The organism is Gilliamella sp. B2969 (assembly GCF_026536195.1).
Taxonomy (GTDB): Bacteria; Pseudomonadota; Gammaproteobacteria; order Enterobacterales; family Orbaceae; genus Gilliamella.
On sequence record NZ_JAFNOP010000010.1, the window covers coordinates 1 to 57,671 of the forward strand.

Annotated in this window: 54 protein-coding genes (1 of these 54 running past the window's edge); 15 read left to right on the forward strand and 39 right to left on the reverse strand. The window is 36.2% G+C overall.

Going from position 1 to position 57,671, the window contains the following annotated elements:
- Positions 1 to 287: 287 nt before the first annotated feature.
- Positions 288 to 1,115, reverse strand: a complete 828-nt coding sequence (murI, locus tag J3U66_RS09940) for a glutamate racemase (protein WP_267348858.1) — start codon at positions 1,113 to 1,115, stop codon at positions 288 to 290.
- Positions 1,116 to 1,314: 199 nt separating this feature from the next.
- Here murI and metK point away from each other — a divergent pair, with 199 nt between their 5' ends.
- The 4 genes from metK to J3U66_RS09960 are packed head-to-tail and all read left to right on the forward strand — an operon-like array spanning position 1,315 to position 4,415.
- Complete coding sequence (metK, locus tag J3U66_RS09945) at positions 1,315 to 2,466, forward strand: methionine adenosyltransferase (RefSeq protein ID WP_267348860.1); 1,152 nt, start codon at positions 1,315 to 1,317, stop codon at positions 2,464 to 2,466.
- Entirely contained in the window at positions 2,450 to 2,953 is a 504-nt protein-coding gene (locus J3U66_RS09950; protein ID WP_267344563.1) for a SprT family zinc-dependent metalloprotease, read from the forward strand. The genes metK and J3U66_RS09950 overlap by 17 nt, the downstream gene beginning before the upstream one ends.
- An 8-nt stretch (positions 2,954 to 2,961) precedes the next feature.
- The gene (locus J3U66_RS09955) at positions 2,962 to 3,579 is read left to right on the forward strand and encodes a hypothetical protein (protein WP_267348862.1); all 618 of its coding nucleotides are present in this window, start codon (positions 2,962 to 2,964) and stop codon (positions 3,577 to 3,579) included.
- Entirely contained in the window at positions 3,573 to 4,415 is an 843-nt protein-coding gene (locus J3U66_RS09960) for a 23S rRNA (adenine(2030)-N(6))-methyltransferase RlmJ (protein WP_267348864.1), read from the forward strand. Before J3U66_RS09955 ends, J3U66_RS09960 begins: the two co-directional genes overlap by 7 nt.
- A 75-nt stretch (positions 4,416 to 4,490) precedes the next feature.
- Here the strand turns inward: J3U66_RS09960 and J3U66_RS09965 are convergent, their stop codons facing one another.
- The 31 genes from J3U66_RS09965 to pgk all read right to left on the reverse strand — a co-directional run bounded on the left by J3U66_RS09965 (position 4,491) and on the right by pgk (position 39,905).
- A complete protein-coding gene (locus J3U66_RS09965) occupies positions 4,491 to 4,859 on the reverse strand; it encodes a diacylglycerol kinase (RefSeq protein ID WP_141671541.1) in 369 nt (122 codons plus the stop codon).
- A gap of 21 nt (positions 4,860 to 4,880) precedes the next feature.
- The gene (gene accA / locus J3U66_RS09970) at positions 4,881 to 5,840 is read right to left on the reverse strand and encodes an acetyl-CoA carboxylase carboxyl transferase subunit alpha (protein WP_267334185.1); all 960 of its coding nucleotides are present in this window, start codon (positions 5,838 to 5,840) and stop codon (positions 4,881 to 4,883) included.
- A gap of 237 nt (positions 5,841 to 6,077) precedes the next feature.
- Entirely contained in the window at positions 6,078 to 9,557 is a 3,480-nt protein-coding gene (dnaE, locus tag J3U66_RS09975; protein WP_267348865.1) for a DNA polymerase III subunit alpha, read from the reverse strand.
- Positions 9,558 to 9,747: 190 nt separating this feature from the next.
- Positions 9,748 to 10,992: a beta-ketoacyl-ACP synthase II gene (gene fabF, locus J3U66_RS09980; protein ID WP_267334183.1), complete on the reverse strand. Its 1,245-nt coding sequence runs from the start codon at positions 10,990 to 10,992 to the stop codon at positions 9,748 to 9,750.
- A gap of 155 nt (positions 10,993 to 11,147) precedes the next feature.
- Complete coding sequence (acpP, locus tag J3U66_RS09985; RefSeq protein WP_034948180.1) at positions 11,148 to 11,381, reverse strand: acyl carrier protein; 234 nt, start codon at positions 11,379 to 11,381, stop codon at positions 11,148 to 11,150.
- Between the two features lie 150 nt (positions 11,382 to 11,531).
- Complete coding sequence (gene fabG / locus J3U66_RS09990) at positions 11,532 to 12,266, reverse strand: 3-oxoacyl-ACP reductase FabG (RefSeq protein ID WP_065634142.1); 735 nt, start codon at positions 12,264 to 12,266, stop codon at positions 11,532 to 11,534.
- Positions 12,267 to 12,284: 18 nt separating this feature from the next.
- Positions 12,285 to 13,220, reverse strand: a complete 936-nt coding sequence (gene fabD, locus J3U66_RS09995) for an ACP S-malonyltransferase (RefSeq protein WP_267344559.1) — start codon at positions 13,218 to 13,220, stop codon at positions 12,285 to 12,287.
- 34 nt (positions 13,221 to 13,254) lie between these two features.
- Complete coding sequence (locus tag J3U66_RS10000; protein WP_065634140.1) at positions 13,255 to 14,208, reverse strand: beta-ketoacyl-ACP synthase III; 954 nt, start codon at positions 14,206 to 14,208, stop codon at positions 13,255 to 13,257.
- 4 nt (positions 14,209 to 14,212) lie between these two features.
- On the reverse strand, positions 14,213 to 15,259 hold the full coding sequence (gene plsX / locus J3U66_RS10005; protein WP_267334181.1) for a phosphate acyltransferase PlsX: 1,047 nt from the start codon (positions 15,257 to 15,259) through the stop codon (positions 14,213 to 14,215).
- Positions 15,260 to 15,292: 33 nt separating this feature from the next.
- Positions 15,293 to 15,460, reverse strand: coding sequence for a 50S ribosomal protein L32 (rpmF, locus tag J3U66_RS10010; RefSeq protein ID WP_065557369.1), 168 nt, complete (start codon positions 15,458 to 15,460; stop codon positions 15,293 to 15,295).
- A gap of 4 nt (positions 15,461 to 15,464) precedes the next feature.
- Positions 15,465 to 15,974: a 23S rRNA accumulation protein YceD gene (yceD, locus tag J3U66_RS10015; RefSeq protein WP_267334180.1), complete on the reverse strand. Its 510-nt coding sequence runs from the start codon at positions 15,972 to 15,974 to the stop codon at positions 15,465 to 15,467.
- Positions 15,975 to 16,204: 230 nt separating this feature from the next.
- Entirely contained in the window at positions 16,205 to 18,124 is a 1,920-nt protein-coding gene (locus tag J3U66_RS10020; RefSeq protein WP_267348867.1) for a BglG family transcription antiterminator, read from the reverse strand.
- 3 nt (positions 18,125 to 18,127) lie between these two features.
- A complete protein-coding gene (gene dagF, locus J3U66_RS10025; RefSeq protein WP_267334178.1) occupies positions 18,128 to 18,868 on the reverse strand; it encodes a 2-dehydro-3-deoxy-phosphogluconate aldolase in 741 nt (246 codons plus the stop codon).
- Positions 18,868 to 20,007, reverse strand: coding sequence for a DgaE family pyridoxal phosphate-dependent ammonia lyase (locus J3U66_RS10030; protein WP_267348869.1), 1,140 nt, complete (start codon positions 20,005 to 20,007; stop codon positions 18,868 to 18,870). The genes dagF and J3U66_RS10030 overlap by 1 nt, the downstream gene beginning before the upstream one ends.
- Positions 19,985 to 21,139 (reverse strand): amidohydrolase/deacetylase family metallohydrolase, encoded by a 1,155-nt coding sequence (locus J3U66_RS10035; RefSeq protein WP_267334176.1) that lies wholly within the window; start codon positions 21,137 to 21,139, stop codon positions 19,985 to 19,987. The genes J3U66_RS10030 and J3U66_RS10035 overlap by 23 nt, the downstream gene beginning before the upstream one ends.
- Positions 21,140 to 21,190: 51 nt before the next feature.
- A complete protein-coding gene (locus J3U66_RS10040; protein WP_267344554.1) occupies positions 21,191 to 21,844 on the reverse strand; it encodes a DUF4310 family protein in 654 nt (217 codons plus the stop codon).
- Positions 21,845 to 21,862: 18 nt separating this feature from the next.
- Entirely contained in the window at positions 21,863 to 22,615 is a 753-nt protein-coding gene (locus tag J3U66_RS10045) for a DUF4311 domain-containing protein (RefSeq protein WP_267344553.1), read from the reverse strand.
- Between the two features lie 20 nt (positions 22,616 to 22,635).
- Complete coding sequence (locus tag J3U66_RS10050) at positions 22,636 to 22,932, reverse strand: DUF4312 family protein (RefSeq protein ID WP_267334173.1); 297 nt, start codon at positions 22,930 to 22,932, stop codon at positions 22,636 to 22,638.
- Positions 22,933 to 22,946: 14 nt separating this feature from the next.
- Positions 22,947 to 23,315: an SFCGS family glycine-rich protein gene (locus tag J3U66_RS10055; protein WP_267334172.1), complete on the reverse strand. Its 369-nt coding sequence runs from the start codon at positions 23,313 to 23,315 to the stop codon at positions 22,947 to 22,949.
- A 47-nt stretch (positions 23,316 to 23,362) separates the two neighbouring features.
- Positions 23,363 to 23,692 carry a hypothetical protein gene (locus tag J3U66_RS10060; protein ID WP_267334171.1) on the reverse strand — a complete coding sequence of 110 codons (330 nt, stop codon included), beginning with the start codon at positions 23,690 to 23,692 and terminating at the stop codon, positions 23,363 to 23,365.
- Positions 23,693 to 24,185: 493 nt separating this feature from the next.
- Positions 24,186 to 25,070: a TPM domain-containing protein gene (locus tag J3U66_RS10065; protein ID WP_267334170.1), complete on the reverse strand. Its 885-nt coding sequence runs from the start codon at positions 25,068 to 25,070 to the stop codon at positions 24,186 to 24,188.
- 39 nt (positions 25,071 to 25,109) lie between these two features.
- A complete protein-coding gene (locus J3U66_RS10070) occupies positions 25,110 to 25,709 on the reverse strand; it encodes a LemA family protein (RefSeq protein ID WP_267348871.1) in 600 nt (199 codons plus the stop codon).
- A 417-nt stretch (positions 25,710 to 26,126) separates the two neighbouring features.
- Positions 26,127 to 26,438, reverse strand: a complete 312-nt coding sequence (locus tag J3U66_RS10075) for an antibiotic biosynthesis monooxygenase family protein (protein ID WP_267348872.1) — start codon at positions 26,436 to 26,438, stop codon at positions 26,127 to 26,129.
- An 81-nt stretch (positions 26,439 to 26,519) separates the two neighbouring features.
- Entirely contained in the window at positions 26,520 to 30,746 is a 4,227-nt protein-coding gene (rpoC, locus tag J3U66_RS10080; protein ID WP_267348873.1) for a DNA-directed RNA polymerase subunit beta', read from the reverse strand.
- A 91-nt stretch (positions 30,747 to 30,837) separates the two neighbouring features.
- Positions 30,838 to 34,866 (reverse strand): DNA-directed RNA polymerase subunit beta, encoded by a 4,029-nt coding sequence (gene rpoB, locus J3U66_RS10085; RefSeq protein WP_267334166.1) that lies wholly within the window; start codon positions 34,864 to 34,866, stop codon positions 30,838 to 30,840.
- Positions 34,867 to 35,116: 250 nt separating this feature from the next.
- Positions 35,117 to 35,485, reverse strand: coding sequence for a 50S ribosomal protein L7/L12 (gene rplL / locus J3U66_RS10090; protein ID WP_034884317.1), 369 nt, complete (start codon positions 35,483 to 35,485; stop codon positions 35,117 to 35,119).
- A 59-nt stretch (positions 35,486 to 35,544) separates the two neighbouring features.
- Positions 35,545 to 36,042, reverse strand: a complete 498-nt coding sequence (gene rplJ, locus J3U66_RS10095) for a 50S ribosomal protein L10 (RefSeq protein WP_065634123.1) — start codon at positions 36,040 to 36,042, stop codon at positions 35,545 to 35,547.
- Between the two features lie 231 nt (positions 36,043 to 36,273).
- Positions 36,274 to 36,975, reverse strand: a complete 702-nt coding sequence (rplA, locus tag J3U66_RS10100) for a 50S ribosomal protein L1 (protein ID WP_065634122.1) — start codon at positions 36,973 to 36,975, stop codon at positions 36,274 to 36,276.
- A gap of 3 nt (positions 36,976 to 36,978) precedes the next feature.
- A complete protein-coding gene (rplK, locus tag J3U66_RS10105) occupies positions 36,979 to 37,407 on the reverse strand; it encodes a 50S ribosomal protein L11 (RefSeq protein WP_034884321.1) in 429 nt (142 codons plus the stop codon).
- A 177-nt stretch (positions 37,408 to 37,584) separates the two neighbouring features.
- Complete coding sequence (fbaA, locus tag J3U66_RS10110; protein ID WP_065634121.1) at positions 37,585 to 38,664, reverse strand: class II fructose-bisphosphate aldolase; 1,080 nt, start codon at positions 38,662 to 38,664, stop codon at positions 37,585 to 37,587.
- Positions 38,665 to 38,741: 77 nt separating this feature from the next.
- Complete coding sequence (gene pgk, locus J3U66_RS10115) at positions 38,742 to 39,905, reverse strand: phosphoglycerate kinase (protein WP_267348874.1); 1,164 nt, start codon at positions 39,903 to 39,905, stop codon at positions 38,742 to 38,744.
- Positions 39,906 to 40,131: 226 nt separating this feature from the next.
- Between pgk and rpsT the strand changes: the two genes are divergently transcribed.
- The 4 genes from rpsT (at position 40,132) to dtd (ending at position 42,454) form a co-directional block, all read left to right on the forward strand.
- Complete coding sequence (gene rpsT / locus J3U66_RS10120; protein ID WP_065634119.1) at positions 40,132 to 40,395, forward strand: 30S ribosomal protein S20; 264 nt, start codon at positions 40,132 to 40,134, stop codon at positions 40,393 to 40,395.
- A 120-nt stretch (positions 40,396 to 40,515) separates the two neighbouring features.
- Complete coding sequence (locus tag J3U66_RS10125; protein ID WP_267348876.1) at positions 40,516 to 41,163, forward strand: SPOR domain-containing protein; 648 nt, start codon at positions 40,516 to 40,518, stop codon at positions 41,161 to 41,163.
- A gap of 5 nt (positions 41,164 to 41,168) precedes the next feature.
- Entirely contained in the window at positions 41,169 to 42,011 is an 843-nt protein-coding gene (locus J3U66_RS10130; protein ID WP_267334164.1) for a virulence factor BrkB family protein, read from the forward strand.
- 8 nt (positions 42,012 to 42,019) lie between these two features.
- Positions 42,020 to 42,454 (forward strand): D-aminoacyl-tRNA deacylase, encoded by a 435-nt coding sequence (gene dtd / locus J3U66_RS10135; protein ID WP_267334163.1) that lies wholly within the window; start codon positions 42,020 to 42,022, stop codon positions 42,452 to 42,454.
- Between the two features lie 105 nt (positions 42,455 to 42,559).
- On the opposite strand, the gene J3U66_RS10140 is transcribed toward dtd, so the two are convergent.
- Complete coding sequence (locus J3U66_RS10140; protein WP_267348878.1) at positions 42,560 to 43,918, reverse strand: histidine-type phosphatase; 1,359 nt, start codon at positions 43,916 to 43,918, stop codon at positions 42,560 to 42,562.
- Positions 43,919 to 44,197: 279 nt separating this feature from the next.
- Between J3U66_RS10140 and dauA the strand changes: the two genes are divergently transcribed.
- Together dauA and J3U66_RS10150 are read left to right on the forward strand one after the other, a co-directional pair.
- A complete protein-coding gene (gene dauA, locus J3U66_RS10145; protein WP_267334161.1) occupies positions 44,198 to 45,871 on the forward strand; it encodes a C4-dicarboxylic acid transporter DauA in 1,674 nt (557 codons plus the stop codon).
- A gap of 184 nt (positions 45,872 to 46,055) precedes the next feature.
- On the forward strand, positions 46,056 to 46,601 hold the full coding sequence (locus J3U66_RS10150) for an HdeD family acid-resistance protein (protein WP_267334160.1): 546 nt from the start codon (positions 46,056 to 46,058) through the stop codon (positions 46,599 to 46,601).
- A gap of 111 nt (positions 46,602 to 46,712) precedes the next feature.
- Here the strand turns inward: J3U66_RS10150 and rsgA are convergent, their stop codons facing one another.
- The gene (rsgA, locus tag J3U66_RS10155; protein WP_267348880.1) at positions 46,713 to 47,741 is read right to left on the reverse strand and encodes a small ribosomal subunit biogenesis GTPase RsgA; all 1,029 of its coding nucleotides are present in this window, start codon (positions 47,739 to 47,741) and stop codon (positions 46,713 to 46,715) included.
- Positions 47,742 to 47,820: 79 nt separating this feature from the next.
- Between rsgA and orn the strand changes: the two genes are divergently transcribed.
- From orn to J3U66_RS10180, 5 genes are all read left to right on the forward strand, one after another.
- Entirely contained in the window at positions 47,821 to 48,384 is a 564-nt protein-coding gene (orn, locus tag J3U66_RS10160) for an oligoribonuclease (protein ID WP_267334158.1), read from the forward strand.
- A gap of 22 nt (positions 48,385 to 48,406) precedes the next feature.
- Entirely contained in the window at positions 48,407 to 49,672 is a 1,266-nt protein-coding gene (waaA, locus tag J3U66_RS10165) for a lipid IV(A) 3-deoxy-D-manno-octulosonic acid transferase (RefSeq protein WP_267334157.1), read from the forward strand.
- Positions 49,673 to 49,686: 14 nt separating this feature from the next.
- Entirely contained in the window at positions 49,687 to 50,664 is a 978-nt protein-coding gene (hemH, locus tag J3U66_RS10170) for a ferrochelatase (RefSeq protein ID WP_267344546.1), read from the forward strand.
- Between the two features lie 192 nt (positions 50,665 to 50,856).
- On the forward strand, positions 50,857 to 52,188 hold the full coding sequence (locus J3U66_RS10175) for a CoA-disulfide reductase (protein WP_267348881.1): 1,332 nt from the start codon (positions 50,857 to 50,859) through the stop codon (positions 52,186 to 52,188).
- Between the two features lie 189 nt (positions 52,189 to 52,377).
- The gene (locus tag J3U66_RS10180; RefSeq protein WP_267344543.1) at positions 52,378 to 53,799 is read left to right on the forward strand and encodes a cation:dicarboxylate symporter family transporter; all 1,422 of its coding nucleotides are present in this window, start codon (positions 52,378 to 52,380) and stop codon (positions 53,797 to 53,799) included.
- A gap of 212 nt (positions 53,800 to 54,011) precedes the next feature.
- Here J3U66_RS10180 and galU read toward each other — a convergent pair whose 3' ends face one another.
- The 5 genes from galU to J3U66_RS10205 form a co-directional block, all read right to left on the reverse strand.
- Entirely contained in the window at positions 54,012 to 54,926 is a 915-nt protein-coding gene (gene galU, locus J3U66_RS10185; RefSeq protein WP_065634107.1) for a UTP--glucose-1-phosphate uridylyltransferase GalU, read from the reverse strand.
- A 509-nt stretch (positions 54,927 to 55,435) separates the two neighbouring features.
- Complete coding sequence (locus tag J3U66_RS10190) at positions 55,436 to 55,939, reverse strand: hypothetical protein (RefSeq protein WP_267348882.1); 504 nt, start codon at positions 55,937 to 55,939, stop codon at positions 55,436 to 55,438.
- A gap of 69 nt (positions 55,940 to 56,008) precedes the next feature.
- Positions 56,009 to 56,158 carry an entericidin A/B family lipoprotein gene (locus tag J3U66_RS10195; protein WP_081297505.1) on the reverse strand — a complete coding sequence of 50 codons (150 nt, stop codon included), beginning with the start codon at positions 56,156 to 56,158 and terminating at the stop codon, positions 56,009 to 56,011.
- A 27-nt stretch (positions 56,159 to 56,185) separates the two neighbouring features.
- Positions 56,186 to 57,379 carry an aromatic amino acid transaminase gene (locus J3U66_RS10200; protein ID WP_267344542.1) on the reverse strand — a complete coding sequence of 398 codons (1,194 nt, stop codon included), beginning with the start codon at positions 57,377 to 57,379 and terminating at the stop codon, positions 56,186 to 56,188.
- 254 nt (positions 57,380 to 57,633) lie between these two features.
- A protein-coding gene (locus J3U66_RS10205; RefSeq protein WP_065634104.1) for a RidA family protein crosses the window boundary here: on the reverse strand, positions 57,634 to 57,671 show its final stretch. It continues 349 nt past the right edge of the window; the window shows 38 of its 387 coding nt (coding positions 350-387); its start codon lies beyond the right edge, outside the window; its stop codon occupies positions 57,634 to 57,636.

Sequence of the window (57,671 nt, forward strand, 5' to 3'; positions counted from 1 at the left end):
TTCGTCTCGCAAGTGCCCACACAGATTGTCTGTTTCTTCTTTTTAAAGAGCTGACAGCGTTAAATTTAACTAAACATTTTGTTGTTTTAGTTTGCTGTCTCAAGGGCTGCGTATACTACGCTACACCTTTTTATTCGTCAAGATCTTTTTTCAATATTTTTGATCTTGTTCTCTAACACGTTCTTCGTTTGTTTTTCACTAACGCCGTGTCAGTGGATGCGCATTATAGGCACTTCATTTTTTTTATCAAGCAAAAAAACATGATCTTTTAATTGTTCGAATAAGCTTTAAACACTCAAAACATTAATGCATTGATATCGTTGAAGATTATATTGAGCTAATTTGCTAGTTAATTTTTCAACATATTGGTTAAGCGCTGTGCTAACAATAATATTCTCTTTATTTAGTGGTAAATTACTATCAATCAATTTGCCTTTTTCATGAAGTAATTCATAAACACGCATCGCAATTGCATTACCAGAGTCAATAAAAGTAGCGTGAGGAAAAATTACCTGCAACTCTTCTTTGATAAAAGGATAATGTGTACATCCCAATACAATAGTATCAGGGCAAACCGATAAACTTAGCCAAGGCTGTAATAACTGTTTAAGTTGCGGCATATTAACTGCCATACCTTGCAGTTTATTCTCTGCAATCTGTGCTAGTTCAGATAGCCCAAGTAATTCAACTTTACAATCAGGTGCAAACTGTTTAATCAAATTGTTTGTATAGGCTCTTTGAACTGTTGCTTTGGTTGCTAATAGCCCTATACATTTATTTTTAGTCATTTGACTAGCTGGTTTAATAGCTGGCACGACGCCAACAATCGGAAAAGAAAATTTAGCACGTAAACTAGGTAAACATATGGTACTTGCTGTATTACAAGCAATAACCGCTAAATCAATAGTATATAATTTGCTAATGTTATCAATAACATTAATTACTCTATCAATAAGAAACTGTTCTGATTTATCTCCGTAAGGGAACATTTCATTATCAAATGCATAGATATAGTGTAGATTAGGCATCTTTTTGTAGATTTCATTATAGACAGATAACCCACCGATACCCGAATCAAATATTAATATTGTTGGAGATTGTCTCGCTATGCTCATATTAAATAAAGATTAGGAAATTAAATCGACATTATCCTAAATTGAATAAAAATTTATGCAAGTAATTTTGTTTAAGGTAATACTGGCTTTTTTACTCATAAATTATTAAAATAGACGTCTAGATGGTAAAACTGCTAAAATAGAATACATCTCATCGCATATCAAGTATTGCATTTAATAAGTTAAAAGAAGGTATATCATGTCAGAATTTTTATTTACTTCAGAATCTGTTTCAGAAGGTCATCCAGATAAAATCGCCGATCAAATATCTGATGCAGTGCTTGATGCTATTTTAAAGCAAGATCCAAAAGCAAGAGTAGCTTGTGAAACTTATGTTAAAACTGGTATGGCTTTAGTCGGTGGAGAGATAACGACATCTGCTTGGGTAGATATTGAAGAGTTGACTCGCAAAACTATTCATGACATCGGATATACTAGCTCAGAAATGGGGTTTGATGCCAATTCATGTGCGGTACTCAATGCTATTGGTAAACAATCGCCAGATATAAACCAAGGTGTCGATCGCAAAGATCCTCTTGAACAAGGTGCAGGTGATCAAGGCATTATGTTTGGTTATGCTACCAATGAAATGCCAAATTTAATGCCTGCAGCAATTAGTTATGCACATGATTTAATGCGTCGTCAGGCAGAAGTCAGAAAAAATGGAACGCTCCCTTGGTTACGCCCTGATGCTAAAAGTCAAGTCACATTAATCTATCAAAATGGTCAGATAAAAGGCGTTGATACAGTAGTTTTATCAACCCAGCATTCAGAAGGTATTGAACAAAAAGCAATACAAGAAGCAGTAATGGAAGAAATCATTAAACCAACATTGCCTGCCAAATGGTTAACATCAAGAACCAAATACTTTATTAATCCTACGGGTCGATTTGTTATCGGTGGTCCAATGGGGGATTGTGGATTAACGGGTCGTAAGATTATTGTCGATACTTATGGTGGAGCTGCACATCATGGCGGAGGCGCATTTTCAGGAAAAGATCCATCTAAAGTTGACCGTTCAGCTGCATATGCTGCTCGGTATGTTGCTAAAAATATTGTTGCAGCAGGGCTTGCCGATAAATGTGAATTACAAATATCGTACGCAATAGGCGTTGCAAATCCAACATCGATTTATGTCAATACTTTTGGCACAGAAAAGATTGATCATGATAAAATAGTGAATTTAATCAAAGAATTTTTTGATTTAAGACCTTATGGATTGATTCAAATGCTTGATTTAATTCAGCCAATTTATCAACAAACTGCTAGTTATGGCCATTTTGGTCGTGATATTTTCCCATGGGAAAAAACAGATAAAGCTACATTACTTCGCGATGCCGCAGGATTATAGACGAATACCCATTTTATTACATAATAAAGTCATGGCTTGTTTAAGGGAAAACCTAAGACAAGCCAGCCTTATTTTACACACCGTATTTCCTGAACCTAAAGTAATTTATAAAGTTAAAGGAAGTATTGCCGGTAGCGCACTGTTAACACGCTGGGAAATACAGCTTAATTCAATAATGTTAACTGACAATGGTGATACATTTATTGATGAAGTCGTTCCTCATGAACTTGCTCATCTACTGGTGTTTAAAACATTTGGTAAAGTTAAACCTCATGGCAAAGAGTGGCAATATATGATGTCTGAAGTATTAGGTAAATTACCAAAAGTAACCCATAACTTTACAATAAAGCGCAATAGCTATATGTACCGTTGTAATTGCCAAATCCACCATTTAACTAAAATCAGACATAATAAAATCCAAAACAATAAAACTAGTTATTTATGCCAAAAATGCGGTAGTATACTTAAACAAGTTATTCCAATTTAGACCATTACATGTGTAAACTCGATTTTCATTTTTATAAAAGTTCATTTTTTATTCTTCTCTTAGGTGTGTTTCTTTATATTTTCGGTAATTTTTATATTCCTCTATATAATGGGTTAACAGTTACACTTATTGAACACCTACAATCTCTCTTTTTATTATTTATGTGTGGTTATACGTTTTATTATGCAAAACGCGTACAACATCATGCTACCTTATATAAATTCTGGATTTGGACAATCTTTTGGTGGGTTATGCTTTTTGGACGAGGAATAAGTTGGGGGCGTGATTTTTATCCTGACGTTCCACGTTTTTATTATAAAATCATTGCAGCTATTGTAATGGGTATACCATTACTGACGACTTTCTTACCAACAATCCGCAAAGAAATAGCACGGCGTTATAAATTTGAAAGTATTCCTTTTTGGCATATCTTTTTCGCATTTCTTTTTTTGGGAATTGCAGATATCGCAGAGCACCATCGTATGGGACACGAATTTTTAGTATTAACTCGAGAACGTAAAGATTTGATTGAAGAATTAATGGAAATTCCTTGCCTGCTCTGTATAGCATTAACAACTTTCTATATGCAAACAAATGAACAAAAAAGGTTGAGTAAATCATGTTAAGTTATCGTCATAGCTATCATGCTGGTAATCATGCAGATGTGTTAAAACATATTGTTTTAACCTTGTGTCTTGAATCGTTAAAAGAAAAAGAAAAATCGATTTTATATTTAGATACGCACTCTGGTGCTGGCCGTTATTTATTACAAAGCGAGCATGCTGAAAAAACGAGTGAATATTTATCAGGAATAAATTTAGTTTGGCAACAAACAGCTATACCAGAAGCTCTTACTCCGTATATTTCAGTGTTAAAACGATATAATCCTTTTGATACTTTGAAATATTATCCAGGTTCTCCTTTAATTGCTAAACAACTATTAAGAGAACAAGATAAATTGAATTTAACTGAATTACACCCAAGTGACTATCCTTTATTAAAGCAAGAATTTGCAAAGGATAAGCGCGCTAACGTGTTACGTGAAGATGGTTTTTTGCAATTAAAATCTAAATTACCACCACAATCACGTCGCGGCATTATTTTGATCGATCCATCTTACGAAATAAAAGAAGACTATCAAAAAATTCCAGCAGCAATTTATGAAGCTTATAAACGTTTTGCAACTGGAGTTTATTTGATTTGGTATCCGGTTGTGTCAAGAACACAAACCCAAAAAATGATAGATGGAATTGTAAATTTAGGAATGAAACGAATATCGCAATTTGAACTAGCATTAAGACCGGATAACAATCACAAAGGAATGACTGCATCAGGCATGATTGTCATCAATCCACCTTGGAAATTGCATGAGCAAATGCAAACAATCTTACCGTGGCTATCCAATATTCTTGATACAGATAAAACGGGCAATATACTGATTAAAAAATTAGTGACAGAATAAATTGCCGGGTTAATAAACAAAATGCGAGGTTTTCTCGCATTTTAAATAATTATAAAGAAAATGTTAAAACTGAAATTATGGAAAAAAATGGCATGCAAATAAATAGATCCATAAAATAATAGTTAATAATAAAGATAAAAATACCGCTGCTGAACCGTAATCTTTAGCTCGACCTGATAACTCATGCCTTTCCTTGCCTATACGATCAACAACACACTCAATTGCACTATTAATCAGTTCAACAATCATGACTACACCAATCGAGCCAAGTAATAAAATACGTTCATAAATTGAAAAATCGATTAGCATTACAATAATATAAGCTACTATTAATAAAATTAATTCTTGCCGAAATGCAGCTTCATACCTAATAGCCGATTTAAAGCCTTTTAAAGAATATTTAGTTGCATTAAAAATACGTTGTAAACCTGTCGATTTTTCCATCATAGCATTCCAAATTTAAAATTATCTAACATATCCGTAATTCATTAGCCTTTGAAATCTTCTCTCCAATAAAACCGACTCATCCATATTTTCAAGCTCTTCAAGATCATTTAGTAGCTGTTTTTTCAATGAAGTAGCTACTGTACTATAATCACGATGCGCACCGCCAAGAGGTTCAGGCACAATAGAATCAATAAGATTTAATTTGAGTAATTTATCAGCTGTCATATTCATGGCTTCAGCAGCAACTGATGCCTTATCTGCGCTTTTCCATAATATAGAAGCACAGCCTTCAGGAGAAATCACAGAATAGGTACTGTACTGTAGCATATTCACTTTATCTGCAACACCAATAGCCAGTGCACCGCCAGATCCACCTTCACCAATTACAGTACAAATTGTTGGCACTTTTAAACGTGACATTTCACGTAGGTTACGCGCTATGGCTTCAGCTTGACCTCGTTCTTCTGCACCAATCCCAGGATAAGCACCAGGTGTATCGATAAAAGTAATAATAGGTAATTTAAAGCGTTCAGCCAATTGCATCAGCCTTAATGCTTTACGATATCCTTCCGGAGCAGGCATACCAAAATTACGATATATTTTTTGTTTGGTCTCACGACCTTTTTGATGGCCAATAACCATAACAGCACGATCATCAATACGTGCAATTCCACCTACAATAGCTTTATCATCAGCATAAGCACGATCACCAGCTAATTCATCAAAATCAGTGAAAATCTCTTTAATATAATCTAATGTATACGGTCGGTTTGGATGCCGAGCTAGTTGTGCAACATCCCAAGGGGACAAGTTTGCAAATATTTTTTTAGTTAATTCACGACTTTTTTGATTTAACTGTTTAATTTCTTTATCTAAATTGATATCTAATTCCACTTGTTGTGAATCAATATTCTTTAAGGAATTAATTTTTGCTTCTAATTCCGCTATCGGCTTTTCAAATTCCAAAAAATTGCTCATAACGATTATGATTGCCTCTTGTGTTATTTGTATTTCCTAAAAAATACACTACTAAATACAGTATACTGACTATTTCTTAAGATAAAATTAAGCCAATTCTACTATGTAATACGCATTAAAGTCACCAATATTTATTTCAGTAAGCTTTAAGATATATTAAAATCATTTTACCTAATTCTATTGATATAAATTTTATTCTGAGTAGTTGATGAAAAATGCATCACTGATATATATGGGCTATTCGAACTCAAATTCAATACGCTCATTTCCAAGTAATGTTTTCAACTCTACGATTAAAGCATCTTCAGGAACTATACGCCAAGTTGTTCCAAATTGGATCCGAACGACCGAATCATCTCGATGATAATAAAGATTAACCGGTACACTTCCATGTCGATAAGGTTCTAAAATCTGTTGTAAACGCTGTAATATCGAACGATTAGCTTCAGCTTCAGTTAATGTAATAGCCAAGCCCTTAACATATTTAGCTCGAGCATCTTTCAAATCAACAATATCGCGAACAGACATCTTTAGTCCACCATTAAAATCATCGGGGCTAACTTGACCTGACACTATCAGAATTTTATCTTTAACTAAAAGATGCCCAAACTTTTCTAAAGAATCGGCAAATAACATACCATCAATTCGACCAGAACGATCATCTAAAGTAAATAGACCAATTTTATTGCCTTTTTTGGTAATTCTAACTCTTGCATCAGCAACTATTCCTGCGAAGGTAGCTGTCTTTCCCCAACCAGTTGGCGCAGCTTCACTAATGCGTACGCCACCGGCATAACGATTGAGTTCTTTTAAATATTGCGTAACCGGATGGCCGGTTAGATAAAGTCCTAAAGCATCTCTTTCGCCATCAAGTAATACTTGAGCGGGTAATTCTGGTACTGCTGCATAAGCATGTTCAACTTGTTCAGGCTCTTCAGCTAATACGCCAAACATATCTTCTTGGCCAATATTTTGCGCTTTGGTATATTGCTCAGCTGCCTGCATTGCATCACTAATACTATGTAAAATTGCTGCCCGATGCGGTCCTAATTTATCAAAAGCACCGGCCATAGTTAGCTTTTCTAATACACGTCGATTGATTTTTTTCATATCTGTGCGCGCGCACAGTTCAAAAATATTTTTAAAATAGCCCCCACTATTACGCGCTTCAACAATTGCTTCAATTGGCCCTTCACCAACGCCTTTTATTGCACCAATGCCATAAACAATTTCGCCTTTGTCATTAACATGAAAATGGTACAAACCGCTGTTAATATCTGGAGGATTAACTTTTAGTCCCATTCGTAAGCATTCATCAACCAAGCCCACAATTTTATCGGTATTATCCATATCTGCTGTCATAACAGCTGCCATGAATTCAGCTGGATAATGGGTTTTCAGCCATAAAGTTTGGTAAGACACCAGTGCATAGGCGGCAGAGTGTGATTTATTAAAACCATAACCAGCAAACTTTTCAACCAAATCAAAAATATGCATTGAAAGTTCACCATCCACACCTTGTTTCTCAGCGCCTTCTTTAAAAACAGAACGTTGTTTAGCCATCTCTTCTGGTTTCTTTTTACCCATAGCACGACGCAGTAGATCAGCACCGCCTAAGGTATAACCGGACAAAGTTTGTGCTATTTGCATGACCTGTTCTTGATATAAAATAATCCCATAAGTTGGCTCTAAAATAGGTTTTAATGACTCATGTTGATATTTTATATCGGGATAAGAAACATCTTCTCGCCCATGTTTACGATCGATAAAATTGTCTACCATTCCTGACTGTAAAGGTCCCGGGCGAAATAATGCTACTAAAGCAATCATATCCTCAAAACAGTCTGGTTTTAAGCGCCGAATTAAATCTTTCATGCCACGCGATTCTAGCTGAAATACTGCGGTTGTTTCAGCTTTCAACAATAAATCGAAAGAGTCTTTATCATCCAGAGGAATGCGCGTAATATCAACAAGTTCTTTCCCTTCTCTAATCTGACGTTCATTAATCATTTTGATCGCCCAATCAATAATGGTTAATGTGCGCAATCCTAAGAAATCAAACTTAACTAAGCCAGCATATTCAACATCATTTTTATCAAATTGAGTAACAGGATGATGCCCTTCGGGATCACAATAAATAGGTGAAAAATCGGTAATTTTTGTTGGTGAAATCACAACACCACCCGCATGTTTACCTGCATTGCGAGTTACGCCTTCTAATTGACGAGCAATATCAATTAGCGACTTAATTTCCTCGTTATTATCATATAATTCTTGTAATTGTGGCTCAATTTCGAATGCTTTAGCCAGTGTCATACCTGGATCTAAAGGAATCAATTTAGAAATACGATCGACAAACCCATAAGGATGGCCAAGCACTCGCCCAACATCTCGAATTACAGCTTTAGCTGCCATTGTACCAAAAGTAATAATCTGTGAAACCGCATCACGACCATACATATCAGCAACGTGATCAATAACCAAATCACGTTTTTCCATGCAAAAATCGACATCAAAGTCAGGCATTGATACACGTTCGGGATTTAAAAAACGTTCAAAAAGTAAGTCAAAGGCTAGCGGATCTAAATCTGTTATTTTTAATGCATAAGCCACTAATGAACCCGCTCCCGAACCTCGACCTGGGCCAACTGGAATATCATTATCTTTTGACCATTGAATAAACTCCATCACGATCAAAAAATAACCGGGAAAACCCATTTGATTAATAACATTAAGTTCAGTTTCTAAACGCTCATCATATTCTGCTCGTTTTTGTGCTCTAATATCTGGATCAGGAAAAAGAAACTTTAGTCGTTCTTCAAGGCCTTCACGTGATTTATAGACTAGAAAATCTTCAGTAGACATATCCCCTGTTGGAAATTTAGGTAAAAAATATTCACCCAAACGTATAGTCACATTGCAACGCTTAGCTATTTCTACACTATTTTCTAAAGCCTCAGGAATATCTGAAAACAACTCACACATTTCCTGCTCATTACGCAGGTACTGTTCTGGTGAATAGTTCTTAGGACGATTAGGATCTTCAAGAGTGTTGCCATCATGTATCGCTACGCGAATTTCATGGGCCTCAAAATCAGAAGGTTGTAAAAAACGAACATCATTGGTCGCAACAACCGGCAACATATATTGTTCAGCAAGTTTTACTGCGCTATGAATAAACAACTCTTCGTTGTTACGTTTAGTACGAACTAACTCAAAATAAAAGTGATCATGAAAATTTTCTTTATAAAAATTGATAGCGTTATCGGTTATAGACTCATTATTTCGAATAATACCTATACCAATATCACTTTCCCGCCCAGCCAAAATTATAAGTCCGGTACGATATTGAGCTAACCACTGCTGATCAACAACTGGCATATCACCGATATATCCCCTTTCATAAGCTTTAGATATAAGTAATGTCAGATTTTTGTAACCTTCATTATTAGCAGCGAGTAGCGTTAATCGATAAATATCATCCGGTAATTGTGAGCTTCTGATTGCTAAATCAGCACCAATAATCGGCTTAATTCCTTTTGCCATCGCAGATCCATAAAACTTAACCAAACCACAAAGATTGGTAAAGTCGGTAATAGCAAAAGCAGGCATATGCAACTGGTTAACTTCATTAACCAGTGTTCCCACTTTAGCGATACCATCAACCATTGAAAAGTCACTATGTAGATGAAGATGAATAAACTTAGGCTCTGTCATATTTATCAGAAATAATTATGCTAAAAAATTGTTAGCGATTATATCACAAGCAATAGCAATATTCTTATTCTGTTTATCAACATGTTTTGTTTGAATTGAAAAAAGAAGGAATCTTTTGAATAACGTTGATCGATGAAAATGATTAAACTTATACCACCGATAATCTAATTTATCGGTGGGTAGAGATCAATTAAATTTTCTTAAATAACACTGAACCATTAGTTCCGCCAAAACCAAATGAATTACAAAGTGCATATTCTAAGTTTTTAACTTGACGAGCGGTATGCGGTACATAATCTAGATCACATCCATCATCAGGATTATCTAAATTAATTGTTGGAGGCACAGCCTGATCGCGTAATGCCAATACCGTAAAAATAGACTCAACAGCACCCGCAGCGCCTAGTAAATGACCAATCATTGATTTAGTTGAACTTACCATTACTTTGTTGGCATTTTCTTTAAAAATGCTTTTAACTGCTTGTGTTTCTGCTTTATCACCAGCTGGCGTTGATGTACCATGAGCATTAATATAGCCCACTTGCTCAGGTGTTATTCCTGCATCTCGAATAGCACATTTCATGGCTAATGCTGCCCCACTACCATCTTCTGGTGGTGAAGTCATATGATAAGCATCAGCACTCATACCAAAGCCGACAACTTCTGCATAAATTTTTGCACCGCGTTTTTTAGCATGCTCATACTCTTCTAAAAACATAATGCCAGCACCATCACCCAGTACAAAACCATCACGATCTTTATCCCATGGTCGACTTGCCGCTTTAGGATTATCATTATTAGTTGATAATGCGCGCGCTGCACCAAAACCGCCAATACCAAGCGGCGTACTCGCTTTTTCACCACCGCCAGCAAGCATACCATCAGCATCACCATAGGCTATCATACGTGCTGCATGACCAATATTGTGTACGCCTGAAGAACAAGCTGTTGCAATTGTAATACTTGGTCCTTTTAATCCATAAATGATCGATAAATGACCAGCTATCATATTCACTATGGTAGAAGGCACAAAAAACGGACTAATTTTACGCGGGCCACCATTAATTAAAGCACTATGATTTTCTTCAATTAATCCAAGTCCACCAATACCTGAACCAATAGCACAACCAATACGTTCTGCATTTTCTTCCGAAATTTCAATACCCGCATCTTGCATTGCTTGTATACCAGCAGCAATGCCATATTGGATAAAATAGTCCATTTTACGAGCATCTTTACGTGAAATATTATAATCTTCGCCATTAAAATTTTTAACCATAGCGGCGAAGCGCGTTGCGAAAGGGGCAGTATCAAAGTGTTCTATTAGTTCAACACCACTTTGTCCAGCTAAAAGTGCTTGCCAAGTGGATTCAACTGTATTACCTACCGGAGATATCATGCCCATTCCGGTGACAACAACTCTGCGTTTAGACACATTGTCCTCCAGAAAAGGATTGAAATGAAATTTGAATCATTGAAAATTTTATGTTGAGTTTTCAATACATGAATATTAATTTTTATATAAAAATTAAAGATATAAATACAAACTAGGCGATCATTTGACCGCCTATTATGAAAACTCTGCTAACCTTATTGATTCGCAGTAATATAATCAATTGCTGATTGTACAGTTGTAATCTTTTCAGCTTCTTCATCAGGAATTTCAGTATCGAATTCTTCTTCTAAAGCCATAACTAATTCAACTGTATCAAGAGAGTCAGCGCCAAGATCTTCAACAAAAGAAGATTCATTCTTAACTTCTTCCTCTTTCACACCAAGTTGCTCAACAATAATTTTCTTAACTCGCTCTTCAATAGTGCTCATACTCTTTTTTTTCCTATAAATATCGCCAAAAGCGGCGGTGAATGTAAGTTTATAAAATGTTGAAAAAGATGCAAATCATTTTTCAACCCAATTGCTTATTTTTTGCTCAAAAAGTCAAAATATTGGCTTATTTTACACTATTCTGATCAATTACACCATATACATGCCACCATTGACATGTAAAGTTTCACCAGTAATATAAGATGCTTCATCGGAAGCCAAGAATGCAACAGCATTGGCTATTTCTGATGGCTCTCCTAATCGTCCAGCTGGCACTTGTGCTAACGTCACGGCTTTTTGCTCATCGGTTAATGCTTCAGTCATATCTGTTGCAATAAATCCAGGCGCTACCACATTAACCGTGATACCTCGAGATGCAACTTCACGAGCTAATGATTTACTAAAACCAATTAATCCTGCTTTAGCTGCCGCATAGTTAGCTTGCCCTGCATTACCCATTGTACCAACAACAGAACCGATTGTAATAATTCGTCCATAACGTTTTTTCATCATAGATCGCATTAAAGCCTTAGATAGACGGAACACCGAAGTTAAATTGGTATCTAAAATAGATTGCCACTCTTCTTCTTTCATTCGCATTAATAAATTATCACGAGTGATACCAGCATTATTCACTAAAATATCAATATCACCAAATTCAGTTTTAATAGCATTAATGACAGATTCAATCGATGCTTCGTCAGTCACATTTAAAGCAAAACCTTTGCCATGTGTACCTAAATATTGACTGATTGCTTCAGCACCTTTTTCTGTTGTTGCAGTGCCAATAACAGTTGCACCACAAGCAACTAACTTTTCAGCAATCGCTTTACCTATCCCGCGACTTGCACCAGTAACTAAAGCAATTTTTCCTGATAGGTTCATAACTACCCCTTTTATCTTCTATTTAGTATTTTCTATTGCAACATCTAATGACGCTTTATCATTGACAGCACATGCTGATAACGAATCAACAATACGTTTAGCCAATCCAGTTAGTACTTTACCTGGCCCTATTTCAACTAACAGTGTTACACCTTGTTTCGCCATTTGCTCAACAGTTTCTGTCCAGCGAACAGGGCTATAAAGCTGCGCAATTAATGCGGCTTTAATTTTTTCTGCTGAGGATTCAATCTTAACATCAACGTTATTAATAACCGCAAATTTTGGCGTGTTGAAAGTAATTTCATTCAAGGCAATAGCTAATTTTTCGGCCGCGGGTTTCATTAACTCACAATGGGAAGGAACACTAACAGCTAATGGTAAAGCACGTTTAGCACCTGCTTCTTTGCAAAGTACGCCAGCACGCTCTACAGCTTCTTTATTACCGGCAATAACAACTTGTCCTGGTGAATTAAAATTGACAGGCGCAACAACTTGGCCTTGCGATGCTTGTTCACACGCTTTACTTATTGACTCATTATCTAAACCGATAATGGCATACATCGCACCAGTTCCAGTTGGTACAGCCTCTTGCATAAGTTTGCCACGTAATTCAACTAATTTAATTGCATCTTTAAAATCAATCACGCCAGCACATACCAATGCCGAATATTCACCTAAACTATGTCCTGCCATAAATTCAGGTTGTGCACCATTAACACTTTGCCAAACTCTAAACGTAGCAACTGAAGCAGCTAACAAAGCTGGTTGTGTTTGCCATGTTTTGTTGAGTTCCTCAACTGGACCTTGTTGTACCAACGCCCATAAATCGTAACCTAATACTTGTGACGCTTCGTCAAAAGTAGATTTTACAATTGGATAATTGTCAGCAAGATCTTTTAACATACCGACGGCTTGTGAACCTTGTCCTGGAAAAACCATTGCAAATTTGGTCATTTTTAAATCCTTGAATACTCAAAATAATTTTTGTTTAAAATCTAACGAGCGCAGAGCCCCAAACAAAACCGCCACCAAAAGCTTCTAATAAAATTAGTTGGCCTCGCTTAATACGGCCATCTCGCACACCTGTATCTAATGCACAAGGGACCGATGCGGCTGAAGTGTTGCCTTGTTTATCTAAAGTAACAATAACTTTACTTAAATCCATATCTAAACGTTTTGCTGTGGCTGAAATAATTCTTAAATTTGCTTGATGTGGTACTAACCAATCTAAATCGGATTTATTAAAGGAATTTTCTGTTAGTAATTCATCGACTAAATTTGAAAGCTCTTTGACAGCAATTTTAAATACATCATTGCCTTGCATAGTCATATAAACGGGATCATTCATATCACGGCGATCAACATAAGGATATTTTAATAACTCGCCGTAACGACCATCAGCATGAAGATGTGAAGCAATAATCCCTGGTTCTTGAGAAGCACCAACCACAACAGCACCGGCACCATCGCCAAAAATGATAATTGTTCCACGATCTGTTGGATCGACACCACGAGTTAGCATGTCCGAACCAACCACTAATGCATATTTAATTGCACCACTTTTTATATATTTATCGGCAATATCAAGTGCATAGACGAACCCTGAACATGCAGCAGAAACATCAAAAGCAATGACATCTCCGATAGCTAACTTTGCTTGCAGTTCGGTGGCTGAGCTAGGAAAAGCATTCACTGAAGTTGCGGTGGCAACTATAATCATACCTATCTCATTTTTATCAATCTTTGCCATTTCAATAGCATTTAAAGACGCTTCATAAGCCATAGAAGTTACTGTTTCGTCTGGTGCTGCAATGCGTCGTTCTTTTATTCCTGTTCGTGTTGTGATCCATTCATCACTGGTATCGACCATTTTTTCAAGATCGGCATTGGTTCTTATCTGTTTTGGAAGATAACTCCCTGTTCCTAATATCTTTGTATACATCTAATTATTCGCTCTTAGGTAGTACGGAAGAAAGGCTGCTTGCAATCTTCTCAGGTATATTGGTTTGGATAGCCAAAATAGCTTGTTCTATTGCTGCAAAGAATGATTTTTGATTAGCGCTACCATGACTTTTAATCACAATGCTTTGAAGCCCAAGCAAACATGCGCCATTATATCGTCCGGGATCTAAATAACCAAAATTTTTAGACACCTTTCTTTGTAACCACTTACTTAATAGTTTCATTAATAATGAATTATGGCCAATAGATAGCTTAAATGAAGACATGAAAATTTTAAGTAAACCTTCTACTGTTTTTAATGTCACATTACCCACAAAGCCATCACAGACTAGTACATCGGTTTTACCAGTTAAAAGCTCGTTACCTTCTAAATAGCCGATATAATTAATATTATCATTCGATTTTAAAATCGCTGCTGCAGCACGTATTTTATCCAAACCTTTTGTATCTTCTTCACCAATATTAAGTAAAGCAACTCTGGGATGATCAATTTTAAGCACTGTTTTGGCTAAGATCTGCCCCATTATGGCAAATTGCACTAACATATCACTATCACACTGAGCATTAGCACCTAAATCCAATACTACTGTATTTTGATTATTTAATGCAGGAATGATGGCAACTAATGCAGGACGGTCAATACCAACTAGTGCATGTAATAATAGCTTAGACAGTCCCATTAATGCACCAGTATTACCAGCGCTAACGCAAGCTTGAGCTTGGTTATTTTTAACCAATTCTAGCGCTATTCTCATTGATGAGCCATGGCTATGCCGGATGGCATAAGCGGGTTTCATATCATTAGCAATAACAGATGTTGATTCGATCAACATTAGTCGATGGTCTTGTTGATATTGCTTGACAAACTTTGCATTTTCTTTAGATAAAAAAAGACTAATTTCTGCCGGATCACCCACCAGAAAAATAGAGAGATTTGGATAACAATTTAGTGCTTGTATTGCAGCAGGAACAATCACACGAGGACCAAAGTCCCCGCTCATAGCATCTAACGCAATGGTTAGATTATCCAAAATGTCACCTGAAGATTTCTAATGACTAAATAATTATTTAGAAATCACTTTACGACCACGATAATAACCATCAGCGGTTACGTGATGACGTAAATGTGTTTTGCCTGATTCATCAACTGAGATATTAGCAGCAGTTAATGCATCATGAGAACGACGCATACCACGTTTTGCACGAGTTTTACGATTCTGTTGAACAGCCATGGATTTACCCCTTATTCTTTAAACTAACTAAAATTGCAAATGGATTCGGCTTTTCATTCTCAACAGGAATTTCACCAAATACCATATCTGCCTCTGACACTTCGCAGTGTTTACTATCATGTACCGGCGCAATTGGTAACGAGAGAATAATTTCGTCCTCAAGTAACGCTAATATATCGACCTCGCCAAACTCGTTCATAAAAACGGGTTCATAATGTTCCGGTAACGCCTCTGCCTGAGCATCGCTCTTAACAGGACTAAATTTATTCATCACATGAACTTCAGTGATAAAAGGTTTGAAACAACGTTGACAAATAAGCTCCAACGTTATTTTTGCATCAATTGCGATAACACAAAGTTTCTGCTCATCGTAATAAAAAGACAAACTACACTCAATATCGCTTTTCAGACTTTCAACCCTTGTTGCACTTTGCGCTGGATAGTATCCAACATAATCAAGTCGTTTTTGTGCCGCTTTGACAGGGTCAATTGTTAATGGCAATTTATTTTGCATAAGATAAGCTTGCTACCTTGAAAATTATTTTATGCAGTTAAAAACTACACAATGCCGTAAGGCGCGCATCTTACCTTTAAATGACCATTTCGTCAATGGGCGCAACTAATATTATTTGTATTAGTTATTGATTATTCCCTTAATATTTTATCAAATATATTTATTTTAATTTCGTAAAAAGTTTAATATAAAAAAATGCAATTTCGACTATTAACAATACCAATGACAGTTTAAGACAATCGTCCAAAGCTATCTTTGACGATAGCTTGGAAATCTTCAAAGGTTTTACTATTTAATAAACGTTTGGTTGAACGCTCCTTCACTAAATTGACAAACAAATTATAAATTCGCATCGCATCTTCATATTCATCCTTACTAATTGCTAATAAAAAAATGACGTGTGCGACTTCATTTTTATCCCATAAAATTCCTTGTGGCGCTAATATGGTTGTCACAACCGTCTTTTTGGCCAACAGACCTACTGAGTGCGGAATAGCAATATTTTCACCTAATAATGTTGAAACAATCGCTTCACGTTCAATGACAGAATGATAAAAAGATGCATCGACATATCCATGCTTTTCTAAACGATGACAAACCACTTTAAAAAGCTCTGATTGTGTTATTGGTTTATCCATGATAAGAAAAAAATTTTTATCGAAAAAACGCTCGATCATATAGGGCATTGTTCTGTCTATCATAGCCAATCGCCCTAATTGCTCGAGTTGATAGGCAGTTGGAAATGGCGCTATTTTAACAATTTGCTTATCTTTTTCAGTTAAGCGTACGGTTGAGACAATAAAATCTTCCTCAATATTTGTTAACTGCTCATATTCTCGATAGGAAAGTATACGACTAATTTGAATATGTGGAAAATCTCGCTTAATCTTCGATTCAATCATACGTAAAGTTGCATTACCAAGATCGCTCACTAGCAGTATTTGAGCATACCTTTCATGACCTGCACTATAGTTACGTTCTAATGCGACACCAATGTGCACAGCCAAGTAACTGATCTCATCTTCGGTCATTTTTGATTCGGTATATTTTTCCGTATTAGCTAGTGCTGATAAGGTAATATCATAAGCAAACGGATAATATTGTTTTATTTCTTGCAATAAAGGATTTGTTGTACGAATTTGATATTTCACGCGCGATAGCATCGATGAAACGTGGATTGACATATCTTCGAATAATTTTTCATCCTTCAATAAATTATAGTGATAAGTATGATTAATATAAGATAAAATATGTTTTACAAGCGCTAAACTTTTTGCTTGATTTGGCGAATCAATAATGGTGCGAGACATGATTTGAACGCATAAATAATTCAACTCAGCTTGAGAAAGTACACTACCTAGAAAATAAGAAAACTCTTCAGAAATCTCTTGAGCTGCGCCAATAACAGTACTATTAATCTGATCTATTTGATAATCAATTAACTCATAACCTTGCGTAATTCGGCTAATTGAAACAGCACAACTATAGAGTAAATAACTTTTTCCTTCAGCATTTAATTTTAACTCAAAACGCTCAATTTGATCTTGCAATACCTTTTCTAAATAATCCAACTCAATATCATTCAATATATGCTTTTGAAGTCTACCAATTGTTAAGGTATCTTCCGCCATATATCGTTGCCATAAAATATCAGTTAAACATGCTCGTATGGAAGGCTCTTCGCCAATTAAACGCATACCATAATAGGGGCGATTTTCTAATTGCAAATTATACTTATCTAAATATTGTTTTACTTCAATCACATCATTTTGCAACGTGCTACGACTTAAAAACCATTTATCAGCAATATCATCTAATTTGACAGAATTAGATTGTGTTAGAAAAGCGATTATTAAAGCAACTATCCTTTCTTTGCTTGTTCGTGGGATATTTTCTATTGAATGTGAATTAGTTAAAGCTGCATAACGTTTAGCATCAGATATTAGCAGTTGATAACCAATATTTTTAGTATAATCAATTTGCGCGCCATAATGACGTAAAATATCATTAAGTGCTGAAATGTCAGTACGAATAGTACGAGTAGATACCGAAAAACGGTTAGCGAGTTCCTGTTGGGGCAGCGTTTCGTTTTTTATGGTATCAAATAAATACGCTAATCGCTGATGAGAAAACAGCACTTTAGATGACATTATTTATCCTACCAATTTTTGTGTAATTGCCAAAAGTTTTTCAACATCAGCAGTGCGCGTTTCTCCTGTCGCTTGATTAATAATAGAACTATAAATATGTGGAATAATCCTTTTCACACCAGCATCTAAAGCTATCTTTAAAATGACTTCATAGTTGTCTAAATCGATTCCCCCTGTGGGTTCCAGATAAAAATCTTGTTCAGCACAACACTTTGCCACATATTCAAATTCGGCTCGATGTTTTAATCCACCCATTGGAAAAAATTTAATTGAACTTCCGCCCATATCTTTAAGTAATGCAATTGCTGTTTCAATCGGTACCACACCCGTCATGGTTTTACTACTTAACGGGCCAGTAGCAATATTGACCAATCCAATTCTACCCGTTGGTGATACTAATCCATTAATCACAGTCTCTTTTTGACCTAACAAAGCACGGCTAGCTCCCACACCAGTAAAGACTTGATTGACATGTTGTGGTTGAAGAACTGCCGCAAGCTGTGAAACCATATCTGACTGATTCGGATCGCCAGCGCCCAACCCTATTGAAATAGCATTATCAATTGCTTGCGCATATTTTTTCATATCGGTTATTGCTGATTGATTATCACAATAGTTTTTCGATAAAATACCAACTACAACATGAGTTTGTGCTGCTTCATAAACGGCTTTAGCATTATCAATTGAGTTAGCCAGAACATTTAAACAGACACGATCATTATAATAATTAGGTGTCAACTGCATTATTTTACTCCTAGTATAATACGTTTAATTTTATTATAAATAATGTCAAGTTGAGCAGAAGTTACACTACGTACATCAACATCAACTTTACCTTCGTTAGCTTTATATTCGCGAAAATAAACAGCAATTTCACCTTGCTTCATTAATTCAACTATTTCGATAGCACTTTTACCTACTACAGTGCTATCAAATGCGATTTCTGTACGAGCAATATCTCGCCCTGCACTATCCCAAACCACGTTGGCTAATACGCCAGGTAAAGAATTAAGATTATCAATAAATGGGGTCATTTTACTCACCATTTGCTGACCAGTTTCTTGCTTAGGATCGTTTACATAAAGTTCAATGGCTTTAGTTAAACCTAAAATACCTTCTTTCCCCACCTTCATTGGGCGTCCAATGCCTTGAGATTGAAGTTTTAACCATTCAATTGCTTGATGACGACCAATCACTAAACCACTTGTCGGTCCTTCAATTGCTTTTGCACCACTATAAATAACTAAATCAGCTCCTTGCTGATAATAGATATATAAATCCTCTTCTGCGGCAGCATCAACAATCAGTGGTATATTATGTTTTTTGGCAATGGTAGCAGCTTGTGCAACTGTTAACATACTTTTTTGCACGCAATGGTGTGACTTAACATATAAAATGGCTGCTGTATCAGCATTAATTAATGATTCGATATGTTCGGGTTTACATTCGTTAGCGTAACCTGCCTCAACGACAATCCCGCCACCTAAAGACACCATTGTCCCAATTGGTGCACCAAAATTGACGTTATGCCCTTTAGGAACAATAATTTCACGAGGTACATATTTATCAGACGAATGTAGATTAAATAATAGATCGCGATCATCCTTAATAATTAACCCTGCAACAGCTTGTGCTATACCTGCTGACGCACATGAAACCACGACTGCACTTTCGACATTGAGTAATTTGGCAATATATTGCCCAGTTTTATCAACTAAGTCTTTGATTTCAAAATATTCGCTTAAACCATGCGATACCGCATCCACCACTTCAGGTCTTGGTGTTGAAACGCCTAAAATAGTCATACGCCCTGACGCATTAATGACCTTTTTTAAATGATATTGACTATAAACGTCTTTTTCAGTTTGAGATTGTGAGCGCATTTTTACTACCTTCTTCTGTTATTTCTATGTATAACGAATGTTTTGTCGAATCAGCAACAATCGATGCTAAAGGCACGAATTGTTCATGACATCGTCTGACTTCACCTTCTGAATCAGCTAACTCAATAGCTTGTTGTTTAATATCAAAAACAGTCAAATCAGCATCATAACCAACTGTTAACTTGCCCTTATTTTTAAGACGCAAAACTTGTGCCGCATTTTGAGTAACACTATCAATAATTTTTTTTCGGCTATAACCAAGACAAATAAACTTGGTCATCACATTTGCTAAACTAAATACGGGACCTTGTAAACGATTTTTAGAATAAATGTCGGAACTAATTGTATTAGGATAAATATCTAAGCACTTAGCACGCTCGGCAACAGCAAAGCTAAAGCTTTCTCCACCATGGCCAATATCTAAAATTACGCCACGTTCAATAGCGCGTTTGATTGAATCTCGCAAATTGTTTTGTTTATCAAATATTTGATTTGGCTTACCATTAAAACAGTGAGTAATAATATCGCCTTTAGTTAATAAATCGGCAATTTCATCTAGTTCTGGCGGATTATTCCCTACATGAATCATCAGTGGTAAACCGGTCTTTTTCTGCATCTCTTTCGCTTTGATTAATGGTAAAATACCATTTTCACCCACCACACTACGGCTCATCCTAACTTTTATTCCAATAATAAAATGAGGATATTTAGCTAAAGTTTTGTCAAATAACGCGACATCAACATCTTGCATATCGGCAAGTTCATTTTGTCTGATTAAGCCAATTTTTGAAATATTCAAAAATGAATAAACATGAGTCTGCACTTGCTGAGCTAATTGATAGAATTCATCAACATCAAGTGCACCAACACTACCTGCATCCACAACAGAAGTTACGCCCGCTTTAACCCCAATTAAATCAGGCTCATCATGATAGATGGGTGAACGCGCAAAGCAATGAGTATGAGAGTCGATCCATCCGGCACTGACATAATATTTCTGTTTTAGGTCTAAAATGCGAATAGTTGGATCTGAAATGGCACTGTCTATTTTGACAATTTTTCCTTGATAAATAGCAATGTCGGTTATCGAGTCATCAATTAATATGGCGTTTCTTATAATTAAATCATACATAAGTTGTTCCAAATCCGCTGTAATTTAACCAACTACAGCGGAGAGTTAACATTAGACAATTGGAAATATTCCACCAAAAATCATCGCACCTAAAATTGCACCACCTGTAATTGGCTTTTTCCATACATAAAAAAGTAATGCACCAAGTAAAGAGCCAATACCAATAGGAATTGAAGCTACCATAGCTGATAAAATAATCATTGGTCCTAAGAATCGTCCAGAAGCATTACCGGCACCCATCATCACATCAGCACCAAAAGTCGATCCACTGCCACTATTAACAGTAAACTTTCGGATAAGAATAATAATGGCGCCAATCATTGCACCTAACACTAATCCTGTCGCTAATGCAGCTAAAAAGTTTTCAACAGGAAAGGTATAACCACCCGCTAACAATAATGCTGGTACACCTAATCCAATACCTGTTTGTAAAGCGCCACCAATATCCAATATACCAACTAATGAACCTTCAATAACGCGGGCAAACAAAAAACTAGCGCCAAATGCTGCAACTGCACCATAATCACCGGTTGTCATTCCTGATTTGAGCATTGCAACAAACGCAATCTCATTAAATGCACCTATACCATATACATAAAAAGTATGCGTTCCAGCAAAAATACCTGCTGATAAAAGTCCACAAATAATCGGGAATGACCAATCGGCATACCAAAAACTTTTATTAATGGTTGTTTGAGTATTCATAATGTGTTATTCCCTATATTATTTAAACCAATAAGACAGACCATCTCGAAATGAATTTATCATCTTCATATCAAAACCGCGAAAATATCCACTCATCACAAATAGAACAATGATCGCGACTAACATAATCTTCATAACACGATTCCAGCCACTGTCATCTACGCCTTTACCAATTAGGATACCTAAAACTAAGCCCGGTACAGCATTACCCATAATCAATTGAGCAAGTCCGCCAAACAATGTCCCCCAAAAACCACTACGACGACCAGCATCTAACGCTGCCAACCAAAAGATAACAGGCATTACTGTTGCCACAAGCAGATTTGCCGCAGGGACTAATACTTTCGTCGCGGTAATTTTTAGGGAATCAGGAATAACAGAAGTGGTGGTATTTAAAAATAGCACCACAATGACGCCGACAAATGCACAAGCTAATGCCATTTTTTTAGGATCATGTAGCGTTTCGGCAAGATTACGATTTTTTATCATCAGTAACGATGCTCCCCAGTTGGGAATAATTCGGTGATCGACATCTTGGGTAAAAGAGCCCGCAGCCACTGATGATGCCCATGCATTAAAAAAGAAACCAAGACCAAATGAGAAATGCGCCGCAGGATCACCTTCACAAGAATTAAGTTCGCCAAGTGTTCGAAAAGCCCCCATACCTTGATAGGTTGGCGCATGAAACATTCGAGCAGCCCCGGCACCAACGCCAAAACCACAAAGTCCACCAATAATAATAGACTTTAATGCAATAATTAGAATTTCCATCATTTCCCTTATACGTTATGTTATTCAGATTTAAATTCAATATCCGCAAGATTAACGAAACTTACATTAACAGAGACATCAAGAGTGATGTCGTAAAGGGTCCTTTTCCTTGGCAGAAAAACAAACAAAAAGCGCTCAGTGGTTATCATTTGTTTTGCTGATACAACTTGAATATCTTGTGGTTCAATACGTAATACAATATCGCCGATATGGTTAAATACCTCTTTTTGAACCTGGCTTAATGCTATTGCAAATGCCCGTTGTTTAGATTCACCTTTACCATTTACCCTGACAGACAACTGTTGTGTTTTTTTCATTTTTATCTTCGCACTTATGGACGTGGATTTTTTTTCAAAAATGCTTGTGCAATACGCTTGCCAAGCTCTTGTGTATCCATAAAACCAAAACCAAGAACTTTACAACCATCATTAATTGCGGTCTCACCTTCCTCTATTGATCGCATACCATGGCGTTGTGAATAGCCATATTTATTTTGTGCAGTAATCGCACCTGCGCCGCCGCTACCGCAAAACGATAAGCCCAAATCAGCATGCTTCTCATTCATGACATCACCTAACTTCATATCAGCTGCCATACCAGGAATAACAATTGCCCTACAACCTTCTACAGAGTTAATTCCTTCGGCAATCTTTTGCCCTTTTCCCATCCTATCACCAATAACAATGACTACTTCAGTCATACTATTTCTCCTATTAATTATTGTTTTTTAATTGTCTAGTAATCTTTTCAATTTGCCTTAGCTACCTCATAATGCACAGCCAATAAATAGGCTTCTTCCATTGGCAAATTATCAAATAATTCTACTGTTCTGCGAGCTAGCGCTAAAGATTCCTGTGAAAGTTCATCAAATAAGCTTGGATCAATTTCTGGTAATTTTTCAAGTGTTTTTGCCCGTTGCACCATAGCTTTAACGTGCGAAAGTAACATAGCCTTTTGCACATCATTTTGCGTAATTTGCTGTTCAATCAACCAGCCATTTATAATTTTAATAATTTGTGATGTAACTAATTCTGGTTCAAGATTATCCTCGATCATGCGAAACTTTATTGATGACATAACACACATAATTCTCTTCTTTTTTAAGCATGGATTAAGCGTAAATGAAACCACAATTAACGTGGATAGAGACTTTTTCCGTCAACAACAGGAAATTAATTATCATTTATCGCAATAAATGGCGTCATCTGCGTTTATAGAGGGAAAAATTAAATTAAGCCAGAATAAACAGATTGTTAAATTTGTGAGTTTGATCATAAAAATGATACATAGAGAGAGAAGTGAAGATTTTTTATTTTGGGATTTTATACGCAAAAGTTTTGGAATTTTTGTGGTTTTGCTTAAATTCAGGGTAGGATGCTATACTGAAACGTACTTATTTCCTTAAAATTCTTGACAACGTTTTTTGATTTTTGTTCTTTAGGATCTCGGACGTGAGTAATTTTGTGATTTTTTCATTTCGGTGCAAACGTCCGAAATCCTACCATACAAAAAATCTCTTTTAAGAAATTTAAAAAATACTATACCTTCATGTATAGCGCCCTTAAAATCTTTACCAACTACCAGAAGCACCACCTCCACCACTGCGTCCGCCACCTCCACCACCGAATCCGCCAGAACCACCAAAACCACCACTATTACCACCAAAACCTCCGCCACCACCGCGTCGGTTAATGCCCCCTCCACTTCCTTTAGCCATTAAAATACCACTTAAAATGGTACTTGCTACAAAAGCTAAAAATAATAGTGGTAATGCAATATATAGTGGATAGCCATGCCATAATGTAAATCCGCCAACAGAGAGTCCATTGAGTAATCCTGTGCTTAAACTTCGTTTTGCACTGATTTTGCCTGAGTTAGATAAGATGAAGTTAGCAATGACAAAACAGATAAAAAATGAGACTAATCCATAATTAAAAACAGTTGCGCCAAAGTCACTTGCTAGCAATGAATTCAGATTCTGTTGTGAGTCATCATCGGTTGTAGTGTCTGAATTATCGATTTTTTGACTTAATACGGTTAAAGCGTCGTATATGCCTTGATAATAGTTATGTTGTTTAAACTGAGGTGCAAGTTGGTCACGAATAATGTGGCTAGCAATCAAGTCGGTAATGGTGCCTTCAAGACCATAGCCGACTTCGATACGCATACGTTTATCATCTTTAACGATCAGTAACAATATGCCATTATCACGACCTTTTTTACCAATTTTCCAGTCAATAAAAACCCTATCGGCATATTGCTCAATCGTTTCATTATCAAGCTTCGCTATCATCAATACCGCAATTTGTGCACCATCAGTACGTGGTTTTTCAAACGCAATTAAACTTGATTCTAGCTTATCAATTTGTGACGATGTCAGGGTATGCGTGATATCAATAACACGTTGGCTAAATACGGGGATCTCAGTTAACCCATAACTCAGCCAACTGATCATCAATAGCACGCTGAATACAAATAACCTTTTCATTTATATTTACTGTTCAAAATTGACAGCAGGTGCATCAGAGATCTGTTTTTCATTATCAACCGTAAATTGTTGCTTAGGTTGTTGACCTAAAATATCTGCAACCCATTTAGTTGGTAGCGTACGGATATAACTGTTAAAATTTTTAACCGTTTCAATGTAGCGTCCTCTTGCTACTGTAATACGATTTTCTGTACCTTCAAGTTGGCTCATCAAATCTTGATAAAGTGTATTAGCTTTAAGATCGGGATAATTCTCACTTACAGCAATAAGCCTGCTTAATGCTGAACTTAAATCGGATTGTGCTTGTTGGAATTTCGAAAATAAAGTAGGATCCGTTAACTGATCAGCATTAATTTGAATCGATCCAACTTTAGCTCGTGCATCAGTGACTTGTGTTAATACTTCTTTTTCATGAGTTGCATAACCTTTTACTGTATTAACCAAATTAGGCACTAAATCAGCACGTCTTTTATATTGGTTAATAACTTCTGACCAAGAAGCTGCAACCGCCTCATCTTGAGTTTGAATACTGTTATAATCTTTAAAAAAGATAAATCCACCAATAATAATGAGTACAAGAATAACTAACAAAGATTTTGATTTCATTATAAACCTCTTATAAAGTACTTAACTTTGGTTAAATGTGAATACTAATTAATTAAGCAACGATGAAAAATAACTTATTCTGACATCCAGTTACTGCTTTAAATAACCATAATGCACAAAAGCAAATGGCGTAAAAACAACAATAGACAACTTAATCGATAAAGATGAGATTATTAGAGATAAAGACAAAAATTTATGTCGCTAACTGATTGTTATCATTCACTATATTTCAGTTGCATACCACATAGTTTAAATTAACTGTTAAATATTATATCGAGTTTTAGCAAACTTGCGAAGTATAATCGAAGGAATTTATGCAAAACACTTCATTGCTTTATTAATGGTTGCTCACAAAGCCATTTATTATAAGTATAACAATCTTTTAATTTTTACCGATAATTATAATCAGATTATTGGCTATAAAATCACTTCAAAGCATTCAAGCTCTGCTGGCGCAAAATAGATATCATGATTATTTGGCCGATTATTGGTATTTCGATGAGTATGTTTGAAGTGTTCAGAGTTTACCCAAGCGTCAAAATCCGCTTTAGTTTCCCACTCTGCAAAAGATGAAAATAGTGTATAGTTTTCTTCAGTTTTTCCTTGTAAGAAATAAAAACGATTAAATCCTTTCATCTCTTTCAAATGGCTATCACGATTTCGCCATATATCAATAAAAGTATCTTCGCTACCACGTTTAATTTTAAAACGATTCATGACTATATACATAAATATCTCCTTTTAATTTACTTATGTCCGATAAAAAAATAGCACGTTTACACGTGCTATTTTAAAAATTAAATCAACCAATTATTGATTGTTGTTTTCTTCCGCTGCAGAGTTAAGTAATTCAGCTAAGTTTGCTGTTGCTTCTTCAGCAGAAACAGTTGTTTGAATGTCATCAGTTGATGGCATTGCACGTTTACGTAAACGCTCTTTATGGTAAGCATAACCCGTACCAGCCGGAATTAATCGACCAACAATAACGTTTTCTTTCAAGCCACGTAATTCGTCGTTTTTACCCGCAACTGCTGCTTCAGTTAATACGCGAGTCGTTTCTTGGAACGATGCCGCAGAAATAAATGATTCAGTAGTAAGTGATGCTTTAGTAATACCAAGCAGATCATGCAAGTAAACAATTGGTTCTTTACCTTGTGCTTCAAGTTCACGATTAATAATTTTCAAGCGTGATACTTCAAGTTGTTCACCGTCAAGTAGACGAGAACCACCCGGATGAATAACCGTTGCTTTGCGTAACATCTGACGAACAATGACTTCAATGTGTTTATCATTGATTTTTACACCTTGTAAGCGATAAACTTCTTGAACTTCGTTAACGATGTAACGTGTCACTGCATTAACACCACGTAAACGTAAAATGTCATGTGCAGATTCTGGACCGTCAGAAATCACATCACCACGTCCAACTTGTTCACCTTCAAATACGTTAAGTTGACGCCATTTTGGAATCATCTCTTCATATGGATCACTACCATCAAGTGGAGTGATAATTAAGCGACGTTTACCTTTGGTCTCTTTACCAAACGAGATAATACCATCGATTTCAGCAAGAATTGCTGGCTCTTTCGGTTTACGTGCTTCAAATAAGTCAGCAACGCGTGGTAAACCACCGGTAATATCTTTGGTACCAACCGATGCCTGTGGAATACGTGCAAGGGTATCACCCACATTGATTTCAGCACCATCTTCTAATTGGACTAATGCTTTACCAGGTAAGAAGTATTGCGCGAGCATTTCAGTGCCAGCAACATAAATATCATTACCTTTTGCATCCACAATCTTAATTGCCGGACGTAAATCTTTACCTACCCCAGTACGTTCAGCTACATCTAAAATTGCAATTGATGATAAACCTGTCAATTCGTCGGTTTGACGAGTAATAGTTTGACCATCAACCATATCTACAAATTTGACAAAGCCTTTCGCTTCAGAGATAACTGGCATGGTATGTGGATCCCAGTTAGCGATTGTTTCACCAGCATCAACTGTTGCGCCATTACCTTTGGTTAAAATCGAACCATAAGGAACTTTGTAAGTCTCTTTCATTCGACCCAATTCATCAATAATGGTTAACTCAGCATTACGAGATGTAATAACCAGTTTCTTATCTGGGTTAGTTACAAATTTAGCATTGGTTAATTTAATGCTACCTTTGTTTTTCACTTGAACACTCGATTCTGCTGCCGCTCGCGATGCCGCACCACCAATATGGAACGTACGCATGGTTAACTGTGTACCTGGCTCACCGATTGATTGTGCCGCAATAACACCGATTGCTTCACCTTTATTCACCAAGTGACCACGGGCAAGGTCACGACCATAACACTTCGCACAAACCCCAAAATCAGTATCACACGAAACCACAGAACGGACTTTCACACTATCAACTGATTCAGCTTCGAGTAAATCACAATAACTTTCATCAAGTAGTGTATTACGAGGAATTAAAATATCTGCACTACCTGGTTTTAATACATCTTCTGCTGTTACACGACCTAATACACGTTCACGAAGTGGCTCTTTAACATCTCCACCTTCGATAACGGGTGTCATTACTACACCTTCTAACGTGCCACAGTCATCTTCAATAACAACGAGATCTTGCGCCACATCAACTAAACGGCGAGTTAAGTAACCTGAGTTCGCTGTTTTTAATGCGGTATCGGCAAGACCTTTACGCGCACCATGGGTCGAGATAAAGTACTGAAGAACGTTCAACCCTTCACGGAAGTTTGCCGTAATTGGAGTTTCGATGATAGAACCATCCGGTTTTGCCATCAAACCACGCATACCTGCTAACTGACGAATCTGAGCGGCAGAACCACGAGCACCTGAGTCGGCCATCATATAGATGCTGTTAAAAGAAGATTGTACTTCTTCTTTGCCTTCACGGTTAGTCACTTTTTCAGTTGATAAGTTATCCATCATCGCTTTTGCAACACGTTCATTGGCTGCTGCCCAAATATCGATAACTTTATTATAACGTTCACCAGCGGTAACTAAACCTGATTGGAACTGTTCTTGAATTTCAGCAACTTCAATTTCAGCTTCATTGATGATTTGCGATTTTTTCGCTGGAATTTCCATATCATCAATACCAACTGATACACCTGAACGAGCAGCATAAGCAAATCCAGTGTACATTATTTGGTCAGCCAAAATGACGGTTTCTTTCATACCTAATTGACGATAACAGATATTCAAGATACGAGAAATCGCTTTTTTACCTAGTGGTTGGTTAATCACAGAGAAGCTCATACCTTTCGGCATAATTAACCATAAGATAGCACGACCAACTGTAGTATCTACCACAGAGGTTGTTTCTTCCCACTCACCAACACTGTTACGTTGGCTTTCTGTTATACGTACTTTAACTTTCGCATGTAACTCAACTAAACCTAAACGATACAGTTTTTCTGCTTCTTTAGGGCCAGTTAAAACCATGCCTTCACCTTTCGCATTGACTTTGTCACGCGTCATGTAGTAAAGACCTAATACCACGTCCTGAGAAGGAACAATAATAGGCTCACCGCTCGCAGGTGAAAGGATATTATTGGTTGACATCATCAACGCACGCGCTTCTAATTGCGCTTCTAACGTCAATGGAACGTGCACCGCCATTTGGTCACCATCGAAGTCAGCATTGAATGCCGCACAAACTAATGGGTGTAATTGAATCGCTTTACCTTCAATTAGAATAGGTTCAAATGCCTGAATACCTAATCTATGTAGTGTCGGCGCACGGTTTAGTAATACTGGATGTTCACGAATAACTTCATCTAAGATATCCCAAACAATTGCATCTTCACGCTCAACCATTTTCTTGGCTGCTTTAATGGTAGTTGCATAACCACGACGCTCTAATTTACCGTAAATAAATGGTTTGAATAGTTCAAGTGCCATTTTCTTCGGTAAACCACATTGATGTAATCGTAAATATGGACCTACAGTAATTACAGAACGACCCGAGTAATCGACACGTTTACCTAATAAGTTTTGACGGAAACGACCTTGCTTACCTTTAATCATATCGGCAAGTGATTTTAATGGACGTTTGTTTGAACCAGTAATAGCACGACCACGGCGACCATTATCTAATAATGCGTCGACAGATTCTTGTAACATACGTTTTTCATTACGTACAATAATATCTGGCGCAGCTAAGTCTAATAAACGTTTTAAACGGTTATTACGGTTGATCACTCGACGATAAAGATCATTTAAATCTGATGTTGCAAAACGTCCGCCATCAAGTGGTACTAATGGACGTAAATCAGGTGGCAACACAGGTAATACGTTTAAGATCATCCATTCAGGTTTATTTTCTGATTGAATGAATGCTTCGATAATCTTAATCCGTTTAGTGATTTTTTTCCGTTTTGTTTCAGAGTTTGTCGTTGAAAGTTCGTCACGTAGTGCTTCACATTCCGCTTGCACATCAATATTGCGTAATAATTCTTGAATTGCTTCGGCGCCCATACGAGCATCAAATTCATCGCCAAACTCTTCTAACGCATCTAAATATTGTTCTTCTGTTAAAATTTGACCACGCTCTAAGTTGGTCATACCACCATCAAGAACCATAAATGATTCAAAATAAAGCACACGTTCAATGTCACGAAGTGGCATATCTAATAATAGACCAATACGTGATGGTAATGATTTTAAGAACCAGATATGTGCAGTTGGTGATGCAAGCTCAATATGCCCCATACGTTCACGACGCACTTTAGCTTGTGTGACTTCAACGCCACATTTTTCACAAATTACACCACGATGTTTTAAACGTTTATATTTTCCACATAAACATTCATAATCTTTAACGGGTCCAAAAATACGCGCACAAAATAATCCATCACGTTCAGGTTTGAACGTACGATAGTTAATTGTTTCAGGTTTTTTAACTTCACCAAAAGACCATGAACGAATCATATCAGGAGAAGCAAGGCCTATCTTGATAGCATCAAAGTCTTCTGTTTTTGTTTGTGCTTTTAGAAACTTTAGTAAGTCTTTCACAATTGGCTCCTATGGAGTTAAACCAATTAGATAACTTATCATTGCTGATAAGTTATCCCTATAAATAGAAATCATTTTTAGTTAGTGAAGATTACTCTTCATCTAACTCGATATTAATACCTAGCGAACGAATCTCTTTTAACAATACATTAAATGATTCTGGAATCGCAGGTTCCATACGATGATCACCATCTACAATATTTTTATACATCTTAGTACGGCCGTTTACGTCATCTGATTTGACCGTTAGCATTTCTTGTAGTGTGTAAGCAGCACCATAAGCTTCAAGTGCCCATACTTCCATCTCACCGAAACGCTGACCACCAAATTGAGCTTTACCACCCAATGGCTGTTGAGTAACCAGACTATATGAACCTGTAGAACGTGCATGCATCTTATCATCAACTAAGTGATTTAATTTAAGCATGTACATATAACCTACCGTTACCGGACGTTCAAACTGTTCACCCGTACGGCCATCATATAATGTAATTTGACCTGAAGTCGGTAAATCACCCAATTCTAGTAATGACTTGATTTCTTGCTCTTTTGCACCATCAAACACTGGTGTAGCAAGTGGCATACCATTACGTAAATTTTGTGCCAATGTCATCACTTCTTGATCGGTAAATTCTGCAACATTAACTTTTTGTGCAGCACCTAAACCAAGATCGTATGCTTTTTGGATAAACTCACGTAATTTAGCAAGTTCTTGCTGTTCTTTAAGCATTGTATCAATTTTTTGACCAATACCTTTAGCCGCCATACCTAAGTGGGTTTCGAGAATCTGTCCAATATTCATACGTGATGGAACCCCTAGTGGGTTTAACACGATATCAACTGGACGTCCTTTATCATCATATGGCATATCTTCAATTGGGTTGATTTTTGAGATAACCCCTTTGTTACCATGGCGACCCGCCATCTTATCACCAGGCTGAATTTGACGTTTAACCGCTAAATAAACTTTAACAATTTTGAGCACTCCAGGTTGTAAATCATCACCTTGAGTAATCTTCATGCGTTTAGCTTCAAGCTTCTTATTAAACTCAACTTTAATTTCTTCGTGCTGCTCGGCAAGTTGCTCTAATTGTGCTTGCTTATCTTCATTAGCAATCCCAATAGTTAACCATTTTTCACGTGGCAGAGCATCTAATTTATCTGCTTTGATACCACCAGAAATTAACACATCACGAATACGTGCAAACAATGCTGCTTCTAAGATCTTAAGTTCTTCAGTCAAATCTTTTCGTGCTTGTTTAAGCTGCATCTCTTCGATTTCAAGTGCACGTTTATCTTTTTGTACACCATCACGCGTAAAGACTTGAACATCAATAACTGTACCAGAAACACCATTTGGTACACGTAATGAAGTATCTTTAACATCAGATGCTTTTTCACCGAAAATAGCACGTAGTAATTTCTCTTCTGGTGTTAATTGTGTTTCACCTTTAGGCGTCACTTTACCAACCAGAATATCACCACCTTTTACTTCAGCGCCGATATAAACAATACCAGACTCATCGAGTTTAGAAAGTGCTGCTTCACCCACATTTGGAATATCAGCAGTAATCTCTTCAGCACCTAATTTAGTGTCACGAGATACACAAGATAACTCTTGAATATGAATCGAGGTGAAACGGTCATCTTGTACCACTTTTTCAGAGACTAAAATCGAATCCTCAAAGTTATAACCATTCCATGGCATAAATGCCACGCGCATATTTTGACCAAGTGCTAACTCGCCTAAATCCGTTGATGGACCATCTGCAAGTACATCGCCACGCTCAACTTTTTCACCTAACTCCACACATGGAATTTGGTTAATACAAGTATTTTGGTTAGAACGGGTGTATTTGGTTAAGTTATAAATATCAATCCCTGTTTCACCAGCATACATTTCGTCAGCATTGACATTGATTACGATACGTGATGCATCAACATATTGAACAGTACCACCTCGACGAGCAACAGCAGTTACACCTGAGTCAACCGCAACTGCACGTTCCATACCTGTACCAACAAATGGTTTTTCCGCTTTTAATGTCGGTACTGCTTGACGTTGCATGTTTGCACCCATCAAGGCACGGTTCGCATCATCGTGCTCAAGGAATGGGATTAATGAAGCACCAACAGAAACGATTTGTTGTGTTGATACGTCCATATAATGAACTTGTTCCGGGCTATATAAACCAGATTCACCATTTAAACGACAAGTCACTAAATCTTCTTTAAAACGACCATCATCATCTAAATTTGAGTTTGCCTGTGCAATAACAAATTCACTTTCATCGATTGCTGATAAATAGTTAATCTCATCAGTTACAACGCCATCAATGACTCGGCGATATGGGGTTTCTAAGAATCCATACTCATTAGTACGAGCATACACCGCCAATGAGTTAATCAAACCAATGTTTGGACCTTCAGGTGTTTCAATCGGACATACGCGACCATAATGAGTTGGATGTACGTCACGCACCTCAAAGCCAGCACGTTCACGCGTTAAACCACCCGGACCTAAGGCAGAAATACGACGTTTATGCGTAATTTCAGATAATGGATTGTTTTGATCCATGAACTGCGATAACTGACTCGAACCAAAGAATTCGCGAATTGCCGCTGAAATTGGTTTAGCATTAATCATATCTTGTGGCATTAATGAATCAAGATCGCCTAAAGATAGACGCTCTTTTACAGCTCGCTCAACACGAACTAAACCAATACGGAATTGGTTTTCTGCCATTTCACCAACACTACGAATACGACGATTACCTAAATGGTCGATATCATCCACTTCGCCATGACCATTACGGATAGCGATAAGTTTCTTCATGACATCAACGATATCGCCTTTGGTTAACACGCTTTCGCCTTCGATATCTTCACGCCCTAAAGAACGATTAAACTTCATACGGCCTACTGCTGATAAGTCATAACGTTCGTCAGAGAAGAATAGATTATCAAATAGTGCTTCAGCTGCTTCTTTTGTTGGTGGCTCACCAGGGCGCATCATACGATAAATTTCAACCAATGCACCTAAACGGTCACGAGTTGAATCAACATTTAATGTTTCAGAAATGAATGCACCATGATCTAAATCATTGGTAAATAATGTTTCAATTTTTTTATGGCCAGCATTGGTTAATTCAAGCAATAGCTCTAACGAAATTGGCGTGTTAGCAAAAGCAATAACTTCACCAGTCTCTTCATTAACATAATTTTTTGCTAATACTTTATTAACGATATATTCAACTGGTACATCAATCTTAGTTACTTTATCTTTTTCTAGTTCACGAATGTGGCGTGCGGTTATACGACGGCCTTTTTCAGCATAAACTTTACCTTTTGATTCAATATCAAACAGAGCCGTTTCACCACGTAAACGCTCAGGAACCAGATCCATTTTTAATTTTGATTTGCCAACTTCAAAAATAGTTTTTTCAAAGAAGATATCTAAAATTTCTTCTGTTTCATAACCAAGCGCTCGTAAAATAATTGTCGCTGGAAGTTTACGACGACGGTCAATACGAGCAAAAAGATTGTCTTTTGGATCAAATTCGAAATCAAGCCAAGAGCCACGATAAGGAATAATCCGCGCATTATATAAAACTTTACCAGAAGAGTGCGTTTTACCTTTATCACTATCAAAGAACACACCCGGACTACGATGTAATTGTGAAACGATAACACGTTCAGTGCCGTTAATCACAAATGTACCATTATCCGTCATTAAAGGAATTTCGCCCATATAGACGTCTTGCTCTTTAATATCTTTAACTGTTCCTTCTGGCGCATCTTTATCATAAATAACTAAACGTAATTTAACGCGCAACGGTGCTGAGTAAGTGATCCCTCTAATTTGACATTCTTTAACATCAAACACAGGTTCGCCCATTTTAAAGCTCACGTATTGTAACTCAGCGTTACCACTATAACTTTTTATCGGAAATATTGAACGAAAAGCGGCTTCTAAGCCGTACTGACCTTCTGGATCTTGCTCAATAAATTTCTGGAACGAATCAAGTTGAATAGAAAGAAGATACGGTATATCCAAGACTTGTGGACGTTTACCAAAATTCTTACGAATTCGTTTTTTCTCGGTATAAGAGTAAACCATTAGTTCCTCAACTTGCTTATCTGCTATTTTAGCATGATTAAATATTCATCAGGGGTATTACTATCTATCAAATAAGAACGCCTGACACCTCATCGAAAATATCTATAAATATCAATTGATTAGGCTTAATAAATATACTATTTCTTTATTACTTTTTATTGATAGTCTTCAAATAAAATTCTTTGACTTTTTACAGCGCAAAAAGGCTGGAGGTAAAAACCCCCAGCCACTTAGCTTACAATTGATAAACTTATTTAAGTTCGACAACTGCACCAGATTCTTCAAGTGCCTTTTTAAGTTCATCTGCATCAGCTTTGCTAACGCCTTCTTTAACTGTTGCTGGAGCTGATTCAACAAGATCTTTCGCTTCTTTTAAGCCTAAACCTGTTGCACCACGAACCGCTTTGATAACAGCGACTTTGTTAGCGCCAACATCTTTTAAGATTACATCAAATTCAGTTTTTTCTTCTGCTGCTTCAGCTGGACCAGCTGCTGCAACTGCTACAGCTGCCGCTGCAGAAACGCCAAATTTTTCTTCCATCATTGATACAAGTTCAACAACATCCATTACAGACATTTCAGCAACTGCATCTAAAATTTGTTCTTTAGTGATAGACATAATATAGTTTCCCAAATTTACAATTTTTTAATTAATAATATTCACAATCACACTGCCAATTAAGCAGCTTGTTTTTGATCGCGAACTGCTGCAAGAGTACGAACCAATTTGCCAGCTGCGGCTTCTTTCATGGTTGACATCAAGCGAGCTAATGCTTCTTCATAAGTAGGTAATGTTGCTAAGCGATCAATGTTCGCTGCAGTAATCAACTCACCTTCAAAGGCTGCGGCTTTAATCTCAAATTTTTCATTTTCTTTTGCAAACGCTTTAAAAATACGCGCAGCAGCACCTGGGTGCTCATTTGAAAATGCAATAAGAGTTGGACCAACAAACGCATCTTTTAAGCACTCGTATTGAGTTCCCTCAACAACGCGGCGTAATAAGGTGTTACGAACAACACGCATATAAACACCCGCTTCACGAGCAGATTTACGTAATGCAGTCATCTTTTCTACAGTTACGCCACGAGAATCAGCAACAACTGCAGATAGCGCACCTTTGGCGATTTCATTAACTTCAGCAACAATTTCTTGTTTATTTTGAAGATTTAGTGCCATTGGTATTGCTCCTGGATTATATACTAGGCAAAGCCTAGACTTATTTTAACTAACTACACATGTAGCTAGCACAACCACGATGAGCAGAATCCCTCTATTATATCTTATCAGGTTCTGTCACCGTCTACGTAGGAAGATTAAGTAATTAAATATCAATTACACCTACGGTCTTGGACGGGGTCTGGTTAAGGCCAGACACCAACCGATTTTTTTGTTTAATTATCGAAATAATTAAACTGTTGCATTTAATGTCGCTTGATCGATAGCAACACCTGCGCCCATTGTAGTAGATAGGCTAACTTTCTTCACAAATACACCTTTAGCAGATGCAGGTTTTGCTCGTTTTAACGCAACAAGTAATGCTTCTAAATTTTCTTTAAGTTTATCTGCATCAAAATCAGCTTTACCGATAGTGGTATGGATAATACCATTTTTATCATTACGGTAACGGATTTGACCAGCTTTAGCGTTTTTCACTGCTTCAGCAACGTTAGGCGTTACAGTACCCACTTTAGGGTTTGGCATTAAACCACGAGGCCCTAAAATTTGACCTAATTGACCAACAACACGCATAGCATCTGGTGATGCGATAACCACGTCAAAATTCATTTCGCCTTTTTTGATTTGATCAGCTAGATCGTCCATACCCACTAATTCAGCGCCAGCTTCTTTAGCGGCATCAGCGTTTGCACCTTGAGTAAAGACTGCAACACGAATACTACGACCGGTTCCGTGTGGAAGTACAATTGCACCACGCACATTTTGGTCTGATTTACGTGAATCAATACCTAAATTAACTGCAACATCAACACTTTCTGTAAATTTAGCAGTGGCAAGTTCTTTTAATAAAGCAATTGCTTCGTTGATATCATATTGTTTAGTCGCATTCACTTTTTCGCGGATAAGTTTAGCTTTTTTAGATAGTTTAGCCATGAATTAACCCTCCACTTCCAAGCCCATTGAACGTGCAGTCCCTTCAATAGAACGCATCATCGTTTCAATGGTAGCACCATTCATATCTGCAGCTTTTAATTCAGCGATTTCGCGAATTTGCGCACTCGTTACTTTACCTACTTTTTTCTTGTTAGGTTCGCCAGAACCAGACTTGATTTTAGCAGCTTTCTTTAATAATACTGCCGCAGGTGGAGTTTTAGTAACAAAAGTAAATGAACGATCAGAATAGACTGTAATAACAACAGGAATAGGTAGACCTTTTTCCATGCTTTCTGTTTTTGCATTAAATGCTTTACAGAATTCCATAATATTAACACCGTGTTGACCAAGTGCTGGACCAACTGGTGGACTAGGATTTGCTGCACCAGCTGCAACTTGCAACTTGATGTAAGCTTGTACTTTTTTTGCCATTTTTAGTTTCCTTTTCTCGGGTGCAAACGCCTCTATTAATAAATAGACAGCTCCCCTAAGTTAAATGAGGGCAGAATTATCCTACAATCGATTAATAAATGCAAGATTTATTTATTACACATAAAAGCAGGCAATATTTACCGCCTGTTTTTATTTAATAACAATGTTATTCAAGAATTAAAGTACATTAATTGCATTAAGTTCTTTAAATGCAAGTTCTAAACGTGCAACTAATGATTCTTGTCCTTTACGTAACCATACACGTGGATCGTAATATTTTTTATTTGGAGCATCAGGTCCTTCTGGGTTGCCTAATTGACCTTGTAAATATGCTTCGTTGGCTTTGTAATAATCTAAAATACCAGCCCAGTTTGCCCATTGCGTATCAGTATCGATATTCATTTTAACAACACCGTAACTAACTGCTTCAGCAATTTCTTCAGGAGTAGAGCCTGAACCACCATGGAATACAAAATTCAATGATTTTTCAGGTAAGCTAAATTTTTCAGAAACATATTTTTGTGAATTATCGAGAATTTTTGGTGTTAACTTAACATTTCCTGGTTTATACACACCATGAACATTACCAAATGATGCTGCGATAGTAAAACGTGGACTAATTGCACTTAGACGCTCATAAGCATAAGCGACATCTTCAGGTTGAGTATAAAGTGCTGAACTATCCATATGGCTATTATCAACACCATCTTCTTCACCACCAGTACAACCAAGCTCTAACTCTAATGTCATTTTCATTGCTGACATACGAGCAAGGTATTGGCAACAAATATCAATATTGTCTTTTAAAGTTTCTTCTGATAGATCGATCATGTGAGAAGAAAATAGTGGTTTGCCAGTTTTAGCAAAATGCGTTTCGCCAGCATCAAGTAACCCATCAACCCAAGGCAGTAATTTTTTTGCACAGTGATCGGTATGAACAATCACTGGTACACCATATTTTTCAGCCATTAAATGCACATGTTTAGCACCAGATACAGCACCTAACACTGCACATTCTTGACCTTCAAGTTTTAAACCTTTACCCGCAATAAATTGTGCACCGCCATTAGAAAATTGCACAATAACAGGCGAGCCAACTTTAGCTGCTGTTTCAATAACCGCATTGATTGTATTAGTGTCAACACAGTTTACAGCTGGTAATGCAAAATTATTTTCTCGTGCAATTTGAAATACTTTTTGCACATCATCACCAGTTACCACACCAGGTTTAACAACATCAGAAATCTTTGTAGCCATTTTATTACCTATAAATTTATTTATATAAAAAGTAAAGGATGAGTGATTGGCTCATCCTTTTTTATTAAATGTCTTAATTACGCTTTAGCTCTCGCTTCTAGCATTGCAACAGCCGGTAATTTTTTACCTTCCACAAATTCAAGGAAAGCTCCACCACCAGTTGAGATATAAGAGATTTTATCTTCAATTCCGAATAAATCAATTGCAGCTAATGTATCACCACCACCTGCGATTGAAAAACCTGCACTATCAGCAATAGCTTTCGCTACAATTTCAGTACCTCGACGGAAATTCGGGAATTCAAACACACCAACAGGGCCATTCCATAAAATAGTTTTGGCTTTTTTGATGATATCAGCTAATGCTTCTGCTGATTTATCACCTAAATCAAGAATTTGTTCATTTTCTTTAACATCTTTTACTGATTTTTCAGTGGCTGTAGCCGTTTCGCTAAATTCAGTAGCCACACGCACATCAGTTGGAACAGGAATATGGCAATTTGCCATTAATTTTTTTGCCTCAGGAATTAAATCTGCTTCGTAAAGTGATTTACCAACATTATAGCCTTCAGCTGCGATGAATGTATTTGCGATACCACCACCAACAATAATTTGGTCAGCGATTTTTGATAAAGAATCAAGAACAGTCAATTTTGTTGATACTTTAGAACCCGCAACAATCGCAACCATTGGACGAGCTGGATTATCTAACGCTTTACCTAAAGCATCAAGTTCAGCTGCTAATAATGGACCTGCACAAGCAACTGGCGCAAATTTACCAACACCATGAGTAGACGCTTGAGCGCGATGTGCTGTACCAAAAGCATCCATAACATAGATATCGCAAAGTGCGGCATATTTTTTTGATAAAGCTTCATCATCTTTACCTTCGCCGACATTAAAACGTACGTTTTCAAGCACAACAAGTTCACCTTCTTTAACGTCAACACCGTTAAGATAATCTTTAACTAGGCGGACAGGAAATGAAACATGTTCTTTTAAATAATCAACAACAGGTTGCAGTGAAAATTCTGGATTATATTCTCCCTCGATTGGACGCCCAATATGCGAGGTTACCATTACTTTAGCACCTTTTTTAATTGCCTCTTCAATTGTTGGCAATGATGCTTTAATACGTGCATCAGAGGTTACTTTACCATTTTTAACTGGCACATTAAGATCTGAACGAATAAATAGACGTTTTCCTTTTAGATCAAGATCTTGCATTCTAATAATAGACATGAGACATCCTCTTATGAAATATAAATAAAATAAATTTTACATTATTCTAACATAAAAAATAAGATTAGGTTACTTTCATTAACGCTTAAATAGTAAACATTTACGTTAAATACTTAATCGAAAAGCCACAAAATTTTTTTATCTAACAGCATTGACAAAAGAAAGAAAATCAGGCATATTTTGCCGCCTTATTAATATCTAATTTTTCTAAATTTGGGAGTTGACTTTGGCTAATATCAAATCAGCTAAGAAACGTGCGGTTCAATCCGAAAAACGCCGTAAACATAATGCTAGTAACCGTTCAATGATGCGTACTTATATTAAAAAAGTTTACGCAGCTGTTGCAGCTGGTGATAAACAAACAGCTGAAGTAGCATTTAAAGACATGCAAGCAGTTATTGACCGTCAAGCGGCTCGTGGTCTAATCCACAAAAACAAAGCAGCACGTCATAAAGCGAATTTAATCAAACAGATAAAAGCATTAGCTTAATACTTTATTCTGTTAGTTACTATAGTTAATTAAGAACCTAGCAAAAAGTGGTGAAAACCACTTTTTTTATTTATGTGCTAATCATTTATCAATAACAAATAAAAACAAAGAGAGTTTATTGTGGTTCAGCGTGATTATGTGAGAAAAAAGAGCCAATCTAAAAAAAATAAGTCACGAAATATGCCTAATTTAATGATATTATTAGCTATTATCATTATTATTCTGTTCTCTGCTATTCTCTACTTTGTTTCAAATAATAAACCTACGCAAATTACTGAACAGCCCAAAGCGAAAACTCAACCTCCGGCAATCACGTTACCAGAACAACCCCAAGAAAGATGGACATATTTAAAAGAGTTAGAAACGCCAAATGCTAGCTCTAACGCTCAAACAAATTCTGTTGCAAGTGAACGACAACAAATTCTCGATAGTTTTGTCAATAATTCACGTCCTGTTACAACTACACAAAATACCAATAACACGAATAATGCTAACACACAAATAACAACGACTTCAGCCCCATCACAAACAAGTCAAATAGTGAATACCTCAAATAAATGGTCACTACAATGTGGAGCTTTTAAAGATAAAGCTAATGCTGATACACTAAGAGCCAAACTTGCTATGACAGGAATAAGTGGTAATATTTCTGCAGGTCAACTGTATCGTGTGACTGTCGGACCTTTTACCAACAAAAATGAGGCTGATAAAACGATGAGCTCGTTACTCAGTAGTGGTATTAACAATTGTGTTGTTTCTAACAAATAAAAACGATGAAAACATTTAAGCACATACAACTGTTCTCAAAAATGTTATGGTGGCGGATCAACCATGACCGTTTAACGACATCATCTGCAGGGTTAGCTTATACCACGATACTTGCACTAGTACCATTGATTACGGTAATCTTTTCTTTACTGTCTGCTTTTCCAATGTTTAGTGAAGTGAGTCGATCATTGAAGCAGTTAATTTATAGTAATTTAGTACCAACAGCCAGTGACACTATCCAAAACTATCTGGAACAGTTTATTGCCAATACAAAGAAAATGACTGTGGTTGGGATAATCGGACTAATTGTCACATCGTTATTATTGATCAATTCAATTAACACAGCTCTCAATCATATTTGGAAAACAAAACGCAAACGCTCATTAATTTATAATATAACCATTTATTGGACAATATTAACCTTAGGCCCTATTTTGGCTGGCAGTAGCGTAGCGATAAGTTCATATATTTTTTCGTTAAAATGGATTTCTACAGCGATAACCAGTAACCTACTAATTAGCATTTTACCATTTCTTATTTCTGTTATTGGTTTTTGGTTACTTTATAGTATTATTCCTACCGAATCTGTCCCTTTTAAAGAGTCATTTATTGGCGCAATCGTCGCTGCAGTCTTATTTGAAATAGGAAAGCGAGCATTTTCACTTTATGTTAGCTCTTTTCCTACCTATCAATTGATTTATGGTGTGGTATCTTCGATACCTATTATGTTGGTTTGGATTTACTGTTCATGGTGTATTGTGCTATTTGGTGCAGAGTTTGCCGCGACATTGACTGACTATAACCGCCAACAAAAACAATCTATTGAAAATCAGTCTCAAGTGGAATAATAAAATCTATGATTGCCTTAATACAACGCGTTACGCAAGCCAGTGTTACTGTTGATAAACAAATTATTGGACAAATCAACCATGGCCTACTTATTTTATTAGGTGTTGAGCAAGGTGATGATCAACAAAAAGCCACTCGATTATGTGAAAAAGTTCTAGGCTATCGTATTTTCAGCGATAGTGAGGGAAAAATGAATTTGAATGTTCAGCAAGCTAAAGGTGAGGTATTAGTTGTTTCTCAATTTACACTTGCTGCTGATACCCAAAAGGGAATGCGACCTAGTTTTACTAAGGGAGCAAAACCCGACGAAGCCAATAAACTCTATCAATTTTTTGTCGAGCAATGTAAAAAACAAATTAATACCCAAACTGGGCAATTTGCTGCCAATATGCAAGTATCATTGATTAATGATGGTCCGGTTACTTTTTGGTTACAGACTTAAAATATTATTCATGCCTCAACAAATAGATTAACTAAAAAGTGAATTATTTTACCGTAAAAGACGAATAAACAATTTCAGTAAAATTATTATTTATCACCTTTATAATCATCTTAAATTTTTTAACATATCTATTGCTGATGCTTGAGGGGATAAACCTAATTTATTTAGCTTAGTAAGATAATATTGTTTTACATCTTCCCAATAGTAGTAAGGATAATGTTCAGTTTTGACAGGAAGATGCACTTCCTGCTCATTTAACAGAATCTTTACCAGTATCGGTTGATCTACTTTTTTACTTTTATAAAAAATCCATTGAATATTTGCCATCATAGGAATAATTTTATCTGCCTGCCAAACCAAAGGATATTGTACTATCGGATTTGCAACTGTTGCAGTCCCTTCTATTTCAAGTAAAGTCGCCAAAGGCGATACGGTTTCGGCATGGGCAAAACGCAAATTAGCGTCAATATTATTATTCTTTATAGCAAAATCTGCTGTATTTAACATATCCCATAGTAAAGGTGCAGCTATTTTAATCTGAATACCATTTGCATCAAAGGCTGGACCTATTTGTAGATAATTTTTTACAGTAACGATATTATTAAATTGTGTTTTTTCATCTTCATGAAAAAATGAATTAAGATCCACATGATTTTCTGCTAATAATTGTGGAGAAAAAGCGGGTAATTCTTGATACAACTGATAAACTGCAATAACAAAATCCATTGATTTTATGGATGAATTTTCATTAATTTCAAGACCTTTATCTAAATGTTTTTGGATAAACTCATCACTAAAAATTCGGTGTAAAAAATGGTACCCCATCTCCCATGAATCTGGCATATTTTCAATCAATTTTATTGCATTTTTCACTTTTTTACTTTGTTTAAATTCCTCATAAGCGGGGGAATACTCGAAAAAACGCAATAATGTTTGTTGATCTTCTTGCTGTTGCGTGACGTTGATTTGAGGATATTTTGAATGAAAAGCTTCAACAAAAATGTTTGCTGTCTCTTTAGCTCTGGGTGAACTTGAAGAGATAACCTCAATTTTCTGACCTTTAAAAACAGAAGGATAATTATTCAACATCCGCTGACTGATTAAACGAATATTTTGTCGTCCCAGATCGGTTAGAGCGCCATAATGGCCTTTATTCAATTGTGTAATACGGCTAATTTGGTCAAGCAAATCTTTACCAAGATGCGTCAACTGACCCTTATTTTCAGCGATTAATAAAGTTTGGTAGGCAATATCTTCATATTTTGATTTGCTAATATAACGCGATCCATGCCGCCCAACATGATCAATATAAAAAGCATCGTAACCATCAGGCGCTGGTGTGTATGTGTATTTCGAATCAAAATGATATGCAGTTTTAGATCCTGCCGCTATTTGCTGTTCGGCAAATCCCATACAAGAAAAGGCAAATAAACACAGAGCACAAATTTTTTTGGCATAATCCATAAAAATACTCCTGACAATTAAATATCTATTTACCAAACTTCTCAGTAAAAAATTAACTTATATAACACAATAAACGTTTAATTATAATGTAGCCAAATTGAATGTTTCAGATAGTATTGTGATCAGTCGAATTAAATCATTTAATTTTTATTCTACCTATTATAAATGGCAAGGTCAAAAAACAGATTATTATTTTAAGTCATCTCTTTTTAATTTTTGTAAAAAGGATTATCTTATTACCCATTAAAAATAACCTTTGCTTAATTGATAAAAAAACTAATGAAATTATATGGATTTACTGGTACTAAAATTTGTTGTGCTTTCATTTCGGCATGTATAACAACCCCTTATAACCTCACTCGCTTTTTTAAAGACCTTATTGCAGGCATTACAGTTGGTATTATTGCAATTCCGCTAGCAATGGCACTAGCTATTGCCAGTGGTGTACCGCCTCAACATGGACTTTATACGGCAATTATTGCAGGATTAGTCATTGCATTAACAGGCGGATCGCGTTATAGCGTTTCGGGTCCAACTGCTGCTTTCGTTGTTATTTTATATCCAGTTTCGTTACAATATGGATTAGCTGGATTATTAGTAGCGACACTATTATCCGGTTTTTTTCTAATTTTAATGGGCGTTGTAAGATTAGGTCGATTAATTGAATATATTCCTCTACCCGTGGTTTTAGGTTTTACATCTGGTATTGCAATTACTATTGCCACCATGCAGATCAAAGATTTTTTTGGCTTAACACTCGAACACATGCCCGAAAATTACATTACAAAGGTCATTGAATTAGCAAAAACATTACCCACTATCAACATAGCCGATACCCTAGTTGGAATCGTGACATTAATTGTCTTAATTGTCTGGCCAAAATTTCGAGTAAAAATATCAGGTCATTTACCTGCCTTAATTGCTGGTATTGCCGTTATGTTTATTTTTAAACAATTTGGTTATCAAATTGAAACCATCGGTTCTCGATTCACTTATACGTTAGCCGACAATAGTATTGGTCATGGCATTCCATCGGTGTTACCTGAATTCATTTTGCCATGGCAATATACGGATTTTAATTTAGACTGGTCTACGCTCTCCGCGCTGCTCCCCATTTCACTCACTATGGCGATGTTATGTGCTATTGAATCACTGCTTTGCGCTGTAGTATTAGATGAAATGACTCATACCAAACATCATTCCAATAGTGAATTGATCGGTCAAGGATTGGGAAATATCATTGCGCCATTTTTTGGTGGAATTTCAGCAACAGCAGCTATCGCACGTTCTGCCGCCAATGTCAAAGCGGGTGCGACATCCCCTGTTGCTGCAATGCTACATTCAATCATTGTTTTATTAGCGCTTATCTGCTTTGCTCCACTTTTATCTTATATCCCGCTTTCAGCAATGGCAGCATTATTATTAATCGTGGCGTGGAATATGAGCGCAGTACAACGCGTAATTTATATCATTAAACGCGCACCTAAAGATGATATTTTGATTATGCTTATTTGTATGTCTTTAACCGTATTATTTGATATGGTGATTGCTATAACACTTGGCATAGTCTTAGCTTCAATTCTATTTATGCGTCGCATTGCACATATGACACGTTTGGTTGAAATCAATCGAACCAATGAAAAAACATTAGTTCTCCGCATTAATGGACCACTATTTTTTGCCGCTGCTGAGCGCACCTTTTCGGAAATTTACCAGAAAATAAATGGCTATGAGCATATTGTATTACAATGGGATGCGGTGCCTATTCTTGATGCTGGTGGATTAAATGCATTAATTCATTTTATTGATGAATTACCAAAACAGGTTGATTTATCAATTTGTGAATTACAATTTCAGCCGCTAAAAACAATAGCGAGAGCTAAAATTGTACCTGTTCCAAATAAATTGATGTTTTTCTCAACACTTGATGAAGCACTGAAAGATAAAGAATAATTTTATATTTAGTTTTATTATATTAACGCTATAAAAAACACAACAAAACTCAACCCTAATCATTGTTGTGTATATTGTATTAAACTGTAATAGCTTATCTTTTTTCGTCAATCGTTATTGGCAAAATTATTGATAGGCATATACCCAACAACATAAATTAATCATGACAATATAGGAAATGCATATGATAACTGATTTAAACAATATTAATAATCTCAAACAAAAATCAAACTGGTTTATTTTAGTTGGTATAATTTTAATCGTGTTAGGATGTTTAGCACTAGGTTATCAATTCGTCGCAACTGTCTTTTCAGTGTATTTTATTGGAACATTAATTTTAATTGCAGGTATTGCTCAAGCAGTACACTCTTTTAATATTAAAGGTTTTGGACAATCAGCGTTATGGGCTGTAATGGGCGTTTTATATATTTTTATTGGTTTAATGTCATTTTTCCAACCTATCGCTGTATCATCAGCGTTAACATTAGTGGTTTCTATTCTACTGATTATGAGTGGCTTTACTCAAATCTTTGCGGCAATGAACAACCGCTATTTACCACGCTGGGGATGGGTTTTAACCTCAGGAATCATCACATTAATTTTAGGATTTATGATACTTGCAGGTTGGCCATATAACAGCCTTTGGGTATTAGGCATGTTTTTAGGTATTGATCTTATATTCCAAGGTTGGGCATATGTAGCAATTGGTTTTGCACTTAAAAATCGATAGTTTAAACGCAAAAGTTGCTCACTAACTTAGTGTATAAATTATGTGAGCAACAACTTTCACTACAATGATGTCACACCTTATAATTGATGTTTAACAAATACAACCAAATAACTATTTGTAATTTTTATTCGTTTTTGCTTTGACTTCTTTCATGGATTGTAAAATTCGATGATAGTTATCAAGCCTTGAAGGGGCTATTTTTTTATCAATAACTGCTTGTTGCAATAAACAACCTGGTGTTGTTAAATGATCACAATCACGAAATTGGCATCCCCCTAAATAATCCGCAAATTCTTTGAAACCATTTATAACCTGCTCAGGCTCTAAATGCCACAAACCAAACTCACGAATACCTGGAGAATCAATAATGTCGCCACCATTAGGCAGATGATATAACCTCGTTGACGTGGTGGTATGTTGACCAAGCCCAGATATTTCTGAAACATCGCCTGTGAGTGCAAATTGCGATTGATGAGGTAATAATAAGTTAATAATACTTGATTTTCCCACCCCTGACTGCCCAACTAAAATAGATACCTTATTTTGTAAGGTCTGTTGTAACGCTATAATGCCCTGCTGATCTTGACAAGAAACAAAAAGCACCTGATAACCAATTTGGTGATATATGGCTAATTGACTTTCAACGTCTTTACGTTGTGAATCAGTAAGCAAATCAATCTTGTTTAACACAATAATTGGCGTGATGTCTGTTGCCTCACAAGCAACTAAATAGCGATCAATGATATTAAGCGATAATTCAGGCAAAACAGCTGAGATAATGACGATTTGATCGACATTCGCAGCGACCGGCTTAACACCATCATAAAAATCAGGACGAACCAACTCTGAATGGCGAGGATAAACAGCCTCGATAATACCATTGGTATTTGGCTCTAAACTTTCACGCCAAACCACTTTATCGCCAGTCACCAATGAAGGTAAAGTTCGACGAATACTACATCGACAAATTTTGCCTAAACTATCCTCCACATCCGCAGACTTACCAAAACGGCTAACAACCACACCATCACTTGGTGACGTGAAGTTGGCTAAGTTTTCATCTGACTTTATGGCTAAACGTTGTTGATGTTTCGCAGCCATGCGTCTTTTTTGATTTTGAGATAATTGATTTTTTGCCACAGTCAATAATTTTTACTAAAACAGTTTGACAGTTATGCTACACTAGTCAGCATTAAAAAGAAAATTTCTATGACATATTATGACTACATCATCACAAGTTAACAGTAATAATCTTATCTGGATTGACCTTGAAATGACAGGTCTGAATCCCACTGTTGATCGCATCATCGAAATCGCCACAATTGTGACTGATTCAGATCTCAACATTGTTGCTGAAGGTCCTGTTATTGCCGTACATCAATCCGATGAACAACTGGCGCTGATGGACGATTGGAACAAAAATACCCATGGAAAATCAGGTTTAATTGAACGCGTTCGTCAAAGTCAAATCAATGAACAGCAAGCAGAACAACAGACCATCGAATTTTTAAAACAATGGGTACCAGAAAACTGCTCCCCCATTTGTGGCAACACTATTGCACAAGATCGTCGTTTTTTATTTAATTACATGCCTAATTTAGAACGTTACTTTCATTATCGTTATTTAGATGTCAGCACTATTAAAGAGTTAGCCAAACGTTGGAAACCTGAGATATTAAAAGGAATAAGTAAACAAAGTACACACCAAGCGCTTGATGATATACGCGACTCAATTGCTGAACTTACTTATTATCGTAAGTATTTTTTTAATGTAACCCAATAATTAGACATGTTGGATAATTGTTATGCAAATTCTATATAATGTCCTGTTATATATTATCCAACCATTAATATGGATAAAATTACTGTGGCGTAGCCGTAAAGCACCAGCTTATCGCAAACGTTGGTTAGAACGCTATGGTTTTTGTAAACACAAAGTCAAACCAAATGGCATTTTAGTTCATGCCGTATCTGTTGGTGAAACCATTGCCGCCATTCCGCTAGTAAAAGCGTTACAGCAGCGATATCCCGATTTACCTATTACTGTTACTACAATGACGCCAACGGGTTCAGAACAAGTAAAATCATTATTAAAAGATAGTGTCAGCCATGTCTATTTGCCTTACGATCTACCTTGTGCATTACATCGATTTCTTAAAATCGTATCACCTAAATTGGTGATTATTATGGAAACAGAACTTTGGCCCAATTTGATATCCCAGTGCTATAAACGCCATATCCCAGTGATTATTGCCAATGCTAGGTTGTCAGAGCGATCGGCTAAAAGGTATGCTAAGTTAGGAAAAACGATTAGCCACTTATTGGCTAAAATTAGTACTGTCGCGGTACAAAATCATCAAGATGGCGAGCGTTTTATATCGCTAGGCTTGCCAAAAGAACATTTGTCCATCACCGGCAGTATCAAGTTTGATATCAACTTAACAAATCAACAGCAACAACAAATAATCGCATTAAAACAACAATGGCAATTAAATCGACCGGTATTAATTGCAGCAAGTACACATACTGGTGAAGATGAAATTATCTTATCTGCCTTTAAACTATTACTGCAAAAACACGCTAATCTTTTATTAATTTTAGTACCCCGTCATCCTGAACGTTTTAATACTGTTGAAAAGTTAATTAATGATGAAGGTTTTAATTACATCAAACGCAGTAATCAACAAATACCAACGCCCCAAACACAAATAATTTTAGGCGATACAATGGGAGAGTTAATGGTGCTTTATGGTATTGCCGATATTGCCGTAGTTGGAGGTAGTTTCGTCAAACACGGTGGACATAATCCATTAGAACCCGCTTTACACCATATTCCTATTATCAGCGGAGAGCACTATTTTAATTTCAACGTTATTTGTGAACAGCTCATTGCTGATAATGCAATGATTATTAGTGATAGTTCAGCCAATAAATTGGCTTTATTCGTTGATAATTTATTAACTAACCCAACTCACTGCAAGCAAATTGGCGAAAAAGCACACTATGTGTTAAAACAAAATCAAGGTGCTTTAGCTAAGTTACTTGCTATTATTAACCATTATCTCTGTTAATCGAAGGGTGATTTGTGGATAAAAAACAAGGCTTATTATTAGTGAATCTAGGCACACCTAGCAAATTAACACCAGATGCAATAAAACAATATTTAACAGAGTTTTTATTGGACAAGCATGTGGTCGATTTGCCTTATTTGTTATGGTATCCCATTTTAAAATATCTAATATTACCCAAACGTGTTCCCTATATTATAAATCACTATAAAAAAATATGGGTCAATAACTGCTCGCCTTTACTCCACTACAGTCAATTATTATGTGACAAGTTACAACATGAGCTACCAGAAACTCACTGCGAGCTGGCAATGACTTATGCTCAACCCGATATGCAGTCGGCACTCAATAATCTTAAATCATGCAATAAAATTACTGTATTACCCTTGTTCCCACAATACTCTACCACGACAACGCTTGCAGTATTGGATAAATTAAAACAGATGATTAAACGTGATAGTCATTTTAATAATATTAACTATATTCGCGATTATGCTGACAATCCATGTTATATTCACGCGCTTTATACACAAATTGAACAGGCAATTTTAAAAAATGGAAAGCCGGAAGTATTACTACTTTCTTATCATGGTATTCCTGAACGTTACCGCAAAAGACGTCAAGAAGATTATATTGAGCGTTGTCAACTCACTACCGAATTATTGATAAAAAAATGTCATCAAAGTGGTCTTGATTTATCAATTCAGATGGCTTATCAATCGAAATTTGGTAAAGGAAAATGGGTCGAACCTAACACCAGTGATATCCTACAAAATCTAGCGAATACTGGTATCAAACATGTACAAGTCATGTGCCCTGGCTTTTCCGCTGATTGTATTGAAACCCTATACGAAATCGATGATGAAAATCGGCAAATATTTCTACAATCTGGTGGTAAACAATTCTATTATATTCCAGCACTAAATGATTCTCGTTTACATATTGAATTAATAAAAAGTTTGGTTAATTGTGATAAAACCTATCCTTTAACCTAAATTAGTCGACATAATGTTAAACATTAATCATAACCACTAATCAAAAGGCTAATCACTTAAAACGCATATATGCTTCAATTATAAATTCGAAATTGATTACAATTAATGCGAAATAATGAGCGGCCAACAATATTTGATTTAACGTGTGGTAGGATAATAAATATCAATATTATTAGCAGTAAGGAAAAATAGATGAAAATAATTATTATCGGTGCTCAAGCAGCTGGAGCAAGTGCCGCAGCAAAAGCGAAAAGAATCAATCCCGAGGCAACTATCCGTATTTATGAAAAATCCGATATCGTATCGTTTGGTGCTTGTGGTTTACCCTACTTTATTGGTGATCACTTTAGTGATGCCAACGAAATGATATCACGAACACCCCAACAGTTCGAAAAAGACGGTATTGACATAAAAATTCTTCATGAAGTTGTTGCAATAGATACTCTATCTAAAAAATTGAAGATAAAAGATCTGACTAATGGACACTGTTTTGAAGACACTTACGACAAATTACTTTTAGCGGTGGGTGCAAGTCCAATCATTCCACCATTTTCAAATGATAAACTCAAAAATATTTTTACACTTCGTGATCTCTATGATGGTCAAGCAATTAAAAAAACGCTAAATGATGCTCAAGTTAACAATATTATTGTGGTTGGAGCTGGTTATATTGGACTAGAATTGGTCGAATCACTTGTTGCATTAAACAAAAAAGTTAAGTTGATTCAATTGGATGATAGAGTATTAGTTGATGCATTCGATGCGCAAATTACCGATATCATAGCTGAAAATATCAAGCAATATTGCGATTTACATTTACAAGAAAAAGTACTAGGTTTTGGTGGACAAGATAAAGTCACCCACGTGATAACCGATAAAGACCAGTACCCAGCCGATATGGTTATTATTGCAACAGGTGTAAAACCCAATAGCAGCATTTATAACAATTTAGGGATTAGTACCTTAAAAAATGGTGCGATTATTACTGATGCGTTAGGCCAAACCAATATTTGTGACATCTATGCAGCAGGCGATTGTGCCGCACTTTATCACAAGGTTAGCCATGATATGGTCTATATTCCATTAGCGACCGGAGCAAATAAACTTGGCAAAGTTGTAGGTGAAAATTTAGCCGGCGGACACTGTCAATTTCCTGGAACCTTAGGTACATCAGCATTAAAAGTGTTTGATATTGAAGCTGGTCGAACAGGTATTACAGAAAATGATGCTAAAAAAGCAGCCATTGCCTATAAAACCGTTGTAGTAAAAGATAAAAACCATAGCAACTACGTTGCTGGGCAAACCAGCATAACCGCTAAACTAATTTATCATGCCGAAACTCGTATTATTTTAGGTGGACAAATTGCCGGGGGGGTTGGAGCAGCGTTAAGAGTCAATGTGTTAGCAACAGCAATATGGGCAAAAATGACCATTGATGAATTAACTATGTTGGATTTTTTATATGCTCCTCCTTTTTCTAGGCCATGGGATGTTTTAAATATCGCAGGATCCATCGCAAAATAGCGAATACATAATCAATCAGGGTTATCGAACAACTATATTGCAAATTAGCGATTAATATTCAATTAAAGTTAACACAATACTGAAATATACCCATTGATAGATTAATTAAATCAGAAATTTATTTTATAACCGATATATTTACATTTTTTATTTGATAATTAAATTTATCAGCAAAGGCGAGGTTCAACTATGTCAGATGCCATTTTTCAAGGAACTTTTTTTGAAAAGTTCTTATCCATAACTCATTACCAAACCTTAATTGGAATTGGACTTTTACTTGTCTGCTTTTTTGCTGTAATGAGGCCATTACAAAACCGAAAAGTCAATTTTTCGATTCGTATGTTAGTCGGATTAATACTTGGCGCAGTACTTGGTTTAGGCATCCAAGCTGCTGCTGGATTTCCTGATACATCAAGTGTTTGGATGCAAGAAACAGCAACATGGTATGGTCTTTTTGGGCGTGCATTTATTGCCTTTATTCGTATGCTAGTTATTCCACTCATCTTTGTATCCATCGTTAAAGTCATCATTGATTTCTCCGGAAAAGACAATCTCCCTCAGATTGCTTTTAGAGGTATCTTTTGGTTACTCTTTACTACGGCTATCGCTTGTTTGGTGGGTATTATACTTGCCAACCTATTTTCCCTCGGTGAAATGAGCAAAGCATCAGAACTTCAAGCTCAAGCAAAACAATATACCAATATAATTGATACGTTTATCAACCTAATACCCAGTAACATTATCGCCTCAATGGTTAAAGAAAATATTGTTGGTTTAGTCATCTTTTCTGCTTTGATGGGACTTGCTGCCAATCGAATGGAAAAGAAAAATCCTAAACCAATCGAACTATTTAAAACATTTATCGAAGCGCTATACAAAATTGTCATGTCAATTGCTATGACAGTAATAAAATACATGCCTTACGCGGTAATAGCTTTACTTGCCCGTACCATCATTTCTAATGGTATACCGGCTATTATTCAAGTTTCCAGTTTTGTCGTTGCCATTTATGTTGCGACCTTAATTATGCTAATTGTGCATGTTGCTATTGTATTAACGCATGGTATATCACCAATAACGTTTATCAAAAAAGCGTTGGGTACATGGCTATTAGCCTTTACCAGCCGGTCATCTGTTGGCACATTACCCATGACAATTTCTACATTAACTGTCAGAATGGGGGTTAATACCGGTACAGCTAATTTAGTCTGCTCGCTTGGTAGTACAATGGGGATGAACGGCTGTGCTGGCTTTTTTCCAGCATTACTCGCAGTCATGGTTGCACATATGGTTGGTATTGATACTAATATTCAATTTTATATTATGTTAGTGATTGTCGTTGTGATTGGTTCAATCGGTATTGCGGGTATTCCTGGCACCGCAACCGTTGCGGCAACTGTCGTATTATCTGGAATGGGCATGGCTGAGTATTTTCCGTTGATTGGTATGGTCCTTGCTGTTGATCCAATTATTGATATGGCCAGAACTTTAGCCAATGTATCTGGTGCAATGACCGCGGCGATTGCCACTGATCGTGAAGTAGGTTTGATGGACTTGAACGTATATAATGATCCTAATGTGACACTTGAAAATGAATCAACAGATGCCTAATTAAGTTGCTATTATTAAATAGTAAGCTAAATGTCAGCTGAGATAAACACAATCAACATTTTAACAAATCACACTAATGATAAAGTGGAGTAGACTATAAATAATCATTTAGGTTAAAAATTTACAAATTGTATACATCTCATTGAATAAATTGAAAATAAAAAAGGTGCGAAGTGCACCTTTCTTATAATCGATTAATGACAGTAAAAACATTAAAGCGTTTTAAGCCAAGCTTTTACATCATTACCTAAACTTTTGTGACGCATTGCGTATTGCACAAAAGTTTGAACATAACCTAATTTATTACCGCAATCATGGCTACGACCTTTTATACAATAAGCATCAACCGGATCTTCTTCTAGTAACATTGCAATAGCGTCGGTTAATTGAATTTCACCACCAGCTCCTAAAGGCGTTTTAGCAAGTAATGGCCAGATTTTTTCAGATAATACATAACGTCCTACAACTGATTGATTAGAAGGCGCAGCGTCAATGGTCGGTTTTTCAACTACACTATACATCTGAGCAGTATTGCCTGCTAATAGCGCTTCACCACGACAATCGACAATACCATAAGAAGAGACTAACTCTTTTGGCACTGGTTCGACCATGATTTGACTACGTTTGGTTTCATGATAGTTATTAATCATCGCTGCTAAATTGTCTGTACTAAGATCACTATCATATTCATCAATAATTACATCCGGTAACACGACCGCAAATGGCTCATCGCCAACTAAAGGGTAAGCGCATAATACTGCATGACCAAGCCCTTTAGCTAAACCCTGACGAACACTGGTTATCGTCACATTTTTTGGCAAAATACCTTGCACTTCTTGGAGTAATTGACGTTTAACGCGCGCTTCTAGCATAGCTTCTAATTCAAAACTTGTATCAAAATGATTTTCGATAGAATTTTTTGATGAGTGCGTTACAAAAATAATTTCTGTGATTCCAGCTGAAATACATTCTTTAACGACATATTGAATAAGTGGTCTATCCACAACAGGCAGCATTTCTTTAGGGATGGCTTTAGTCGCAGGCAACATGCGAGTACCAAGTCCTGCAACAGGGATAACTGCTTTTTTTACTTTTCCATTTACTGATGGTTCAAAATTTAGTGTCATTTTATTTCCTTAAAAACAAATTAACTGACAACGCTGTTATAGCTATAAATACTATAACAGCGATTAACAAAGGTATTTTTGATTGGTATAAACTTTAGCATACAAGCAATCGAAATACTCAAATAAATTATTGCTACAAAATTTGATATTAGATAAGCCACTTTGGTTTTAGATTGTAATACAAAATCAGTCAGAACGGTATTAGATATCAATAAAACATCTTAGATTAATCTAAAAATATTTAACAAAATTAGCAAAGGCTTATTTCAGCTTAACAAGCAATAGACACCATTATCGTTTATCTTAAATAAGAACAAATCACCATTTGATGCTAGCGAAAAAATCCAACGATAACCAATGAGAGAATTAGATGATTAATATAAAGTAAGAATGCAACCCAATTTCACAAAAAATTACTCAAATACGATATAAAATAAGGTCAACCAAGCAAAACCTATTATCAGTCGATTAACAAATATCGCAATGAATTTTGTTCTCTCATATAATGCCTATTTATTTATCGATATCTCATTAGACTCAATTAATAAAGGGTTATCTTTATCTTTGGCTAAAGAATCAATAGCAATATAAACAATTTGGCAATTTTGTAAAACTGCTTGTCTAACAACAAATTTTGCTTTGCGATCGCGTTCTTGTTTTTGTGCAGGGCTAATATAAAGATCATCGTAACCATCATCATACAAGGTAGCCCTATCTAATAAACTTTGTGTTCGCCAAAAAGTTTCCTTAGGATAATTACGTGTAAAAATCTGATCGGTTAACTTGCCTTTTATACCTGCATAACTTGAAGATAAATGCTTACTAGCACGACTTTGCGCGATATAAATTGATTGGTAACTTTTTTTATTGGAAGGAAGTAAATTTAACGAAAACTCAACGCCTGCGCGAGTTGAGTATTGGCAATTATGCATAACTGAGGGTGCAGTTCGAAAATTTAATGAACCACACCCAACAAGTAAAAAAAACACGACGAAAATAATAAGACGCTTCATTTTTACTTAAGTATATTCACAAAATAACCGTTTTCACATTTACCTTGCAAATAGACTACTTTGTCTTATTTACATTTTATCGCTAACTTTTTCAGCAGTATTTGAAATAGCTTTACCGCCAGATTGCACATCTTTACCTACACCATTTACTGTATTACATCCAGTAACTAATGTTGTCATTACAAGACCGAACACAATAATTAACATTTTTTGCAACATTTGATACTCCTTTCATTATTTACATTGTTATTTTAGTGTAGCAAATGCTTCTGCCACACGATGAATGTTATGGTGATTTAACCCAGCCACACACATTCTTCCGCTGCCCACCAAATAAACAGCAAAGTTATCTTTTAATTGTGTAACTTGATTTTGGGTAAATCCAGTGTAACTAAACATACCACGTTGTTTAACTAAATAATCAAAATTACGGTCTAACGATTTGTTTTTTAATAATTCAACTAAGGTTGATCGCATTGTCACAATACGATTACGCATTGATGCCACTTCTTTGAACCATAACGCTTTAAGATCATTATTATTTAAAACATAAGACACAAGATGTGCGCCATAAGCTGCTGGACTTGAATAATTACGACGAACGGTCGCTTGAAGTTGCCCAAGCACATGACTTGCGACTTGGCTATTATCACATAAAACCGACAAACCACCAACTCGCTCACCATAAAGGGAAAATGTTTTAGAAAAAGAGTTACTGATAAGTCCACACAATCCTACTTCTGCGGCCTTTCGAAGCGCATATGCATCATCGTCAATATTTTCACCAAAGCCTTGATAAGCAATATCCATAAAAGGGATTAAATCTCGATTTTTTAAAACTGCTATGACTTTATCCCATTGATCGTGCGTTAAATCAGCACCTGTTGGGTTATGGCAGCAAGGATGCAGTAAAACAATGCTTTTAGCCGGTAATTGGTCTAAAGATTGAAGCATAGCATCAAATTTTACGCCACAGGTTTTATCATCGAAATAAGGGTATTGATTGACCTTAAAACCTGCCCCACTAAAAATGGCAATATGATTTTCCCAAGTAGGATCACTTACCCAAACCTGAGAATCTGGAAAATAGCGATATAAGAAATCGGCACCAATTTTTAATGCACCCGATCCACCTAGTGTTTGAATAGTTGCAATTCGCTTATCTTTATAAGCGCTGTGATTTTCACCAAAAAGCAAAACTTGAATAGCTTGACAATAAGCAGGCAATCCACTCATCGGTAAATAAAGTTGCGCACCTTGATTATGCTGATAGATATAATCGCGAGCAGCTTTAATACATGATAATTGTGGGACGACACTGTTTTCATCATAATAGTAGCCAATACTTAAATTGGTCTTGTTTTCTCTATTATCATTATTAAATTCTGCGACCAAAGATAAAATTGGATCGCCCGCATACGAATCGATTTTTTCAAACATATTGACTACCTACTAACACAATCAACACTGACTAATAGTTGTAGATTATTACATCAACTTAATTGTCAATCAATCACTAAATAAAAGTTTAACAACAAATAATTAGAGCGATATTTACTGAGTAAATAAAGGCAAAATATTCATTCTTAAACTATAAAAATAGACCAATCTATACGCAATTAGCTCAATCTATTAGTTATAGTTTATTTATCGTAAGCATTAGCACTTTATGGTGCTAACAGAATATGTCACGCCTATTTAACTGCAATCACTTCAATTTCTACTTTTGCAT

Coding starts and splice junctions, on each gene's coding strand:
- rplL (WP_034884317.1), bottom strand. CDS start 35,485: ATGTCTATCACTAAAGAACAAATTTTAGATGCAGTTGCTGAAATGTCT.
- J3U66_RS09965 (WP_141671541.1), bottom strand. CDS start 4,859: ATGGAAAAATCGACAGGTTTACAACGTATTTTTAATGCAACTAAATAT.
- dauA (WP_267334161.1), top strand. CDS start 44,198: ATGAAATTATATGGATTTACTGGTACTAAAATTTGTTGTGCTTTCATT.
- J3U66_RS09955 (WP_267348862.1), top strand. CDS start 2,962: ATGTGTAAACTCGATTTTCATTTTTATAAAAGTTCATTTTTTATTCTT.
- pgk (WP_267348874.1), bottom strand. CDS start 39,905: ATGTCTATTATTAGAATGCAAGATCTTGATCTAAAAGGAAAACGTCTA.
- J3U66_RS10190 (WP_267348882.1), bottom strand. CDS start 55,939: ATGAAGCGTCTTATTATTTTCGTCGTGTTTTTTTTACTTGTTGGGTGT.
- rplK (WP_034884321.1), bottom strand. CDS start 37,407: ATGGCAAAAAAAGTACAAGCTTACATCAAGTTGCAAGTTGCAGCTGGT.
- J3U66_RS09960 (WP_267348864.1), top strand. CDS start 3,573: ATGTTAAGTTATCGTCATAGCTATCATGCTGGTAATCATGCAGATGTG.
- J3U66_RS10150 (WP_267334160.1), top strand. CDS start 46,056: ATGATAACTGATTTAAACAATATTAATAATCTCAAACAAAAATCAAAC.
- dtd (WP_267334163.1), top strand. CDS start 42,020: ATGATTGCCTTAATACAACGCGTTACGCAAGCCAGTGTTACTGTTGAT.
- J3U66_RS10070 (WP_267348871.1), bottom strand. CDS start 25,709: ATGAAATCAAAATCTTTGTTAGTTATTCTTGTACTCATTATTATTGGT.
- J3U66_RS10140 (WP_267348878.1), bottom strand. CDS start 43,918: ATGGATTATGCCAAAAAAATTTGTGCTCTGTGTTTATTTGCCTTTTCT.
- rpoB (WP_267334166.1), bottom strand. CDS start 34,866: ATGGTTTACTCTTATACCGAGAAAAAACGAATTCGTAAGAATTTTGGT.
- accA (WP_267334185.1), bottom strand. CDS start 5,840: ATGAGCAATTTTTTGGAATTTGAAAAGCCGATAGCGGAATTAGAAGCA.
- metK (WP_267348860.1), top strand. CDS start 1,315: ATGTCAGAATTTTTATTTACTTCAGAATCTGTTTCAGAAGGTCATCCA.
- orn (WP_267334158.1), top strand. CDS start 47,821: ATGACTACATCATCACAAGTTAACAGTAATAATCTTATCTGGATTGAC.
- J3U66_RS10050 (WP_267334173.1), bottom strand. CDS start 22,932: ATGAAAAAAACACAACAGTTGTCTGTCAGGGTAAATGGTAAAGGTGAA.
- J3U66_RS10040 (WP_267344554.1), bottom strand. CDS start 21,844: ATGAATACTCAAACAACCATTAATAAAAGTTTTTGGTATGCCGATTGG.
- galU (WP_065634107.1), bottom strand. CDS start 54,926: ATGACACTAAATTTTGAACCATCAGTAAATGGAAAAGTAAAAAAAGCA.
- J3U66_RS10065 (WP_267334170.1), bottom strand. CDS start 25,070: ATGATCAGTTGGCTGAGTTATGGGTTAACTGAGATCCCCGTATTTAGC.
- dnaE (WP_267348865.1), bottom strand. CDS start 9,557: ATGACAGAGCCTAAGTTTATTCATCTTCATCTACATAGTGACTTTTCA.
- J3U66_RS10200 (WP_267344542.1), bottom strand. CDS start 57,379: ATGTTTGAAAAAATCGATTCGTATGCGGGCGATCCAATTTTATCTTTG.
- fbaA (WP_065634121.1), bottom strand. CDS start 38,664: ATGGCTACAAAGATTTCTGATGTTGTTAAACCTGGTGTGGTAACTGGT.
- J3U66_RS09950 (WP_267344563.1), top strand. CDS start 2,450: ATGCCGCAGGATTATAGACGAATACCCATTTTATTACATAATAAAGTC.
- yceD (WP_267334180.1), bottom strand. CDS start 15,974: ATGCAAAATAAATTGCCATTAACAATTGACCCTGTCAAAGCGGCACAA.
- J3U66_RS10030 (WP_267348869.1), bottom strand. CDS start 20,007: ATGCGCTCACAATCTCAAACTGAAAAAGACGTTTATAGTCAATATCAT.
- fabG (WP_065634142.1), bottom strand. CDS start 12,266: ATGAACCTATCAGGAAAAATTGCTTTAGTTACTGGTGCAAGTCGCGGG.
- J3U66_RS10020 (WP_267348867.1), bottom strand. CDS start 18,124: ATGTCATCTAAAGTGCTGTTTTCTCATCAGCGATTAGCGTATTTATTT.
- J3U66_RS10055 (WP_267334172.1), bottom strand. CDS start 23,315: ATGACTGAAGTAGTCATTGTTATTGGTGATAGGATGGGAAAAGGGCAA.
- J3U66_RS10175 (WP_267348881.1), top strand. CDS start 50,857: ATGAAAATAATTATTATCGGTGCTCAAGCAGCTGGAGCAAGTGCCGCA.
- dagF (WP_267334178.1), bottom strand. CDS start 18,868: ATGCAGTTGACACCTAATTATTATAATGATCGTGTCTGTTTAAATGTT.
- J3U66_RS10000 (WP_065634140.1), bottom strand. CDS start 14,208: ATGTATACAAAGATATTAGGAACAGGGAGTTATCTTCCAAAACAGATA.
- J3U66_RS10035 (WP_267334176.1), bottom strand. CDS start 21,139: ATGTATGATTTAATTATAAGAAACGCCATATTAATTGATGACTCGATA.
- waaA (WP_267334157.1), top strand. CDS start 48,407: ATGCAAATTCTATATAATGTCCTGTTATATATTATCCAACCATTAATA.
- J3U66_RS10045 (WP_267344553.1), bottom strand. CDS start 22,615: ATGGAAATTCTAATTATTGCATTAAAGTCTATTATTATTGGTGGACTT.
- J3U66_RS10060 (WP_267334171.1), bottom strand. CDS start 23,692: ATGTCATCAATAAAGTTTCGCATGATCGAGGATAATCTTGAACCAGAA.
- rplJ (WP_065634123.1), bottom strand. CDS start 36,042: ATGGCACTAAATCTTCAAAATAAACAAGAAATTGTTGCTGAAGTTAAT.
- rplA (WP_065634122.1), bottom strand. CDS start 36,975: ATGGCTAAACTATCTAAAAAAGCTAAACTTATCCGCGAAAAAGTGAAT.
- fabD (WP_267344559.1), bottom strand. CDS start 13,220: ATGACCAAATTTGCAATGGTTTTTCCAGGACAAGGTTCACAAGCCGTC.
- J3U66_RS10130 (WP_267334164.1), top strand. CDS start 41,169: ATGAAAACATTTAAGCACATACAACTGTTCTCAAAAATGTTATGGTGG.
- murI (WP_267348858.1), bottom strand. CDS start 1,115: ATGAGCATAGCGAGACAATCTCCAACAATATTAATATTTGATTCGGGT.
- J3U66_RS10180 (WP_267344543.1), top strand. CDS start 52,378: ATGTCAGATGCCATTTTTCAAGGAACTTTTTTTGAAAAGTTCTTATCC.
- acpP (WP_034948180.1), bottom strand. CDS start 11,381: ATGAGCACTATTGAAGAGCGAGTTAAGAAAATTATTGTTGAGCAACTT.
- rpmF (WP_065557369.1), bottom strand. CDS start 15,460: ATGGCTGTTCAACAGAATCGTAAAACTCGTGCAAAACGTGGTATGCGT.
- J3U66_RS10195 (WP_081297505.1), bottom strand. CDS start 56,158: ATGTTGCAAAAAATGTTAATTATTGTGTTCGGTCTTGTAATGACAACA.
- J3U66_RS10075 (WP_267348872.1), bottom strand. CDS start 26,438: ATGTATATAGTCATGAATCGTTTTAAAATTAAACGTGGTAGCGAAGAT.